The sequence below is a fragment of the Streptomyces sp. ADI95-16 genome (assembly GCF_003721495.1).
Classification (GTDB): Bacteria; Actinomycetota; Actinomycetes; order Streptomycetales; family Streptomycetaceae; genus Streptomyces; species Streptomyces goshikiensis.
Map to the genome: position 1 here is coordinate 3576388 of NZ_CP033581.1, position 55905 is coordinate 3632292.

The following is a 55905-nucleotide window of genomic DNA, read 5'->3' on the forward strand; positions in this document are numbered from 1 at the left end:
AGTCGAGGTCCAGGTACGAGCAGCAGCTGAAGTTGACGAACTCGTGGCCCTCGGCGATGTACTCGTGGCCGGCCTCGGTGCGCAGCACGCCTTCGCCGTACGCGGCCACGATCCCGGCGAGCCCGCTGCGCTCCGACATGTCCCAGAACGCGTTGCCGATGCCGATCAGCTTGTCGTTGTTGCGGTACGCGTGGGTCGGGGTGATGCTCAGGCGCTCGGTCATGAGGTCCCCTCGGCGGGCTGGTAGTTGTAGACGCCCTTGAGCTTGCGGAACACGGCGGTGTAGAGGGCCACGCCGAGGACGTAGGGCCGGCGGAAGATCTTCGGGTCGCGCAGCCAGAAGTTCACGTTGATGTTCATCTCGTCCAGCGACTCGGCCTGGTGCCACCAGCCGAGCGGCAGGTAGAGCATCTGGCCCGGTTCGAGGACGAGTTCGCGGCGCTGGGCCAGCTTGGACGCCAGCTTGGGGTAGCGCGCCCAGTCCACGTCGTCGAAGTCGAAGACCTGGGACTTGTCGCCGAAGCCGTCCTTGAGCGAGCGCGGGTAGTACTCCCAGAAGCCGGGGGGCGCCAGGACGAACCGCTTGCGGCCCTCCAGGGCTATGTTGAAGTTCTCCAGCTCGTCGAAGTGGCTCTGGGTGAACACGCCCTTGTGGCTGATCCACAGGTTGGCCGCGTTCATGGGGCGGCGGTAGTCGAACAGCCTGGCCGCGTCGAAGCCGAGGATCGCGTTGACGTCGGCGGGGCTGTTGCGGAAGTTCGAGACGATGCGGTTCCAGGTGCCCGGGTCGGTCAGGTAGCGCTCGTCCTCGAAGAACTCGCGGAGCCTGATCTCCTTGGTGGTCCACCGCTCGGAGTTCTGCTTGTTGCTGGGCTCGGTGAACAGGGTGACCATCAGGTCGCCGAGGCGCTTGGCCACGCCTTCCCGGCCGAGGCCCTGGGCGCCCCGCGGAAGGGTGATCACCACCGGGACGTCGGCCCGGATGAGGGCCTCCCGCCCGAAGGCCATGAACTCGTCGAACGAGATGCGGGGAACGGGTAGGCCCCCGAGGCTCTCTCGCCCGGACACAGGATGTGCTGTATTCACAACTCTGTCCTCATCGTTCATTGTTCTCGTACCGCCATTTTTTTGGTGGCCGGTTCGGAGACCGGCCTGTTCCTGCGCAGGGCCGACTGGCCCGCGAGGCTCAGTACCAGGGCGACGGCCCCGCCGCCGACCCCCGCCCACGCCGCCCACGCGGAACTGCCCAGGTCGGCCAGCTGGCCGCCCACGGCCGTACCCGAGGCGATGCCGAGGGCGCCGCAGCTGGTGAGCCACGAGAACGCCTCGGACAGCGCGGTCTTCGGAGCCAGTGACTCCAGCAGCGTGCTGCCCGCGATCAGCGCCGGGGAGATCGCGATCCCCGCGACGACGGCGAGGAAGCACATGAGCAGCGGGGACCGTACGAAGGCCAGCGGAACCACCCCGAGCGTCAGCAACCCGGTGGTGACCGGGAGCAGCCGCGCTTGTGAGAGGCGCCAGTCCGTCGACCCGTAGACCAGGCCGGCGATCAGGCTGCCGACCGCGATCAGCGAGATGAACACGCCCGCGAGCCCGGGCGCGGAGGCCTCCCGGGCGAACGCGATCATCGTGACGTCGACCGCGCCGAACTGGAAGCCCATCCCGGCGTAGGCGAGCATCAGGATCCAGACCCCGGGCACCCCGAGCGCCCGCTCCGCGCCGCGGCCCGGCGCCGGCGCGGACGCCGGCTCGGACCCGCGGTGCAGTGCGACGGCGATCGAGCCGACGGTGGTCAGGACCAGGCAGGCGACCAGGCCCGCGGCGGGGTGCACCGCGGATGCCAGCACCGTGACCAGGAGCGGACCGACCAGGAAGATCGTGTCGTCCAGCATGGACTCCATGGCGTACGCCGCCCGCAGCAGCCCCTGGTCGACCATCGCCGCCCACCGCGCCCGCATGAACGAGGTGAAGGAGACCGAGGTGCACCCGGCGGCCACCGCCGCGACGGTCATCAGCCACAGCGGTGACTCCAGCACGATCGACACCAGCAGCGCCGTCATGCCCACCGCGTGCGCCAGGCAGGCCGTCAGGAGCACCCGCCGCTGGCCGAGCCGGTCGGCGAGGCGCCCGAGCACCGGGCTGGCCACGCCCTGGGCGATCAGCATGGCCGCCGCGACGGTTCCCGCCTCGGCCATGGATCCGGTGGAAGCGGAGATCAGCAGGAGGCAGCCGACGGAACGCATGGCAATCGGGAATCGGCCGATCATCCCCCAGAATCCCAGCGCCGCGGCGCCCGGTTCCCGGAGCAGTCGAAAATAGGTCCCGAGCCCCGACTTCGACTCAGACGTACCCTCGGACACAATGCCCCCGTCAGTGCGAAATGGCTATCCGGAAATACCGGCGACCAGAGCCGGAAAACCCAGTCCCACCACACGCCGGGAATCCATTGATCCTCTGCCGACTGTGCCGATGCCCGCGCCCCCGCTGCCCAACAGCGGCTCGATCCTAGGGGTGTTGCCAACCCGCGTCAATAGTCTGAATGCGGGCCCGAAGGGCGGCCGAACAGGGCAATCACACTCCTCCGGGCACCCGCAACCCCCCGGGGGCGAGGTCACATACGTGAACCCCTGCGACAGTCAAGTACTTTTACGGCCAACCCGTATCGGAATGATTTGATCAGTATCCGATTTCCCCTCACGAATTCTTACATCCGCCCCCCATACGTCTATTTACGGGATCAAGGCTCGCGTTCGCGACCGTTCCTCCCGCCCGGCGCGCGCGGGCGCCTCGCCGGGCACCGGGGAACGCGGAACGCGCGCCGCCGCGATAAGGCGGGCGGCAGTTCGGGCGGCGGCGCGGCGCGCCACCCGCCCGGTTCAGGACAACGTGCGCAGCGGCACCGGCCGGCGGCGGCGGCCCGTCTCACGGGCAGAGATCAACCGGCGCCCCGGCCGCCCCTACGATGGCGGACGGCCTCACGCGGTTCAGAGGCAGTCGTGACCGATTTCGATTCAGGAGGCAGTCGTGACCCAGGCGACGTCCGAGATCCAGGACCCCGGCCAGGAACTCCAGACCCCGGAGACCACCGAGGACGAACAGACCGACGGGACCGAGGCCATAGAGCAGCGGAAGAACGGTCTGACGGGCGGCGTGAGCGACGCGCTGGCCGAGAACATGAAGCAGGGCTGGGCCGACACCGAGCGCCACGACCTGGAGCCCATCGCGCAGGCCCCGCACACCGCCCGGCGCCGCTCCGAGCTCTCGGCCCGCTTCCCGGGCGAGCGCCTGGTGATCCCCGCCGGCAACCTGAAGATCCGGGCCAACGACACGGACTACCCCTTCCGTCCGTCCTCGGACTACGCGTACCTGACGGGTGACCAGACCCAGGACGGCGTCCTGGTGCTGGAGCCCGCGGCGGACGGCGGCCACCTGGCCACCGCGTACCTGCTGCCCCGGTCCGACCGCGAGAACGGCGAGTTCTGGCTCTCCGGCCAGGGCGAGCTGTGGGACGGCCGGCGCAACAGCCTCACCGAGAACGAGCGGCTCCTCGGCCTGCCCTGCGCGGACGTCCGCGAGCTGGCCGCCGCCCTCAAGGAGGCCACCGGCCGGGTCCGCGTGCTGCGCGGCCACGACGCCGGCATCGAGGCCGCCCTGAACGACAAGGTGACCGCGGAGAGCGACGAGGAGTTCCGCGTCTTCCTCTCCGAGATGCGCCGCGTCAAGGACGAGTTCGAGATCGCCGAGCTGCGCTACGCCTGCGAGTCCACCGCCCGTGGCTTCGAGGACGTCGTCAAGGTCCTCGACAAGGCCGAGGCGACCAGCGAGCGCTACATCGAGGGCACGTTCTTCCTGCGCGCCCGCGTCGAGGGCAACGCGGTCGGCTACAGCACGATCGCCGCCGCCGGCCCGCACGCCACCACCATCCACTGGGTCCGCAACGACGGCGCGGTCCGCTCCGGGGAGCTCCTCCTGCTCGACGCCGGCGTGGAGACCCGCAACCTCTACACCGCCGACGTCACCCGCACGGTGCCGATCGACGGCCGCTTCACCCCGCTCCAGCGCAAGATCTACGACGCCGTGTACGAGGCCCAGTCGGCCGGCATCGCGGCCGTGAAGCCGGGCGCCGACTACCGGGACTTCCACATCGCCGCGCAGCGCGTGCTGGCCGAGAAGCTGGTCTCCTGGGGCCTGTTCGGCGACATGGACCTGGAGAAGGTCTGGGAGCTCGGCCTGCACCGCCGCTGGACCATGCACGGCACCGGCCACATGCTCGGCATGGACGTCCACGACTGCGCGGCGGCCCGCACCGAGCTGTACGTCAACGGCACGCTGGAGGCGGGCATGTGCCTGACCGTCGAGCCGGGTCTGTACTTCCAGGAGGACGACCTGACGGTGCCCGAGGAGTACCGCGGCATCGGCGTCCGCATCGAGGACGACATCCTCGTCACCGAGGACGGCAACGAGAACCTCTCGGCGGCCCTCCCCCGCCAGGCGGACGAGATCGAAGCCTGGATGGCCGCCCTCCGCGCCTGACCCCGCCCCGGCCCGCCCCTGACCCCAGGGCGCGGGCCGGTCCCGTTCCGAGCGGGCCGACCGCCCCGAACACCCCCGCAAACGCCGAGATCCCGCCCGGTCTTATGACCGGACGGGATCTCATGACGTTCCCGAGAGCTACTCGCGAACTGTCGTTTGTGGACCTGTGGGGATTTGAACCCCAGACCCCCTCGATGCGAACGAGGTGCGCTACCAGACTGCGCCACAGGCCCTTGCGACGTGTGAAACATTAGCATCCCCGCGCTGGTGCTCCAAAACCGGTATCGGGGAGCGTCCGCGCAGGTCACCGATCACTCGTTCGCGGCGCGCGGGCGGTCCTCGCCCTCGTACTGGTCGAACAGCGGCGTACGGCCCCGGTCGCGGCCGCGCGGGCGCGGCGGGGACTGCTTGGCGTCCACCGCGGAGTCCGGCTTCGCGGGGGCCGGGACGTGGGGCTGGGCGCGCAGCCGGGGCTCCGTGGGCTCCGCCGTGCTGGAGCGGGCGGAGCTCCACCCGTCCGGGGCGGCCGGGCCGGTGGCGCGGGGGGCGACCGGGGCCGTCACGTACGTGGGCAGCGGGACCGGGACCGGCTCCCAGCTGTCACCGCGGGCCGGGCCGCGTTCGCGTTCCCGCTGCTGGTCCACCCACTCGGCGTGGTCGGTCTGCTCGACCAGCGCGCGCCGCCCGGCCTCCTGGGGGGAGACCGGTGGCGCGGGGTCCGGGTCGGCGCCCTCGGCGGGGGCATCCTCGGGGTGGCGCCGGCGCGGGCCGCGGTTCTCCCGCAGCTGCCGGGCGGCCGCCTCGGCACGGCGCCGGTCCATCGTGAACTCGTAGCGCCGCCGCTCCTGGACCCGCAGGTGGACGATGTACGCGCTCAGCAGGACCGCCGGCACCGCCGGGGCCCACAGGAGGCCGAGCCCGCCGACGGCCGCGACGACGGCTCCGAGGGTGAAGACGAGGAAGAGGAGCGCCGTGGTGCGCCGGCGGCGCGCGAGCACCTGGAGGCGCTGTTCGCGCCGGGCCCGCTCCGCCCGTTCCACCCGGTCGGCCGCGGCCGACCGGGGTTCCGCCCTGGTCGGGGGCACGCCGAGGACCCGGGCGTCGGCGTCCACGGAATTCACCGTTTCCGTCGTCGCGTCCGGGTCCGCTTCGGGCCGGGCCTCCGCCTCCTGGTCACCGCGCTCCCGCAGTCCCCTGGCGTAACGGCGCTCCATTCCCGCCCGGCCGGAAAGCAGCCGAATGGCGGTGGAGAAGCGTTCCGTCGGACGGGCTTCGTTCAGCTCGTCCTGCCTCCGGAGCCACATGGGCACCAAGTAGGCGGCCCAGGCCCCGACAATGACTGCGTAGATGAGGCCGCTGCTGCTCACCCTCACACCGTAGAGGGGCGCGGCCGAGCGGATCGGCCAATTGAGCCGGTGTGTCGCACGATCAGGCTGATATCACGGACTTTTTTTGTGATTCTTCGGATCAAGTTATGGACGATTCCGGTTCTAATTCGAACGCATTATCGATTCAGCCCCGGATTGGCCCGCCGCCAGCGGCGCAGCAGCCCCTCCGGGACCTCCTCCGCCGTGAGGGCGAAGACGAGGTGGTCGCGCCACGCTCCGTCGATGTGGAGGTAGCGCGGGCGCATCCCCTCCTCGCGGAAGCCGAGCTTCTCCACGACCCGGCGGCTCGGCCCGTTCTCCGGGCGGATGCACACCTCGATCCGGTGCAGGCCGACCTTCGCGAAGCAGTGGTCCACGGCCATCGCGACAGCCGTCGGCATCACGCCCCGCCCCGCGATCTCGCGGTCCACCCAGTAACCGACGTGACCCGCGCACATCGAGCCCCAGGTGATCCCGGCGACCGTCAGCTGCCCGACCAGCCGGCCCTCGTACTCGATGACGAACGGCAGCATGCGGCCCGCGTTCGCCTCCGCCCGCAGATGGCGCACCATCTGACGGTACGTGGGCCGCTGGACCACCGGCCCCCACGGCGCGGGCGGCGGGATCGTGGCCTCCCACGGCCGCAGCCATTCGCGGTTGCGGCGGTTGACCTCGCGCCAGGCGCGCTGGTCCCGCAGTCTTATCGGCCGGAGCGTGACATCGCCGTCCGCCAGCACCACCGGCCAGGAGGGACCGTTCAGCTCTCGCTCCCGGTGGCTCCGGCCGGTCTGGGATGGTCTCCGCCCCGGAGCTGGTCCACGGCGTGCGGCAGGATCCGGGCCAGGACGGCGAGGCCGTCGCGGACGCCGCCCGTCGAACCCGGGAGGTTCACGATCAGGGTGCGCCCGGCCACGCCGGCGAGGCCTCGGGAGAGGGCCGCGGTCGCCACCTTCGCCAGGCCCTCGGCCCGGATGGCCTGCGGGATGCCCGGGACCTCGTAGTCCAGCACCCGCGCGGTGGCGTCCGGGGTCCGGTCGGTCGGCGAGATGCCGGTGCCGCCGGTGGTGAGGATGACGTCGTACCCGGCGGCCACGCCCTCGCGCAGCGCCTGCTCGACGGGGTCCCCGTCCGGGACGACCCGCGGGCCGTCCACCGCGAAGCCGAGCTCCTCCAGGGCCGCGGCGAGCAGCGGGCCGCCCTGGTCGGCGTACACGCCCCGCGAGGCCCGGTTGGAGGCGGTGACCACCAGCCCGCGCGGCGACGGCCCCGCCGCGGAACCGCTGCCGGCGGCGGGGTCGGGGGCGGTCACTGGGGCGGGACCGAGGCCGTGGCTGTGGCTGTGTGCCTCGCCGCCGCGCGGGGGGTTCATGCGCGGCTCCAGTCGCCGGACTTGCCGCCGGTCTTCTCCTCCACCCGGACGTCCGTGATGACGGCGCCCTTGTCGACGGCCTTGACCATGTCGATCACCGTCAGTCCGGCGACCGCGACGGCCGTCAGCGCCTCCATCTCGACGCCCGTGCGGTCGGTCGTCTTGACGGTGGCCAGGATCTCGACGGCGTCGTCGGCGACCGAGAGGTCCACCTTCACGCCGGAGACGGCCAGCGGGTGGCAGAGCGGGATCAGGTCGGGGGTCTTCTTCGCCCCCATGATCCCGGCGATCCGCGCGGTGGCGAGGGCATCGCCCTTCGGTACGCCCTCGCCCCGCAGCAGCTCGATCACCCGGGGGGAGACGAGGACGCGCCCGCTGGCTCGCGCCGTACGGGTGGTGACGTCCTTCGCCGAGACGTCGACCATCCGGGCCGCGCCGGCCTCGTCGATGTGCGTCAGCCTGCTGTGCGTGCTCATAAGTGGTGCCGCTCCCGCTCCGGGCCCCGCAAGGGCCTGTGTGGTGCAACACGCTACCCGCACCGACGGGGTCTCAGCCGAGCAGGATGACTTCCAGCTCCGCGCCCGGTTCCACCGAAGTGACGTCCTCCGGTACGACCATGAGCGAATCGGCGTGCGCCAGCGCGGCGATCAGGTGCGAGCCCGATCCGCCGACCGGGCTGACCGTGCCGCTCCCCGCGTCGTACTTCCCGCGCAGGAACTGGCGCCTGCCCGCCGGGGAGCCCAGCGCCTTGTCCGCCTTCAGCTCCGCTCGCACGCTGGGCCGGTTCACGTCGGGCAGGCCCATCAGCGCCCGGATCGCGGGACGCACGAACAGCTCGAAGGAGACGTACGAGGACACCGGGTTGCCGGGGAGCGCCAGCAGCGGCGTGTGGTCGGGGCCGATGGAGCCGAAGCCCTGCGGCTTGCCGGGCTGCATGGCGAGCTTGCGGAAGTCCACCCCGCCGCCCTGGACGTCCTCCCCGCCGGAGCCGCCCGAGCCGCCCGAGCCGCCCGAGCCACCGGAAACACCCGAGCCACCCGACCCGCCGACGGAGGTCAGGGCCTCCTTGACCACGTCGTACGCCCCGACGCTGACCCCGCCCGTGGTGACCAGCAGGTCCGCCCGGATCAGCTGGTCCTCGATGGTGGCGCGCAGCGTGTCCGCGTCGTCCGAGACCGCGCCGACCCGGTAGGCGATGGCCCCGGCGTCCCGGGCGGCCGCGGCGAGCGCGAAGCTGTTGGAGTCGTAGATCGTCCCGGCCGCCAGCGGTTCGCCCGGCTGGACCAGCTCGCTGCCGGTGGACATCACGACCACCCGCGGCCGCGGCCGCACCCGTACGGTGCCCCGCCCGATGGCGGCCAGCAGCGCGATCTGCGGCGGCCCGAGCACCGTGCCCGACGCCAGGGCGAGGTCCCCGGCCTGTACGTCGCTCCCCCGCGCGCGGACGTGCGCCCGGGCCTCGGCCGCGCGGTGCACCCGTACCTCTCCGGCGGCGCCCTCGGGCGCGGCACTGGCCGGGGTCATCCCGGAGGCGGCGCCGCCCCCGGTGCCGCCGTCGGTCCACTCCACCGGTACGACGGCTTCCGCGCCGGGCGGCAGCGGGGCGCCGGTCATGATCCGGGCACTCTGACCGGGTCCGACGGTGGGCAGCTCGCCGCTGCCGGCCGCGACGTCCCCGATGACCGTCAGCACCGCCGGGAACTCCTCGCTCGCGCCCTGGACATCGGCCACGCGGACGGCGTACCCGTCCATCGAGCTGTTGTCGAAGGGCGGAAGGGCGACGGGCACGGTGACGTCCTCGACCAGGACGCAGCCCTGGGCGTCGAGCAACTGGAGCTCGATGGGCTCCAGCGGCCGGATCGCGGCGAGGACGTCCGCGAGGTGCTCGTCCACCGACCACAGACGCTGCCGGCCGGTCTCCTGCGGTGCGGAACTGCTCAAGGTGCTACATCTCCTCCGTGACGTAACGGCGAAGCCAGGTGCGGAACTCCGGGCCCAGGTCCTCACGTTCGCACGCGAGTCGGACGATGGCCCGCAGGTAGTCCCCGCGGTCCCCGGTGTCGTAGCGGCGGCCGCGGAAGACCACTCCGTGCACCGGACCGCCCACGCTCTCGTCGGCGGCCAGCTTCTGCAGGGCGTCGGTGAGCTGGATCTCCCCACCGCGGCCCGGCTCGGTCTCCCGCAGTATGCCGAAGATCGCCGGGTTGAGGACGTACCGTCCGATCACCGCGTAGTTGCTGGGGGCGTCGGCGGCGTCGGGCTTCTCGACCAGGCCCGTCACGCGGACGACGGCCGGGTCGTCGGTGGGCTCGACGGCGGCGCAGCCGTAGAGGTGGATGCTGGAGGGGTCCACCTCCATCAGCGCGACGACGGTGCCGCCGGTGCGGGCCTGGAGGTCGACCATGTCGCGCAGCAGCGGATCGCGCGGGTCGATGAGGTCGTCGCCGAGGAGGACGGCGAAGGGCTCGCGGCCGACGTGCGGCTCGGCGCAGAGCACGGCGTGACCGAGTCCGCGCGGGTCTCCCTGACGGACGTAGTGCATGGTCGCCAGGTCGCTGGACTCCTGGACCTTCTTGAGCCGGTCGTCGTCGCCCTTGGCGATGAGCGCCGATTCCAGCTCGTAGTTCCGGTCGAAGTGGTCCTCAAGCGGCCGCTTGTTACGCCCTGTGATCATGAGTACGTCGTCCAGCCCGGCGGACACGGCTTCCTCGACCACGTACTGGATCGCCGGCTTGTCGACGACGGGCAGCATCTCCTTGGGCGTCGCCTTGGTCGCCGGGAGGAAGCGAGTGCCGAGGCCCGCGGCCGGGATGACGGCCTTTTTGATCACGGGGTGCGACTGAGTCATGGCAGCACGATAGTGGGTCGTTCCGTAAGCCCAGGTGAGATGCGGATGAATAGATCCACTTACACACCCATTCCACAGGAGATTTGAGGCCGTTGTGGTAGCTACCCCGCCAAACCCGACCGCGAAGGCGCTCCTGCGCCGGGAACTGCTCGCCGCCCGTCGCGCCTTGAGCCCCGAGGACTGCCGTACGGCGGCCCGCGCGCTCTCCCGGTCCGCCCTCGGGCTGCCGGAGCTGGCCGGGGCCGGCACGGTCGCCGCGTACGTCTCGGTCGGCACCGAACCCGGCACGCGCGAGCTGCTCGACGCCCTGCGCGCGGCCGGGAAGCGGGTGCTGCTGCCGGTGCTGCTGCCCGACAACGACCTCGACTGGGCGGCGTACGAGGGCCCGGGCAGCCTGGCCGAGGCCGCCCACCCGGGGAAGATGCGGCTGCTGGAGCCGGCCGGGCCTCGGCTCGGGCCGGACGCGGTGACGGGCGCCGACGCCGTGCTGCTGCCGGGGCTGGCGGTGGACGCGCGCGGGATGCGGCTCGGCCGGGGCGGCGGCTCGTACGACCGGGTGCTGGAGCGGCTGGAGCGGGCCGGGGCGCATCCGGCGCTGGTGGTGCTCCTCTACGACGAAGAGGTGGTCGCGCGGGTCCCGGAGGAACCGCACGACCACCCCGTCAAGGCGGTGGCCACCCCGTCGGGGGTGGTCCGTTTCTGAGCCCTAGGGCTTCAGGGTCAGGGTGTCGACCGTCGCCTTGTTCACGGCTTCCTTGCCGAAGGGCCACTCCAGCAGCTCGCCCTTGGCCCACATCGTCGTCTGGTCGGTGTAGTGGGAGTGGTAGGCGTGCCCCGAGGCGCCGGTCAGGTTGATCCAGCGGGACTTGTCCAGGTCGTTGAGGTTCACGACCATACGCATCGAGGGCACCCAGGTGACCTCGTACCCGCTGGCGGCGTTCCAGCCGGTCGCGTTCACGGTGGCCTCGCCGCCGCCCAGGTTCCACGGGCCGCGGTTGAGGAGCCACTGCATGAAGCCGGGGCCCTCGGTGCCGATGGTCTGGTTCTTCAGCGTCAGCTGGTGCAGGCGGCCCCAGGTCCAGGTGGACTGGTCCTTGCCGAGCTTGGCGGTGAGCTCCCAGCGGGCGTCCTCCATGGCCCGGGCGAACAGCTCGTCACGGGTGGCGGTCGGCTTCTGGTGGATGTTCGGGGCGGGCGACTGCCACCACGGCGAGTTCTCGTCCTTGACCAGGCGGCGGACCACCTCGAACCAGCGGTCGCCGCCGTCGGGCTGCGCCGAGTCGGAACCGCGGGTACCGCATTCGCGGACCGTCTTGGCGAGGTCGTCGACCGGGCCGGAGTCGGACTCCTTGACGTTGGTGCAGCTTTCCTCGACCCGCAGTTCCTTCGGCATCTTGTCGCCGAAGGACAGCTTGAGGATGTTGCGCCAGACCGCGTTGAAGTACGCGGCCGCCGCCGAGTCGGGCTCCTGGGTGTAGTTCCAGCCGTCCAGCAGCTTCTGCGCGGAGCGCACGTCCGGGTCCTTGACCTGGATCTTGGCCAGCATCGGGGTCAGCAGCGCGGCGATCTCGCTGCTGTTGTCCATCTGCATGGTGCGCATGTCGTCGGTCGAGATCTTGCCGCTGTCCTTGATCTTCGCCTCGATGAGGTCGTTGATCCGCTGGCTGCGGGCGCCGTAGCCCCAGTCGGTGGTCAGCGTGTACGGGTACTTGCCCGCCCCGGTGCCGCTCTCGGTGACCGCCTGGTTGGCGGTGACGATGTAGCCGCGGGCCGGGTTGAGGTCGTACGGCATCTCGTCCTGCGGGATGTAACCCGCGTTGCCGTCCTTGCCGCCCTTCCAGGCGTACTTGGAGTCCCAGCCGGGGGCGGGCATCCGGCCGTCGCCGGAGCCGCGGACCGGGATGCGGCCCGGCGCCTGGTAGCCGATGTTGCCGGTGGCGCCCTTGCTGTCGGCGTAGATCAGGTTCTGGGACGGCACCTCGAAGTCGCGCGCGGCGGCCCGGAAGGTGTTGAAGTCCTTGGCCCGGTCGATCCTGAAGACCGCGTCCATCGACTTGCCGGGGTCCAGGGCGGTCCAGCGCAGGGCGACGGCGTAGCCCTCGCCCCGGTCGGGGGCGGAGCTGGCGACGGGCGCCCGGTCGCCGACCGTACCGAGTTCCTCGCTGCGGTCGGAGACCAGCGGGCCGTTGTTGGTGCTGCGGACCGTGATCTTCTTCTCGCCGCCTCCGGCGATCTTGATGACCTCGTCGCGGACGGTGAAGGGGAGCACCTTGTTGTCGTAGACGTAGCCCTCGGGCTTGACCTGCTCCAGGTAGAGGTCGGTGACGTCGGCGCCGAGGTTGGTCATGCCCCAGGCGATGTCGGCGTTGTGGCCGATGACCACGCCGGGCATGCCGGAGAAGGTGAAGCCGGCCACGTCGTACTGGCACTTCTCGGAGACCGCCCGGCAGTGCAGGCCCATCTGGTACCAGACGGAGGGCAGCTGCGGGGAGAGGTGCGGGTCGTTCGCGAGGAGCGGCTTTCCGGTGGTCGTGTACTTGCCGGAGACGACCCAGGAGTTCGAGCCGATGCCGCTGCCGTTGGGGCCGAGGATCGCGGGGATCTTGTCCAGGGTGTTGGCGAGCGCGCTCATCTGGCTGCGCAGGCCGACGGTCGCGCCCTGGGCGGAGGCGTTGCCGGCGAGACCGGTGGCCGTACCGGAACCGGAGGCCGTACCGGAGCCGGAGCCGTTGCCGGAGCCGCTGCCGGAGTCGTTACCGGTGCCGGAGCCCTTGCCCGAGCCGTTGCCCGTACCGGATCCGCTGCCGGAACCGGAACCCGAGCCGGAGCCCGTGGTGGCGCCCTGCGGGGTGTACTTGCCGCCGTCGGTCTTGCCGCCCTCGACGATCGGCTTGTTCCGGTCGAAGGGGTACGGCGGGTAGAGCTCGTCGATCTGCGCCGGCGTGAGCTTGCCCGACATCAGCGCGCGGTCTATCTCGTCCTGCATGTTGCCGCGCAGGTCCCACGCCATCGCCTTGAGCCAGGCGACCGAGTCCACCGGGGACCACTGCTCGGGCTTGTAGTCGCCGCTGATCCCGAGGGCCGCGTGCTCGACGGAGAGGTCCTTGCCGGACTTCCCCTTCAAGTACGCGTTGACCCCGTCGGCGTAGGACTGGAGGTACTTCTTCGTCTCGGGCGAGAGCTTGGTGTCGTACTCGGCCTGCGCGACCTGGCGCCAGCCCAGCGTGCGCAGGAAGGCGTCGGTCTCCACCTGGCCGGATCCGAACATCTCGGAGAGGCGCCCGGAGGTCATGTGGCGGCGTACGTCCATCTCCCAGAAGCGGTCCTGGGCGTGGACGAAGCCCTGAGCGCGGAAGAGGTCTTCGTCGTTGTCGGCGTAGAGCTGCGGGATTCCGCTGGCGTCGCGCTTGACCTCGACGGTTCCGGTCAGGCCGGGCACCTTCAGGGACCCGGTCGTCTGGGGGTACGAGGCGCGCACGGTGTCCACGCTCCAGTACGCGCCGTAGCCGAGGCCCGCGAAGAGCGCCAGGACCAGCACGAGCACGATCAGACGGGCGCGTCGTCCCTTCTTCTTGACGGAAGGGGCGGTTTCGTTGGCGGGCATCGCTGTCCTTAGAGGGGCAGGGTGGTCCTGGGAGTGCTGGGAGCAACCATAGGCGCAGGACCGGGTCCGATGATCCGGCAGGGGTGGAGCTGCTGGAGACAGGGCGGATCAGGGGTTTCACAATGTGGTTATCGCGTAAAGAGCGCGTCAAATATTAGGTAAGGTAACGAAGTACTTGCCGAACTTGTCGCCGGGAGGACCGATCCGCCAGGCGCGTTGAGGAGGGCCGCCCGCTGACCGTCCACACGCTCAATGAGCTCCTGCTGGTCTGCTCGCTCGTACTGCTCGTCGCCGTCGCGGCGGTGCGCGTCTCCTCGCGCAGCGGCCTCCCCAGCCTGCTCATCTACCTCGGCATAGGTGTCGCGATAGGCCAGGACGGCATCGGCAACGTCGTCTTCGACAATGCCGAGCTCACCCAGGTCATCGGGTACGCGGCGCTCGTCGTGATCCTCGCCGAGGGTGGTCTGGGCACCAAGTGGAAAGAGATCAAGCCGGCCCTGCCGGCCGCGATCGTGCTGTCACTGGTCGGCGTCGCCGTCAGCGTGAGCGTGACCGCGGCAGGAGCCCACTACCTGGTCGGGCTCGACTGGCGGCAGGCCCTGCTGATCGGCGCGGTCGTCTCCTCGACCGACGCGGCGGCGGTGTTCTCGGTCCTGCGCAAGGTGCCGCTGCCCGCGCGGGTGACGGGCGTGCTGGAGGCGGAGTCCGGGTTCAACGACGCCCCCGTGGTCATCCTGGTGGTCGCCTTCGCCACGGTCGGCCCGGTGGACGAGTGGTACGTCCTGATCGGCAAGATCGCGCTGGAGCTGGCGATCGGCGTCGCGATCGGCCTCACCGTGGGCTTCCTGGGGTCGTACGGGCTGCGGCACGTCGCCCTGCCCGCCTCCGGCCTGTACCCGATCGCGGTGATGGCGATCGCGGTCACGGCGTACGCGGTGGCCGCGATGGCGCACGGCTCCGGCTTCCTCGCCGTGTACCTGGCGGCGATGGTGCTCGGGAACGCGAAGCTGCCGCACTGGCCGGCGACGCGGGGGTTCGCGGACGGACTCGGCTGGATCGCCCAGATCGGCATGTTCGTCCTGCTCGGCCTGCTGGTCACCCCGCACGAGCTGGTGAACGACTTCTGGCCCGCGGTGGTGATCGGCCTGGTGCTGACGATGGTGGCGCGGCCGCTGGAGGTCTTCATCAGCCTGCTGCCCTTCCGGCTGCCCTGGCAGGAGCAGGCCCTGATGTCGTGGGCCGGCCTGCGCGGCGCGGTGCCCATCATCCTGGCGACGATCCCGATGGTGTCCGGGATCGAGGGCAGCGAGCGGGTCTTCAACATCGTCTTCGTGCTCGTCGTGGTCTACACCCTGGTGCAGGGGCCGACCCTGCCGTGGCTGGCGCGGAAGCTGAACCTGCGCGACAACGACGAGGCCGCCGCCGACCTCGGGATCGAGTCGGCGCCGCTGGAGAAGCTGCGCGGGCACCTGCTGTCCTTCGCCATCCCGCCGGCCTCGCGGATGCACGGCGTCGAGGTGAGCGAGCTGCGGCTGCCGGCCGGGGCGTCGGTCACGCTGGTGGTCCGGGACGCGAAGAGCTTCGTACCGGCGCCCTCGACCGTGCTGCGGCGCGGGGACGAGCTGCTGGTGGTGGCCACGGATCCGGTGCGGGACGCGGCGGAGGCGCGGCTGCGGGCGGTGGCCCGGGGCGGCAAGCTGGCCGGCTGGCTGGGGACGGGCAGCGAGACCGCGCACTGACCGGTTCAGGCCTGCGACCAGGCAGGATCACGCCAATTTTTGATTAGAGTAACGTTCTAATTGGCGGTTTCGTTGGCGTGCGGGGCGGTTTGCCCTCGTTTCGCAAGCCCCGGAATGCGAAGTTCCAGTTAATCGCAGGTGAAGACACGGATTGTCGTCGGAATCACAGGGCGTGACGACCGTCTCCCCTGTACGATAAAGGCACAACAGATCGAACCAACTCTGCCTGACGCAGAGCTGGCGCGACCGCAAAGCGGCCGTGGCTCCCTCCCGCAGTGGGTGCCCAGGTATCACTCGGTTCTGCGCAAGAGGACAGCTCTCGGGGCTCCCACACGTACGGGTGCGGCCGCTCACAAAGCGGAACACCGTCCGCAGACGGGGAGTTCTACCAGGCAGCGGAAAGGCAAGGCCGTGACATCCGCGGTCACGACCGAGAACTCCGCCCGCCCCGGCTACGGACAGCTGCTGCGCACCCCCGGTGCCGCCGGCTTCCTGCTCCCCGGCTTCGCCGCCCGGCTCCCCTTCGGAATGCTGACCATCAGCATCCTGCTGCTCGTCCAGCACACCACCGGCTCCTACGGCAGCGCCGGCATCGTCGCCGCCGTCACCGGCATCTCCATGGCGCTGTGCGCCCCCGTGACGGGCATGCTCACCGACCGCTTCGGCCAGAGCGCCGTGCTGGTCCCGGGCGTCCTGCTGCACTCCGCCGCCGTGAGCGTCCTCGCCGCGCTGGCACTCGCCGGTGCCCCCGTCTGGGCCCTGGCGCTGGCCGCCGTCCCGGCCGGCGCCTCGGTCCCCCAGGTCGGGCCGATGGTCCGGGCCCGCTGGGCCGCCAAGCTGGAAGGCTCACCGCTGCTGCCGACGGCCGCCGCGTTCGAGTCCGTCACCGACGAGTTCACCTTCGTCGTCGGCCCCGTGCTGGCCACCGCCCTGTGCACCGGCATCCACCCGGCCGCCGGCCTGGTCACCGAGGCCGCGCTGACGCTGATCGGCGGCCTGGTGTTCGCCGCCCGGCGCGCCAGCCAGCCCAAGCCGCACGCCGAGAGCGCGAGCGGTGCGCCGCACGCCTCGGCACTGTCCTTTCCCGGCCTGCGGGTCCTGATCGTCGCGTTCCTCGGGATCGGCGCCGTCTTCGGCGGCATGCAGGTCTCGCTGGCCGCCTTCACGGCCGAGGCCGGAAGCCCCGGCGCGAACGGCCTGCTGTACGGCGTCTTCGCCGCCGGCAACATGATCGCGGGCATAGCCTGCGGCGCGATCGCCTGGAAGATCGGCCCGCGCCGCCGCCTGCTGCTGGGCTACGTCGGCCTCACCGCCGCCGCGTCCCTGCTGTGGACCGCCGGCTCGATGCCGATGCTGGGCGGGCTCGGCCTGATCGTCGGCCTGTGCATCGCCCCGGCCCTGATCACCGGCTACACGATGGTCGAGTCCCTGATCCCGGCGAACGCCCGTACCGAGGCCTTCACCTGGCTCACCGGTTCGGTCGCCTTCGGGCAGGCCGTCGCGGTGATCGTGGCGGGCCGCCTGACCGACGCCCACGGGGCCTCGTACGGCTTCCTGGTGCCGATGGCGGCGACCGCGCTCGCGCTCGTCACCCTGCTGGCACTGCGCGCCAAGCTGGCGCCGCAGACCCCGGGCCGGATCGTGAACGCCTCCCCGGCGCAGGCCGCGGCGACCGCTCCGGAGGCGGCCGACGAGCGTGCTCTCGGTCACCGAGTGCCGGTGACGGTGGACTGAACGCCCGGAATACGTCACCATGGAACGTCGTTAGCACTCATAGAGACAGAGTGCCAGGAGGAAATTCGTGCCGACCTACCAGTACCAGTGCACCGAGTGCGGTGAGGGCCTTGAGGCCGTGCAGAAGTTCACCGATGACGCGCTGACCGTGTGCCCGAACTGCGACGGACGCCTGAAGAAGGTGTTCTCCGCGGTCGGCATCGTCTTCAAGGGTTCCGGTTTCTACCGGAACGACAGCCGCGGCGCCTCTTCGAGCAGCACGCCCGCCTCGAAGCCGTCCTCGGCGTCCTCGACGTCGACCGCAGCCCCGGCCGCCGCTTCGTCGTCGTCCGCGTCTTCGTCTTCGACGGCTGGCTCGTCCGGCTCCGGTGGCAGCTCCAGCTCGGCCGCCTGACCCGACTGTCTCTAGCCGAAGCCCCGCCGCCCCGACCGGGCGGCGGGGCTTCGTGCGTGCCCCGTTAGGGTGGCGCCATGGCGAACGCAGAGATCGGTGTCATCGGCGGCTCGGGCTTCTACTCCTTCCTGGAGGACGTCACAGAGGTCACGGTGGACACCCCCTACGGCCCTCCGAGCGACTCCCTGTACATGGGCGAGCTGGCCGGCCGGACGGTGGCCTTCCTGCCCCGGCACGGGCGCGGCCACACCGTGCCGCCACACAAGATCAACTACCGGGCCAACCTGTGGGCGCTGCGCTCCGTCGGCGTCCGCCAGGTGCTGGGCCCGTGCGCGGTGGGCGGCCTGCGGACCGATTACGGCCCGGGCACGCTGCTGGTCCCCGACCAGCTCGTCGACCGTACGAAGTCCCGGGCGCAGACCTACTTCGACGGCGAGCCGCTGCCCGACGGCAGCGTTCCGAACGTGGTGCACGCCGGCTTCGCCGACCCGTACTGCCCCGTGGGGCGCGAGGTCGCGCTGGCCGCGGCGCGCGGGCGGGAGTGGGAGCCGGTGGACGGCGGGACCATGGTCGTCATCGAGGGGCCGCGGTTCTCCACGCGCGCCGAGTCGCGGTGGCACGCGGCGGCGGGCTGGTCGGTGGTCGGCATGACGGGCCACCCGGAGGCGGTCCTCGCCCGCGAGCTGGGGCTCTGCTACACCTCCATGGCGCTGGTGACCGACCTGGACGCGGGCGCGGAGGTGGGCGAGGGCGTTTCCCACGCCGAGGTCCTGAAGGTGTTCGGCGAGAACATCGGCCGGCTGCGCGAGGTGCTCTTCGACGCGGTGTCGGCGCTGCCGGAGACCGGGGCCCGGTCCTGCCCGTGCGGCCACGCGCTCGACGGATGGGACCTGGGCTTCGAGCTGCCGTAGGGCGGCGCACCGGTCACTCGCGCGGGTGAGCGGGTTGTCCACAGGCTGGGGATCGTCCACAGGCCGGAGCGGGATCCGGCGGGGCGGCGGATCGTGAGGGGTGTCCGGACGCGGGTCCGGACACCGGAACCCGTCCACCCACCCAGCTTGGCGGTGCCCTCATGTCCAGGACCTCCCCTCTGCCCGCTCCCCTCCCTTCCCCCGCTCCCACTCCTCTCCCCGGTTTCCCTGCTTCCCCTGCTTCTACGTGTCCTCCCGCGCGCCCCGTTCCGCTCTTCCCGCCGCTTCGCGTGGGCCGCGCGGGCCGGGGCGGAGACCGCTTGCGGAGGGCCCTGGGGCGTCGGCGGCGGGTCGTGTCGGCCGGGCTGGCCGTCGCGGCGGCGGCCGCGCTGGCCGCCGGCGGGGCGCGGGCGCAGGCCTCCCGGGGCGCGGCGCCGCCGGGCGGGAAACCGCCGCCGCCCGCCGCGGTGCGTCTGGTGTCGGCCCCGGTGCGGATCGCCGACGGGGCGACGGTGCGGCTGCTGCGGCCCGGTGACCGGGTCGATGTGGTGGCGGCCGAGCGCGCCGGACCACCCCGGGTGGTGGCGGTGGCGGCGCGGGTGGCCGAAGTGCCCGCTCCGGAGCGGGAGATGGGGGACGGCGGGGCGCTGGTGGTGCTGTCCGTGCCCCGGGAGACCGCCCGGACCCTCGTGGGGGCCGGCGCGGCGGCCCGGCTGGCGGTGACGCTGTGCTGAGCCGTCGCTCACCGGGTCGAACTGACGCCCAGTCGCGTCCCCTCGGGACGGCGCTCGATTGGACACGCCGGGCCCTGACTGCCGTAGCTTTCGGAACCATTGGCTCCGTGTTCGGCAGATACGAAAAGAGGCTCAGTTGTGAGCAAGCAGAAGGACAGCGTTCTGGCGGGCTTCAAAGCCTTCCTGATGCGCGGCAACGTGATCGACCTCGCGGTGGCCGTGGTCATCGGCGCCGCGTTCACGAACATCGTGAACTCCGTGGTCAAGGGAATCATCGGCCCGCTGGTGGGCGCGGTCGGCACCAAGAGCCTGGACGGCTACTCCTCGTGCCTGAAGGGCCCTTGCGATGTCACCGCGAAGGGGGAGCCGACCGGCGTGAACATCCTGTGGGGTTCGGTGCTGAACGCGACCCTCACGTTCGTGATCACCGCGGCGGTCGTCTACTTCCTGATGGTGCTGCCCATGGCGAAGTACCTCGCCCGGCAGGAACAGCGCCGCAAGGCCAAGGAAGGCGTCCAGGAGACCATGGAGATCACCGAGCTGGAGGTCCTCAAGGAGATCCGGGACACGCTGGTCGCCCAGCGCGTCCACGCGGGCCCGGCGAACGGCCACGGTTACGGCCAGGGCCAGGGGCAGGGCCGCGACGGGGCGTTCTGACTCAGAGGTGGTGCGGCGGCTTCTCGTCGAGGAAGCGGGCCAGGTCGGCGGCGCTCCCGCCGGCGGGGGACCGCTCGCCCCACCCGCGGTCGGTGTCGTCCGAGGACTGCTGGTCCAACGGGTCGTCGAAGACCAGCCTGGGCTTGGGCCTCGGCCGGGGCGCGGCCCCGGGCTTCGGGTCCGCGGCCTTCGGGTCCTTGGGGTCCTGGGAGTCCGTGGGGTCCTGCGGGCCGGAAGCGGGGGTGGGGGCGGTGCTCATACCCCCAGGGTACGGCCGCCCCCTCCCGCAGCTCCGCTCGGCCGGGGGCCCCGGCGTCCGCGCGGGCGGTGTCCGGCACCCGGGCCACACGGCTCCCGGGGAGCCCGCGCGCCTCGGCTGCCGACCGCCGTGCGGCTGCTGTCCTGTGCGGTATGACCTACGTACCGATGACCGCCCGCAGCCGGAGGGAAGGCCACCGGGCCGCGACTCCCCTGGAACTGTTCTTCGACCTCTGTTTCGTCGTCGCGGTGGCGCAGGCCGGCCGGCAGCTGGTCCACGCGCTCGCCGAGGACCACGTGGGCGCCGGCATCACCGGCTACCTGTTCGTCTTCTTCGGCGTCTGGTGGGCCTGGATGAACTTCACCTGGTTCGCCTCCGCCTACGACGTCGACGACGTCCCGTACCGGATCGCGACCCTTGTGCAGATCTCCGGCGTCCTCATCTACTCGGCCGGGATCCCGCGCGCCTTCAACGACAACGACTGGACCGTCGCCGTCCTCGGCTACGTGGTGATGCGCCTCGCGCTCACCGCGCAGTGGCTGCGCGCGGCGGCCGGGGAGCGGGGGGCGGCCCGCCGCTGCGCGCTCATGTACGCGATCGGGCTGGTGATCTGCCAGCTGGGCTGGGTGGCCCTGCTCGCGGCCCCCGAGTCCAGCCGCAGGTGGCTGTTCCTGGTGTTGGTGATGGCGGAGCTGCTGGTCCCGGTCGTCGCGGAGCTCGGCCACCAGACCCAGTGGCATCCGCACCACATCGCCGAGCGGTACGGCCTGTTCACCATCATCGTCCTCGGCGAGAGCATCGCCGCGAGCACCGTCGCCGTGCAGTCCGCCCTCGACGAGCACGAGGCACTGGGCGAGCTGCTGCCCATCGCGGGGGGCGGGCTGCTGATCGTCTTCGCCGCCTGGTGGATCTACTTCGCGGTCCCCGTGCACGACCGGCTGCGCGGCAACCGCGAGGCGATCCCGTGGGGGTACGGGCACTTCGTGATCCTCTCCGCGGCCGCGGCCATCGGCGCGGGCATCGAGGTGGCCATCGAACACGCCGTCGGCAAGACCCACCTCTCGCTGGTGGCCGCCAACCTGTCCGTGATGATCCCGGTCGCGCTCTTCCTCGTCTTCGTCTGGCTCCTGCACTCCCGCCACTTCAAGCGGGGCCTCGCCCAGCAGCTGGTGCTGCCCTGCTCCGCGCTGGCCACCCTCGCCTGCGCCTGGACCGGCTCGCACGCCGTGCTGTGGGCCGGGCTGGTGGCGGCCGCCACCGTAGCCGTGGGCGTGACCTTGGCAGGCCGGACGCGTTTGGGTGCGTGAGGGACGGGGGCCCTGACCCGGCGAGCGGAAGAAGGAACGATGACGGTCCCGGCACAGCGGTACGAGGACGCGGGCACGGCCCCGCACCTCGCGGACCCGGCGTTCTGGCAGCAGTCCCCCGGGGCCCGGCTCGCGGCCTTCGCCGCCCTGCGGGCCCTCGATTCCCCCGCGTACGTGCCCGAGGGGTCCGGCCGCGGGCACTGGGCGCTCGTGCGCCACGCCGACGTGCAGGAGGCGAGCCGGCTGCCCAAGGTGTTCGCGAGCGCGCCCGGGGTGACCACGCCCGAGCCGGCCCGGTGGGTACGGGCGCTGTTCGGGGACTCCATGGTCAACCTGGACGGCGCCGAGCACGCGCAGCTGCGCAAGATCGTGCAGCGGGCGTTCACGCCCCGGCTGCTGGCGGCCGCCGAGGAGGACATCCTCGCGGTGGCCTCCCGGATCGTGGACGACGTACTGGACGGGGAACCCGACGAGTTCGTGTCGGCCGTGGCCTCCCGGCTGCCCCTGGAGGTCATCTGCAACATGATGGGCATCCCGGAGCGCCACCGGGCGGAGATCGCCGACCGGGTCAACCACGCCTCCGAGAACATCGGTGTGGAGCGGGGCCTCGCCTCCCGGCTGCGGATGCCCGGGCGGGGGCTGCGGGCGCTGGCGAGGATGCAGCGGATGGTCGCGGGCATCGGGCGGGAGCGGCGCGCGAACCCGACCGACGACCTGATCTCGGCTCTGGTCACCGCGGATGTGGACGGGCAGGCGCTGAACGCCCGCCAGTTGGGGGCGTTCTTCTCGCTGCTGATGGTGGCGGGCGTGGAGACCACCCGGAACGCGATCACCCACGGGCTGTCCCTGCTGACCGACCACCCCGCGCAACGGGACTTGCTGCTCGGGGACTTCGAGACGTACGCCGACGGCGCGGTGGACGAGATGATCCGGCACTCGACGCCGATCATCCAGTTCCGCCGGACGGTCGCGGCCGAACACGCGCTGGGCGGGCACCTGTTCCACCCCGGCGACAAGGTGGTGCTGTACTACGCCTCCGCCAACCGCGACGAGGCCGTCTTCCCCGACCCGGACGCCTTCGACATCACCCGCTCGCCCAACCCGCACCTGGGGTTCGGCGGCGGCGGACCGCACTTCTGCCTGGGCGCGCACCTGGCCCGGGTGGAGATGAAGGCGCTGTTCCGGGAGCTGCTGACCCGGCCGGTCGGCCTGCGGGCGGTGGGGCTGCCGGATCTGGCGGGCTCCAGCTTCGACAACCGCGTGCGCTCGCTGCGCTTCACCTTCGAGCAGCCCGCGGCGCAGGAGCCCACCGGGTGCCCCGCCCCGCGCCCCGCGCCGTAGAGCGGGCGGGACCGGCCACCGGGCGGGCTGGGGGCCCGGCGGCCGGCTGCCGGAGCGGACGGCAGCCCGCTCGGGCGGCTACTTCTGGAGGCGCTGCACCGTGAGCACGCAGTGCGCGCTGCTGGTGAGCACCTCCTCGTCACCGGCGAACTTCTGCAGGAGCTCCGCGGTCACCGGGCGGCCCGGCACGGCCTCGGGCCAGGCGCGCGTGGCGAACAGGAAGTACGCCTGCCCGCTCTCGACCGCCGCCGCGACCCACTCGTCCGGGGCGGTGCAGGTCGCGTTCAGCCCGGGCAGGGTCAGCGCGATCTGGTTGTCCGCGAGCAGGATCTGCACCGGGAAGGTGGACGCCTTGAGGGTGCCGTCCATGACCACGTCGCCGATGGGCAGGCCGATCTCCTCCAGCAGCCCCCGGGCGGCCGCCTCGCCGGCCTCCGGGCCCTTGGGGCCGTCGCCGAGGGTGTAGGCGAGGAGGTACGGGATGTCGTGGCCGTCGGAGGGGTCGCCGATCCACGCGAGCACCGAAAGGGTGCCGAGCTGGGACCGGTCGATTTCGGCTTGAGTTGAAGTCATGCGCCGCACCCTAGTGCTCTCCCGCCCGGCCCTTTCACGGCCTTTCACCCGGGCGGGCTACACCGCCCAGTATCCCGATCCGGAATTCGCCCTGATGTTCGCGTCCTGGTACTGGAGCCCTACGATGCGGGCGTTTTCCGGGATTTCGAACACGACCCATCCCTCGGCCCGCTCACCGACCTCCAGGGAATCGAAGACGAGCGTTTTGCCGGTCGTCAGTTCACCGGCGGGCACCACCGGATGGCGCTTGCCCGCGCCGTCGAGCGCCCACATGCGACCGAGGGCCCCGTACGAGGCGCCGCCCACGTTGACGAACGACATCGAGGCGGCCACCCAGCGCTTCCCGGCGGGCGCGGCGAAGCCCTTCGCGACGCTGATCGCGGGGTCCACGTACGCGTTGAGCACCGCCTCCAGATGGCGGCCCACCTGGCGGCCGTCCACCCGTACGGAGTCACCCACACGGGCATCCTTCGCGGCGGCCCGCGCCCCCGCCGCCCCCGGGGCCCGGGCGGGGTCGCGCTCCGCGCCACCGCCCGGAACCCCGTCGTCCACCGGGACGGCGGGGATCGCCGCGGGAGCGAGGGCCGCCCCGTCGGGGGCGCTCTGGCAGGCGGTGGCCCCGAACAGCAGGGCCGGGAGGAGGGCTGCGACGGCGAGGACGGGTGCGGAGACGTACTGGCGCATGCGGGATCCCTTCGGGGACCTTCGGGATGTATTCCGGCCAGTCTCACGCGCCCGAGCGGGCAATTGCGCACAACGACACGACCGCGCGGAGCGAGTTGCCGCCCAACTGCCAGCACAATGCGTTCCGGCGGATTCCCGCCACCCGCATTCACCGCATTCACCGCTTCCACCGGAGGAACGATGGGCACGACCGGCCCCCGCATGGCTTTCGCCGCACTGTCCGCCCTGGCGGCCACGACGGTATTCACCGCCCCCGCCGACGCGACCGTTTTCGAGAACCGCATTTCCGTCCGGCAGGACGCCCACATCGGTGACGACGACACGGTCACCCTTTCCGGCACCTACGTGTGCGAGGACCCGTCACCCGTGGGGGTGCAGATCGCGACCGCCCTCGCCCAGGACGGCACCCGCCTCGGCACCACCTCCAAGCGCGAGGTGATCTGCGACGGCCAGGAGCACGAGTGGCAGAGCACCGCCTCGATGCGCTTCACCAAGGGCATCCACGCCGGCGAGGCGCGGGCCGAGGCCCGGCTGGAGGTGGTCCGCGTGGGAAGCGGCCTGATGCCGAGGGCCATCGACACCGTCGCCCAGGACGAGCGGATCGTCGAGCTGTTCGACCACCGCTAGCCGTAGGACGCGGGCCGTGGCGCGGGCCGTCCGGTAGCCGCCGCTACCGGCAGGCGGGCGCCACCCCGGTCATCGACATGAACGCGACCGTCTGGCAGCCGGGATCCGCGTGCGGGCGGCCCGTCGTCCAGTCCACGACCGTCGGCAGCCCGAACACGGACCCGCCCAGCAGGAGCAGCCCCAGGATCCCGGTCACGGCGCCCCTGTTCAGCCGGCGCACGACACGGCCCTTTCGTGCCCGTCCTCGATCTCGATCTCGCGTCTCATGGCCGCATCATCACCCCGACCCCCGCCGCCCGCAACTCGGCGTGACCGGCCGGTCACCCGATGCCGCGGACGCTCCCCGCGGCGTCGAACTCGCACCACACCGCCTTGCCGTCGCCCCGGGACTCCACGCCCCAGTGCGTGGCCAGCGCGTCCACCAGCAGCAGCCCGCGCCCCGTGGTGGCCGACTCCCCCGGGGTGCGCCGCCGCGGCCACACGCTGGAGCGGTCCTTGACCCACAGCCGGATGCGCCGCACCGGCTCCGGCAGCACCTCCATCGTCAGCACGGCCCCGCCGTCGGTGTGCAGCAGGGCGTTGACCAGCAGTTCCCCGGCCGCCAGCTCCACGTCGTCGGCGAGGTCCGGCATGCCCCAGTCGCGCAGGGCCTGGCGCAGCGCGTACCGGGCCTCCGACAGCCCCTCCGGGTCCGCCTGGTGGACGTACTGGTGGATCCGGGGCGCCCGGTGGGTGCCCGGGTCGGGGGCCCGGCGCAGCACCAGCAGGGCCACGTCGTCCCCGGAGCCCCAGCGCTCCCAGAGCCGGTCGGAGAGGTGGTCGGCGAGCGCCCCGGCCTCCTGGGGGCCGCTGCGCACCGCGTGGGCGAGGGCTTCCATGCCCTGGGTGATGGCGGTACCGGGTTCCTCCACGAGCCCGTCCGTGCACAGCACCAGCGTCTCGCCGGGGACCAGGTCGAGCCGGGTCTCGGGGAACTCCTCCTGCTCGAACACGGAGGCCAGCCCGAGCGGCAGCCCGCCGCGTACGTTGGGCCAGCCGGTGCGGCCGTCCGTATGCCGGATCAGCGGGCCCATGTGGCCCGCGCGGACCGCCCGCACCCCGCCGGTCTCCAGGTCCACCTGGGCGTACATGCAGGTCGCGAAGCGTTCGGTGTCCAGCTCGGCGAGGAAGCGGGAGGCCCGGGCCAGCACGGTGGACGGCGGATGGCCCTCCCCCGCGTACGCCCGCAGCGCGATCCGCAGCTGGCCCATGATGGCCGCGGCGTGCGTGTCGTGGCCCTGGACGTCGCCGACCACGATGCCGACGCGGTCGCGGGGCAGCGCGATCACGTCGTACCAGTCCCCGCCGACCTCCCGCCCGCTCCACGCGGAGTGGTAGCGCACCGCGATCTCCCCGCCGGTGATCTCGGGGATCCGGCGCGGCAGCATGGCCGCCTGCAGACCGGTGGCGAACTCCCGCTCCTGGTCGAAGAGCAGCGCCCGCTGGAGCGACTGGGCGACGATGCCGGCGAGGCCCAGGCACAGGTTGCGCTCCTCGGGGCTGAACTCGCTGCGCCGCCGGTAGAAGAGCACCAGCCCACCGATGGCCTTGGCCTGCGCGATCAGCGGGAGGTAGGCGGCCGCGTCGAAGCGGATCCGCTCCAGGTAGTCCGTGAGCAGCGGGAACTCGGCGACCAGTTCGGCCCGCGAGGTGACGAAGCGGGCCTTGCGGGTGATGACCGCCTGCGAGAGCGGCAGCGTGCCGTCCAACCGGGTGAACCTGCGTTCGCCGAGGATCTCCAGGGACTCCCCGCTCAGCGCGATCATCTTGATGGCGCCGTTCTCGACCAGCCCCAGGGCCAGCCCGTCCGCGCCGAGCCGCTCCAGCGCGCCCGCGCCCGTCAGGGCGGCCGTGACGTCGTCCACCGTCACCGCCCGGGAGAGGGCCTCCGTGGTGCGCTGCACGATCGTGGCCTGCTGGGCCCGCGCGTTCTCCAGCTTCCGCAGCAGGGTGGCGTGCTCCAGCTCCGCCGTCGCGTCCCGGACGATGCCCACGATCCGCCGGGCGGTCCCGTCGGGGTCCCGCAGCACCCGGCCCTGGGTGTGCGTCCACTGGTCGCGGCCGTCGCGCCGGTGGACCGTGAAGTACGAGCCGTACGAGTCCTCGTCGCCGTCGAGGACCTCCAGCACGTGCCTGGAGAGCCGTTCGCCGTCAGCGGGCGGAATCCGCAGGCCCAGGCCGTCCGGGGTGTTGTCGAACTCCTCCGGCTCCAGGTCGAACACCGCCAGGCCGGCCGTGTCGAGCAGCAGGGTCCCGGTGCCCAGGTCCCACTCGAAGCTGCCCATGCCGTTCAGCGCGAGCCGCTCCCCGGGCCCGGTCAGGGGACCCGGCCCGGCCAGGGGACCCGGCCCGGCCAGCGGGCCGTGCCCGGTTACCGGCCCCTGCCGGCCCGTGTCCGGTCTGTCGTGCTCCGCCGCTGCCACGAGACACACACCACCTAACGGCCGGGCCAGCACGGCTGGGAGATCAGCCGCTCCCACTCCTCGTCAGGATGCCCCGGAAGGGTGCGACCGGCCTCCCGCCAGCGCTTGACGAGGGAGAGATAGATCGTGGGCTGGTCGCCGGGGTGGAAGGCCCCGGCGACGGGCGGCGGGTGCGCCGCGGACCTGGCCCGGGCGGGCTGTTCCGTACGGCTGGCGGGAATGCGTACCCAGCCGTGGCCCTGTGCTCTCTCCGCACCCATCACGGACCCCTCTCACCGCCGGAACCCCTACCGCTGGCGCGGCTACGTCATCGGCTGCCTCGGGTGCCCGGCGGGCGCCCGGTCGGACCGGGCACCACCGCTGGAGCCCGGCAGCGGGCCCCGGGCGCCGAGGCGGCCCAGGACTCCCTTCACCAGTCTCCCCGCCGTGAAGCCCGCGCCGTGTACGAATCGCATGGAAGGGCCGAATGAGGGAGCCGTCAGCAGCCCCGCGAAGAACAGCCCGGGCCACGAGGACTCGAATCCCGCGTCCAGCTCGGGCGTCCCGGCGCCCCCCACCGTCCGCAGCGCGGACCGCAGCCCCGCGTCGAGGAAGGCCAGGCGCCCGAGGTCCGGGCTGAAACCCGTCGCGGCGATCACATGGTCCGTGTCCAGTACGACGGACTCCCCGGCCGGCGACTCCAGCTCCAGCCGCGTCCGCTCGCCCAGCGCCACCGCCCGGTGCAGCCGGTGCCCCAGCAGCACCGGCACCCGCCGCTCGAACCGGTCCCGCAGCCACCACGCCCCGGCGGGGCCCAGGGCGGAGGCCGCGATCCGCTCGCGGGTGGCCGCGGGCAGCCTCCGTACCGCCCAGGGCAGCTCCGACCAGACCCAGCTGCGCCAGCCGGTGCCGAGCCCGCTGTGCGGCTCGCGCAGGGCGCGCAGCACCGGCCGCTCCAGGGGCTGCGGGACGGTGTTCCAGTTCAGCCGGGCCCGGCGGGCGACCAGGGCGGGCCGCGCCCCGTTCTCCGCGAGCAGGGCGGCGGTCTCCAGCGCGGCCTGCCCGGCCCCGAGCACGGCGACGTCCCGGCCGGCGAACCGGGACAGGTCCCGGTGGCCGCTGCTGTGCGAGTAGTGGCCGGGCGGGAGCGCGCGGAGCGCCTCGGGGTGGTGGACGAACGGCATCACCCCGACGGCGAGGGCCACCGTACGGGCGAGCAGCGGCGGCCCCTCGGCGGTACGGATCCGGAATCCGTCCCCCTGCGGGGTGACCTCGGTGACGGTGACCTCCTCGACCTCGGGCGCGGCCTGCCGGGCGAACCAGAGCCCGTACGCGCTGAACGTGCCGATCGGCAGCGGAGTGCCGTGTTCCGCGGCGATTCCGAGGGTGGCGCAGTAGGACGCGAGGGTGTGGCGCCCGTCGGGCGCGGACAGGTTGGACGACCAGGGCTCGGACTTGAGGTACATCCCCTCGGGCATGTGGTCCCGCCAGGCGGCCATGGGCCTCCCGAGCAGCCGTACGTGAAGCCCTGCGGCCGCCGCGTGGGCGGCGATCGACAGCCCGTACGGGCCCGCGCCGACCACCACGAGATCGTCCATCCGCGTCACCGCTGTCCCTCCAGTCGTATGGATCCTGTGCCGTGCCCGACCCCGGCGGTACGGGACCACAGGGGCCCCTCTCACTCCGCCGGGATCCCTTCCCGCTTCCCGCTTCCCCGCCCGGAGCCCGTCGCCCGTCGCCCCCGGTCAGACGCCTCGACCACCCCCGCGCGCGGGCCGGCGCGGCGGGGACCGGCTCCGTCAGGTCGCGGCCGGTCACCGGGTGAGCAGCTCGTCCGGTTCGGCCGCCGCGGCCGGGGGCGCCGCCGGGGCCGGCGGGGTGAGGCCGCTGGCGCGCTGGCGCGGGGCGCGCACCACGGCGCGCGCCGTACGCCGGCCGTGCGCCGGAACCCGGCGCAGCACCCGCGCGCCCTTGTCCGCACCACGCCCCAGGAACGCGGCCAGCATCGCCAGGAACGGCTTCGGGTCGTCGGTGGCGAACCACGCGGCCTCGACCCGCCCCCGCTCCCTCTGCGGCACCACCCGGACCGGCCCGGCCGGCCCCACGGCCCCGACCGGAACCGGAGCCGGAGCCGCGGCCGCGGCCGCCGGCGTCTCGTCCGGGCCCGGACGCCGGCCCGCCGGAACTCCCGGCGCGGCCCCCGGCCCCGGCCCCGCGTCGGCGCGGGCCGCCGGGGCGCGGCGCGACGGGGCGAGGCGCGCCGACGGCTCCCGCCGGAACGGCAGTTGACGCCCCCGCACCGCCGCCAGCAGCGCGTAGTTCTCCGCGACGAACACCCGCCCCGGCCGGGGCACCGGCTCCGGGACCCGCTGCCCCGTCAGATCCAGGTACATCGCCTGGACGACATCCAGCCCCGCCGCGTCCGTGAACAGCCGGAACTGCGCCCCCGGGCGCGGATTGAAGTCCACCAGCCGGAAGCACCCCCGCTCGTCCCGGCGGAAGTCCAGGTCCAGGATCCCCTGGTAGCCGAGCCGTTCGGCGATCCGCAGCCCCGCCTCCTCCACCGCCGGGTCCGGCAGCCAGCGGCCCACCGCCGTCAGGCCCGTCCGTACCGGCCAGGACAGCTCCTTGCGCCCCGACCCGGCCAGCAGCGGGTGCCCGCCGCGCGTGAACGCACCGTGGAAGAACCAGTCCGTGTCCGGCCCCGCGGGCAGGAAACGCTGGAGCAGCAGCCTGCACCCCGCCTCGTCCGAGCGCTCGTACAACCGCCGCGCCTCGGCCGCGCTGTGGACGAGGGTGGTGCTGCGCAGGCCCGATCCCGCCGGCAGCAGCCAGGGCCGGCTCCACTTGGCGACCGTCGGCAGCCCCAGCCCCCACGCGGCCTCCGCCGCCTCCGCGCCGCTCGCCGGGATCACCGTCTCCGGGTGCGGGATGTCCCACCGCGCGCACAGCCGCGACAGCTCCGCCTTGTCGGCCACCCGCGCGGGCAGGCCGTCCGGCTGATGGGGGATCCGGAACCGCTCGCCCAGCCTCGGCGCGATCCTGGCGACGGCGATCGCGCTCAGGTCGTCCATCGCGACGAGGACCGCCGGCCGGCCGATCCGCTCCGAGACGCCGGCCAGGCATTCGAGCAACGCCTCCGGCGCATCGGGATCCAGCCCGTCCGACCCCCCGTCAGGACCCTGGTGCACGGCGCGCAGATACCGGGACCGCCCCATGGGTCCTCCCCCGGCCTCGACGACGGCATGGACCTCCACGCCCTTGCGGCCAAGGGATCTGACGGCGCCTAGGGTTCCGTGGTGGAACGGATTGCGGTCGAGTCTGAGCAGAACAGCGGGCACGAGGTTGCCGAAGGCGTGCATGGGAGCGGTGTCTTTCACCTAGTCGGACCAAGCGGGAAGGGTGCGCAACTGCGAATGGCCTATGTGGCGGTCACCGAACAGGCCGTTCGTCAGATGTGATGCCTAACGTCTTCGAGAAGCACACCGATTCGGGAAATCTCGGGAGACGCCATGCCCAGACCAGGTCGCCGACTCGCGAGCACCTGCATCGGTACGGTCACGGCCGGACTGCTCGCCACCGGCGCCACCCTCGCGGCGCCGGAAGCGCACAAGGGGAGCCAGGGCTCCGACATCGCCATGGGCGCCTACCTCGACTACGGGCCGTCCGGGATCGCCCGGATCCCGTCCCTGTCGCGCTGGCTGGGCGGCAAGGAGATCCGCGTCGGGCACACCTATCTGCCCGGAGACCGCTGGTCCGGCATCGAGGGCAACGTCGGCTTCCTGGAGGACTGGGCCGAATGGCGCCAGGCCAAGGACGACCGGATGTTCGTCCTGAACGTGCCCATGCAGGAACGCAACGAGGGCAGGGTGCCCAACCGCCAGGTGGCCTGGCTGATCAGGGCGGGCGCGGAGGGCGCGTACGACCACCACTTCAGGAAGCTCGCCGAGCGGCTCGTCGACCTCGGCGTCCCGGACACGGTGATCGTGCTGGGCTGGGAGATGAACGGCACCACCTACACCCACCGCTGCGCGCCGGACCCGGAGAACTGGAAGGTGTACTGGAAGCGCGTCGTGAAGGCGATGCGCTCCGTGCCGGGGCAGGAGTTCAGGTTCGACTTCGCCCCCAACCGGGGGAAGGACGCGATCGGCTGGACCGAGTGCTACCCGGGTGACGACGTCGTGGACATCGTCGGCATGGACTCGTACGACCAGGATCCGGGCCGGAGCTTCGACGATCAGGTGTCCCAACCGTACGGGCTCCAGCAGCACGTCGATTTCGCGAAGGCGCACGGCAAAGGCATCTCGTACCCGGAGTGGGGGCTGTTCAGGCGAGGGGACAACCCGGAGTACGTGCGGCGCATGCTGAAGTGGATCGAGCAGCACAGGCCGATCTACCACACCATCACCGACTACTGCCCGCACGGCGTGTGGCAGTGCAAGACGAACCCGCAGTCCTCGAAGGCGTTCCGCGACGCCCTGACCCCGGGCCGGCACGGCCCGGTGACCCCGACGCCGGTGATCCCCACGCCGGTGATCCCGACACCGGTCGTCCCGACGCCGGTCGTACCCACGCCGGTCGTCCCGACGCCCGTGGTGCCGACGCCGCAGATCCCCACGCCGCAGATCCCGAAGCCCGAGGTCCCGGCCCCGTCGCCGGTGGTCCCGAGCCCGACGGTCCCGGCACCGGTCAGCCCGAGTCCGGTCAGCCCGAGTCCGGCCGTCCCCAGCCCGGCCGTCCCGAGCCCCGAGGTCCCGGCGCCGGTCAGCCCCGCCCCCGTCGAGCCCAGCCCGGCCATCCCCAGCCCCGAGGTCCCGGCGCCGGTCAGCCCCGCCCCCGTCGAGACCCCCGCCCCCGTCCCCGTGCCCTCGCCCGTGCCCTCGCCCGCCGTCCCCGTGCCCTCGCCCGAGAGCCCGGCTCCGAGTGCCAGCCCGAGTGCCAGCCCGAGTCCGAAGCCGAGTCCGGTCGTACCGAAGCCGGATCCCGCGCCGGCCACACCCCCGCCCCTGCCGGTCAACAGCAAGCAGTGGTGCATGCCGCTCAACTTCGGCGAGTGGCTCTCGAAGCTGATCGGCAGGCAGTCGCTCTGCGTGAAGTTCGACTGGGGCAAGGACTCCGGCTTCTGGCCCTTCTAATACGAGCCGGGTCATCGCACGCGCAGTTCGTTCAGCCTGGCCCGCCAGTCCCGGGCCGCCGGCAGCGTTTCGCGCAGCGCGTCCACCGCCCGCTCGCGCCCCGTCACCTGCGACTCGTGCAGCCGCAGCAGGGGCGCGAGCGCGCTCGTGGCCAGCAGGAACCGCTGGTTGACGACCGTCTCGGGCCGCCAGTGGTTCTTGTACGGCTCGTCGCCGCGCAGGAAGCTCACCACCGGGCGGTGCTCCGCGAGGGCCTTGCCGGCCTCGTAGCGCAGCAGCAGCGTGGCCACGTCCACCTTCCGGTTCCGCAGGTCCGGATCGGCCCCGTACAGGTAGCCGCCGCTCAGCGCGGCCGACAGCAGGGTGACGTTGGCCGCCACCACCTTCCCGTCGAGCAGGAACTCGGTCAGCCGGGCCTCGCCCGCCCGCACCATCCGCCGGGTGGCCCGGGTCAGGTGCTCGGCGAAGCGCGGCCTGAGGTGCTCGGGGGTCACCCCGCGGCCGCGCCACTGCTGCTCGTGGAGCCGCAGCAGGGTCCGTACCGCGCGCGGCACCTCCTGCTCGGTGGCCTCGCGCTCCTCGATCCCGGCGGCGTCGTTCTTGCGCAGCTTGGCCCGGACCCGCTGGGCGCCGGAGCCGGGCATCCGTTTGACCAGCTCGTCGAACGGCAGCGTGGGCAGCTCCATGCAGGTGGAGTCGGCCAGCTTGGTCCGCACCCCGGGCCAGGCCTCGAACAGGGCCTCGGCGGCCGCGCCGGGCCGTACCTCGCGCAGGTCGACGACGGCGCTCCGGGCGGCCCGGTGGAGGCCCCGGGCGAGCGCCGGGACGACCTGGTCCGCGTACTCGGCGGCCACCAGGACGTCGAAGTAGTCGGTGATGGGGCCGCCGAGCGGCACCAGCCGCGGCAGCGGCCGGTGTACGAGCATCAGCGCGGCGGCGCCGACCAGTTCCCCGCCGCGCCGCACGAGCACGATCCGGAGCCGGCCGTCACGGCCGTAGGACAGCCACCAGGAGTGCAGCCAGGCGTGGCTCTGGAAGGGGGTTGCGGTGGGGCAGCCGCGGACGAGCCGGTTCCACGGCTCTTCCAGCGCGGCGAACTGCCGGGGGTCGCGGCACAGCGTCACCGACAGGGCCCCGGCGGAGCCCGTCGTCATCGCACGGACTCCTTCTCCTTGGTCTCGGAGTGCTCACCCTGCGCGGGCAGCGAGGCGTACTCCTCTGCGGGGGCGGCGGCCGGTGCGGCGGCCTCCGGGCGGCGGCGGGGCCGTGCCAGCAGCCACAGCCCGCCGAGCAGCCCGCCGGCGCACAGCCCCACGGCGCCGCTGACGCGGGCGGACGGCGAGGCCGGCTCGGTGGGGGCGACGGCCTGGCTGAAGAGCAGCAGCTGTACCCCGGTGCTCCTGGCGGCCTGGTTGCTGCTGAGCGAGAGCGCGTCGGCGACCGCGTTGGCGATGTCGGCGGCCTGGCCCGGGCGCCTGGAGGTCCCCGTGATGGCGATCATCGGGGACTCGGGGGAGGTCTCGGCGCGGACGTGGGTCCGGAGCCTGCGGGCGCTGACGCCCGCGCGGGGCTGGGCGTACGCGAGGGTGGAGCTGCTGGTCGCGATGCGGGCGTAGGCCTGGGCGAAGCCGAGGGCGGTGGCGGGCTCGGTGGTGTCGTCCGGGACGGCGACGACGTAGCTGGTGGCGGCGTACTCGGGCGCCTTCTGCACCCCGTACGCCCCGCCCGCGCCGAGCCCGAGCAGGGCGAAGGTGGGCAGCGGCCACCAGGCCAGGGACCGCAGGAACCTGGCCCGGCGGCGGTGGTCGGTCTTCTTCTGGTCGGCGGTGTCGGCCATGAGCGTGCTCGCTTCCTGAGGAGGGTGGAGGGGGAGGTCCTTCGGGCCCCTTCGGGCCCTGCGGGTGCGGTGCCCTGAGGGACGGATCAGCCGGTCGCCCGAGGCGCGGCCGGCAGGTGTTCGCCGCCGGGCCGCCCCGGCGAAACCGCGGCGGCGTCCGGCGCGGCCCCGGCCCCCGGGCGCCCCGAGGACACGGCGCCGGCGTCCGGCCCGTCGGCCGCGGCGGAACCGGACCCGGAGCGACCCGCCGGACCGGGCACGGCAACAGCGCCCCCGCCGGCCGCGGGCGCGCCGGCCGCGGGCACGCCGAGCGCGGGCGCGTCAGGCGCGGGCACGCCAGGTGCGGCCTCGGCGGGCGCGGGCACACCAGGTGCGGCCTCGGCGGGCGCGGGCACACCAGGTGCGGCCTCGGCGGGCGCGGGCACACCAGGTGCGGCCTCGGCGGGCGCGGGCACACCAGGTGCGGCCTCGGCGGGCGCGGGCACGCCAGGTGCGGCGCCGCTAGGTGTGGCCTGGGCAGGCGCGGGCGCGTCAGTTAGGGCACCAGCAGGCGCAGGCACGCCAGGCGCGGCCCCGGCAGGTGTGGCACCAGGTGCAGATCCAGCAGGTGCGGCAGCTGCGGCCTCGGCGGGCGCGGGCACGCCAGGCGCGGCGCCGCCAACTGCGGCCTTGGCAGGCGCGGCGCCGCTAGGTGCGGCCTGGGCAGGCGCGGGCGCGTCAGTTGGGGCACCGGCAGGCGCAGGCACGTCAGGCGCGGCCCCGGCAGGTGTGGCACCGCCAGGTGCAGGGCCAGCAGGTGCGGCCTCGGCGGGCGCGGGCACGCCAGGCGCGGCACCGCCAACTGCGGCCTCGGCAGGCGCGGGCGCGTCAGGCGCGGCAGGGGCCGGTGCGGGTGCGCCGGGTGGGGCCAAGGCCAGGGCGTAGACGGACAGGAGGCGTTCCGCGCTGCGGGCGATGTCGTAGTGGCGGACGACCGGGGGCGGGGGGAGCCGGCGGGCGCCCGCTTCCATGTGGCCGCGCAGGGCGGCGGTCAGTTCCTCGGTGCCCGTGCCGATCCGGCGGGCGCCCGGCGCCTGGTCCGCGGGCAGGTCGTCGATCGCGGGGCAGGTGACGTGCAGGACTGGCAGTCCGGCGGCCAGGGCTTCCACCACGGCCAGGCCGAACGCCTCCTCCCGCGACGGGGAGACGAACACGTCCATCGCGGCGAGCAGCGCCGGGATCCCGGGCGTGCGGCCGTCCGCGCTGTCGCCCAGCGGATCCCGCTCCCCCAGCAGGTGGATCCGGCCCTGCGCCCCGAGCTCGGCGGCCAGGCGCCGCAGCGCGGCCCGCTCGGGCCCGTCCCCCGCGATCAGCAGGTGCGCGCCCGGCAGCGCCGCGACCGCCCGTACGAGGACGTCGAACCGCTTGCCCGGTACCAGCCGGCCCACCCCGCCGACCACGAAGGCCCGTTCCGGCAGCCCGGTGCGGGCCCGGGTGGCCCGCCGCACCCCCTCGTCGAAGCGGAACCGGACGGCCTCGATCCCGTTCGGCACGACGTGCACCCGCGCCGCCGGAACGCCCCAGCCCTCCAGGCGGGACGCCACCGTGTCCGACACCGCGACCGTCGCCGCGCCCAGCCGCTCGCTCGCCAGGTACAGGGCCCGGACCCCGGCGGACAGGCGCCGCCCTTCGATCTCGGCCTCGCCGAGGGAGTGTTCGGTGGCCACCGTCGCCCGCACGCCCGCGAGCCGCGCCGCGAGGCGCCCGTACAGGCAGGCCCGGTACAGGTGCGTGTGGACGAGGTCGTACCGGCCGCGCCGGATGAACTTCACCAGCCTCGGCAGCGCCCCCAGGTCGCGGTTCCCGCGCATCCCCAGGTGCACCACGCGCACCCCGTCGGCCCGCAGCCCCTCGGCCACCGGCCCGGGGTTCGTCAGCGTCAGGACGTCGCACCGCATCGGCAGGTGCCGCAGCAGCAGCCGCAGTTGCTGCTCGGCGCCGCCGACGCCCAGCCCGGTGATGACGTGCAGCGCCCGCACCGTCTCCAGGGAGCTCACGCGGCGCCCACCCCGCGCCGCAGCTCCCGCACCTGGTGCCGCACCTGCTTGATCCGCAGCCGCGCACCCCCGTCGGCCTGGCTGACGTGCGTCCGCGGCAGGGCGTGCGGGCCCGCGAGCCGCCCGGGGTCGATCGCGCAGGCGTACCCGTACCCGGCGGCGCGCGTCGCGGCGACGACCCGGGCGTCGAGGTGGCCGTACGGGTAGCAGAACCCCTGCGGGAGGGTCCCGGTCAGCTCGCGCAGCAGCTCCCGGCTGCCGCGCAGCTCCTGCTGGAGGACGTCGTCGGGGGTGGCGGTGAGGTCCTGGTGGAGCAGCCCGTGCGAGCCGATCTCCTGCCCGGCGGCGGCGACTTCGCGGATGCCCTCGGCGGTGAGCAGGGACTTGCGCGGCCCCAGCGGGTCCCACACGTTGTCCACGCCGAGCCGCCCGGGCAGGACGAACAGGGTGGAGGTGCAGCCGTGGCGGCGCAGCAGCGGCAGCGCCCGGGTCAGGTAGTCGGTGTAGCCGTCGTCGAAGGTGAGCCCGACGAGCCCGGCCCCGCGCCCGGCCGCGCGGGCCCGCAGCAGCTCGGCGACGGAGACCCCGCGCAGGCCCCGGGAGCGCAGCCACAGCAGCTGGGCCTCCAGCACGCCCGGGGTGACGGTGATGCCGTACGGGTCCTCGGCGGGATCGGTGAACTCGGCGACCGAGTGGTACATCAGGACCCACGGGGACGCGGCCCTGCGGGTGGGTACCCCCACGGCGGCGGGCGCCGTGCCGGTGTCAGCGGACATTGCGGAACCTCTGGGTGAGCTGGGAGGTGAGCTGGGCGATCTGGCGGGGCAGGGCGATGACCTCGATGGCCCGTATGGCCGTCCCGGTGGCGCCGAACATGGCCGGGACCAGCAGGCAGCCGAGCCCGGCGCTGAGCAGCGGATCGGGGATCATCGGCCCGGCGATCCAGCCGGTGACGCAGGCGGCGAGGGCGGAGGCCGCGAGCCGGCCGATGCTGAGGGCGACCCGGCGGACCTCGATGGAGACGATCCGGGAGCCGAGTCCGGTGAGCAGCAGGACGGCGGTGGCTGAGATGCCGGCGGCGTTGGCGGCGGCGATGCCGTAGATGCCCCACCAGCGGACGGCGAAGGCTCCGGCGAGGACGTTGACGAGGAGTCCGGCGCCCATCGCGAGCGCCGGGAACCAGGTGGGCCGGGCGGTCGAGAAGAAGGGCCGGGACAGCGCCCCCACGAGGCAGTGGCCGAGGAGGCCGAGGCTGTAGACCCGCATGACGGAGGCGGTGGCGAGGGTGTCCTGGTGGGTGAACGCGCCCCGCTCGAAGAGCACCTGGATGATCTGGGGGGCGTAGCCGACGACGAGCGCGGTGCCCATGAGCACGGCGAGGGAGGCGAGGGCGAGGTCCTGCTCGACGCGCCGCCGGGCCTTCTCGCGTTCCCCGCCGGCCATGGCCTGCGCCACCACCGGGAAGGTGACGGTGCAGATCATCAGGGACAGCACCATCGGCATCTGCGCGACCTTCTGCGCGTAGTTGAGGTGCGAGATCGCCCCGGACGGCAGCGAGGCGGCGAGGAACCGTTCGACGAGGACCTGTGACTGGCGGAAGACGGCGAAGAAGATGACGGGCGCGATCAGCCCGAAGGCGATCAGGGTGGGCCGGTCGCGGTCGCGCCGGCCGCGCGGCGCGTCCACGGGGTCGGTGTCCCGGTTCCTGGACCGCCGCAGTCCGAAGCCCACGTTGCGGATGAACGCGGGCAGTTGGACGAGGACCATCAGCAGCCCGCCGACGGCGACCCCGGCGGCGGCGGCCCGGACCCCCCACACGGCGTGCAGGGCGACCATGACGGCGATGATGCCGACGTTGTAGGAGACGTAGATCGCGGCGGGCGGCAGGAAGGACCGGTGGGCCCGCAGCGCGGCGCTGAAGTATCCGGCGATGCCGAAGGACAGCACGGTCAGCGCGGTCATCCGGGTGCACTCGACCGCCAGCCGCGGATCCGGCAGCCCGGGCGCGAGCACCCCGACGACGAGCGGCGCGGCCACGACGAGTACGCAGGCCACCGCCGCCAGGAGCACGACGAGCCGGGGCAGCGTCGCACCGACGAGCAGGCGTACGGGGTCCTGCGTGCGGGCCTCTTTGCGGGTGAGCCCGGCGCGGCCGGCGGCCCGCCGGGCCAGGGCGTGGCTGAAGGCGGGCACCATCAGCAGCGCCATGGCGTCCTCGATCAGCAGCGTCGAGGCCATCTCGGGCACGGTCCAGGCGATCAGGAACGAGTCGCTGTCGTGCCCGGCGCCGAAGAGGTGGGCGATGGTCTGGTCCCGGACCAGTCCGAACAGCGCCCCGGCGGCGGTGAGTCCGGCGGTGACGGCGGCGGCCTTGGCGAGGAACCGCCCGAGCGGCGCGGGCGCGTTCCCGCCCGGCGTTCCGCCTCCTCCTCCGGCCCCGCCCCCGCTCCCGGGGCCGGCGCCGCCGCCGCGCCGGACCGGCGGCGCGGCCGGCCGCGCCGTGGCGGTGGCGGTCGCGGTGCCCGGCGGGACCGGGGCGGTGGCGGTGCCCGGAAGGACCGGGGGCCGGGCGGGGCCGGGCTCCGGCGGGCGCGTCGAACGGCCCGCGGCCGCGGCGACTTCGGTCGCCGCGCCCACGGGCCGCCGCCAAGGCGTCGTATCCGTCACAGGCCGTCCGCACCCGCGGCGGCGCGCCGGGCGGCCGGGCCCGCGACCGGGCCGGCGGGGCCCGTGTCGTCCGGCGAGGGCAGCGCCCACCACGCGGCGAGTCCGATGATCACTCCGGTGAGGACGGTGGAGGGGCCGCCGATGTCCGCGTAGAGGAAGTCGGTCAGCTGCCACGCGAGCAGGCCGATCGCGATCAGCCCGCAGTCCCGGATCCGGCGCGCGGAGCCGCCGGACGCGTACCGCCGCACCCCCGCCACCAGCAGCGCCGCCCAGCCGCCCGCGAGCGCGACCAGCCCGATCAGCCCCTGCTCGCTGAGGACCAGCAGGTACATGTTGTGCGGGGAGAGCAGCGGCTGGCGCAGGTACGCCTGGCCCGCGCCGGCGGTGTCGCTGCCGGAGGACAGCGCCAGCGAGGAGTGCCCGTCGCGGTGCGCGGGGAAGCCCTTGAGGCCCACGCCGGCGGCCGGCCGCTCGCGCCACATCGACTCGGCGGCGGCCCACATCGTGTAGCGGTCGGTCACCGACTGGTCGGGGGCGCTGGATACCTGCGTGATCGAGGTCAGCCGCTCCGTCACCATCTCGGAGCCGATCCCGAACCCGCCCACCAGCACCACGCCCGCCGCGGTCAGCGCCACCAGCACCTTCAGGGCCCGCCGGATCCCGGCCAGCACCATCACCAGCACCGCCGCACCGAGCGTGGCGATCCACGCGCCGCGGCTAAACGACAGCACCAGCGGCACCACCAGCACCAGCGCACAGCCCCCGGCGATCCGCCGGACCCGGGCCGGCAGGCCCGGCGCCAGCGCCGCCGCGGTCGCGATGACCAGCCCGTACGCCACGACCGTGGCCATGCCCATCACGTCACCGGGCCCGAAGGTCCCCACGGCCCGGATGTCCTCGCCCTGGTACGAGGCGCCGGTGTGCGTCGCGTACTGCAGCACCCCCACCGCGCCCTGGAACAGCGCCAGGACCACGAGGCACCCGGCGGTGATCCGGAACTCCCGCGCGTCCCGGACCAGCAGTAGCACCGCCGCCGGGACCAGCACGAACACCTGGAGGTAGCGCACGAACCCGGGCAGCGCCGCGTACGGATCCCCCGCGGTCACCGTCGCCACCGCCAGCCCCACGGCGGGCAGCCCCAGCACCAGCGCGCCCAGCGGACTCAGCGCCCGCACCCGGCCTCGCAGCGCCTGGACGGCGCAGACGCACACCAGCAGCAGCGAGGCGGCGTCGGCCGGGCCGACCTTCCCCGAGGCGGTGGCGTCACCGGCGGGCAGCGGGGCGAGGAGGAGCAGCACGGCGGCGGCCAGCGGCAGCAGCGGCCAGTGCCGGCGCAGCGCCCCGGCGAGCGCGGGCCGCCCCGGGTTCCCGGACAGTGCGAGGCTCATGGTCAGCTCCCCCCGAGCCGGAAGCGGAAGAACGAGGCCGCGGTGCGGGCCAGGATCCACAGGTCCTGCCAGAGCGACCAGGTGTCGATGTAGTGGTTGTCGAAGCGGGCCCGGTCCTCGATCGAGGTGTCCCCGCGCAGCCCGTTGATCTGGGCGAGCCCGGTGATGCCGACGGGCATCCGGTGCCGGGCCTCGTAGCCGGGGTGGACGGCGGCGAACTTGGCGACGAAGAAGGGCCGTTCGGGGCGCGGCCCGACCAGGCTCATGTCCCCGCACACGACGTTCCACAGCTGCGGCAGCTCGTCCAGCGAGGACTTGCGCAGGAAGGAGCCGACCGGGCTCATCCGGTTGTCCCCGGCGACCGTCCAGCGGGTGGCGGACTCGTGCGCGTCGGCGCGCAGGGTGCGGAACTTCAGCAGGGTGAAGGGCCGCCCGTACAGGCCGACCCGCTCCTGCCGGAAGATCACCCCGGGGCCGTCGGAGAGCCGTACGGCCAGCGCGCACAGGCCCATCACGGGCGCGGCGGCGATCAGCGCGAGGGCAGCGAGCGCCCCGTCGATGGCCCGCTTGGCCCAGCGTTCGACGGGCCGGGAGGAGCGCGGCAGCAGCGGCTGTACGGCGTACCCCCACAGCTGGTCGGCGGGCTGGGCCACGCGCATGCCGGTCACCTTGGCGGTGCCGGCCGGGTCGGCGAGCCAGAGCCGGCAGCCGTGGTCGTGGAAGAGCCGGACCAGCGAGGCGGTGCGCTCGTCGGCCTCGGGCGGGCGGGTGAACACCGCCTCCCGGACCGCGTTCTGGATGATCGCGCGGCGGATGTCCTCGTGGGCGACGAGGACCGGCAGCTGGCTGCTCCCGTCGTCGGCCGCGGGGCCGGTGTCGGCGATCCCGACGGGCCGCAGCCCGTACTCGGGGCGCCCGTGCAGGGCGGCGGCGACGGCGCTCGCGCCCTCCCCGGGGCCGACGACGAGCACGGAGGAGGGCCCCCGCAGGGCGGCGCGGCGGCGGGCGGCGTTGACGAACCCGCGTCCCGCGCAGGCCAGGACGAGCTGGAGGCAGACCGCGGTGAGCAGGACGCTCCAGCCGAGCGGCCGGCCGGGCCGGACGGCGGCCACGACGGCGGCGGCCCCGCACCACAGCACGGCGGACCGGCCGGCCAGCGCGGGCAGTTCCAGGAGCGCGGAGGGCGCGAGCCGCGGCCGGTACAGCCCGGCCCGCGCGTGCAGGGCGGTGAGCAGTACGGCGACCGGCGCGGCCGCCTCGATCGACAGGCCGAGCCCGGGCAGGGCCGCCGCGGTGAGGACGACGGCCAGCGCGTCGGCGGCCAGCAGCGGGGCGGGGCCGCCGCGGCGGCGGACCCGCTGCGGCCGCAGGGCGGGCCGGGCCTGGTCGGCCCGGGGCCGGCGCGGGGGGTGGATGGCGGTCACGGAGCGGCGGACGGCGGTGCTGTTGCCGGCGGCGCCGCCGGCCGGCCCCGTACCGCCCTGCCCCGTGTGCCGGGCGGGTGCGCTGTCCATGGTCATCGGCTGATGCGCTCCTGGTTCAAGGGCCGGGGCCTGCCCAGCAGTTCGTGGTACAGGCCGGTGACCGCGTCCGTGGTCCGCCGCACGTCGAAGTCGGTCCGGGCGTGCTGCCTGGCCTGCTCGCCGAGTTCGGCGAGCAGGCCGGGCTCGGTGAGCAGCCGGGTCAGGCCCTTGGCCAGCGCCGTCGGGTCCTGTGGCGGCACCAGACACAGCCGTGCCTGGCCGGGCGGCAGGCTCTCCCGGGCGCCGCTGACGTCGGAGACCAGGACCGGGCGACCGCAGGCCATGGCTTCGAGCGGGGCGAGCGCCATGCCCTCCCACCGCGACGGCAGTACAACGAGATCGGCGGCCCGAAGCCACGGTCGGATGTCGGCGGCGGCTCCCGCGAAGAGCACGCCGGGCGGTGCGGTGCGGCGCAGCCGCTCGGTGTCGGGGCCGTCCCCGACGAGGGCGAGGCGGGCGCCCGGGACCGCGGCCAGCAGCTCCGGCCAGGCCTGGAGCAGGACGTCCTGGCCCTTCTGGTGGCAGAGCCGGCCGACGCAGACGGCGAGCGGCCCGTCGCCCCGGAAGGCGGCGGGCAGCGGGAGTTCGGCGCGGGCCAGCGCCCGGTCGTGGTCGCGGTCGGGGGCGCCGGGGCGGAAGTGGCCGAGGTCCACGCCGTTGCGGATCACCGCCCAGCGGGCGTGGATCCCCTCGCTCGCGCCGGCGCGGCGTTCGGCCTCGCTGACGCAGAGCACCCGGTCGGCCCAGCGGACCGCGTACCGCTCCCAGCGCAGCGCGAGGGCCGCGGTGGCGCCGCCGACGGCGTCGAAGGACCAGGCGTGCGGCTGGAAGACGGTGGGTACGCGGCCGCGGACGGCGAGCCGGCCGGCGAGGCCCGCCTTGGCGCTGTGGGCGTGCAGGACGTCGGGCCGCACGCGCCGGACCAGCCGGCGGGCGCCGGGCACCTCGGTGGCCAGCCCGGGCCCGGGGGCGCGTCCGGCCCGCCAGGTGAGCACCTCGGCCCCGGCCTCCCGGGCGGCGTCGGCGAGCCGTCCGCCGGGCGGGCAGCCGACGACGGCCCGCAGTCCGGCGGTGGCCTGGGCGCGGACGAGGTCGACGACGACACGGGCGACGCCACCCTCCACCGGCTGGACGAGGTGGAGGACGGTGAGTGGAGCGTTCGAACGGTTAGTCGGCACGTGGAGTGGTCTCCTACGTTCAGCGGCGCGCGTCTGTCTGAACGAAGAGCACACCGAGAAAATGACCCTGGTTTTCGCCCGTGAACCTGAAACTCAGGCTGCGGGCACCATCGGACAGAACAGGACTCAGATCGAATACGTCCGCGTCATATCCGAGATTATTCATATGATCAGGCTGTCGCACGAAGGCGTTATGTCCGAATTCTTTGATCGTGGAATTCATGACGTCATTGAAGGGATTCTCTCCGTCGCCCAGGCTCACCCGGCGGCCACCGTCGGCGGTCACCGAGAGTGAGTCCCCGAGGGTGCCCCGGTCCCCGTCGTACCCGACCACCCCGGCCTTGCCCCTCGCTCCGGGGCGCGCCCGGAGGCCGGCGATCTCGACCGTCTCGGCCTCCCGACCGGCCCCGGCGGCCAGCCCCTCGAAGCCGTCCCACAGCGAGACCCGGCGCAGCGGCTCCCGCGGGTGCTCGTACGCGACGACCAGCGTCCAGCCGCCCCAGGCACCCACCTCGGAGTGGCCCATGGCGATGTTCAGCTGGGCCACCGTCCACATCCCGGCGCCGCCCGTGCGGACCAGCGGCGTCACGTCGGCCGAGGCCTGGTAGGCATCGCTGCCCGTGTCGCTCTGGTGCCCGACGACCGTGTCGGCCAGCACTTCCTTGTACGCGCCGCCCGGCTCGGCGACCAGCACCCGGCCGTTGTCCTGCGGCGGCTTCTGCTCGCCCACCCGCAGGTTCCCGCCCCAGTACAGCCGGGCGTACGAGACCTTCGCGCCCTGCGGGACCTTGAGCTCGGCCCGCGTGGAGTTGTAGGTGTCGGGGTTGTCGTCGACCTCGCTGTAGAACATCTCGAAGTCGCTGTTGACCCCCGCCGCCCCCTTCTTTACGTCGGCGCACGGCTCGGCCTGCGGGGCCACCTCCCGGCGGCAGCTGATGGACGAGTTGGAGGCCCGCACCAGCCCGCCGTGCTGCACGGCCTGGTAACGCTGGGTGAAGGGAATGCGGACGGCCTCCCCGGGCGCCGGCACGGGCGCCGCCGCGGCCGCCGCGGCCGGGATGTTCACGGAAAGGGCGAGGCAGGACAGCAGACCGAGCGCGGCGAGGATTCTGCCGGAGGAAGCCATGGCCCTGTCTCCATTTCCGATCAAGGGAACAAAACAGGAGTGAACTTTGGCAGAACCAGGGCCGGAAATCACGTCGGACTCGCCCGTACGGCCTTTTGGGCGATGACACGCACCCTCACAGCGGGCGGGTCGTTATGCGGGGGGCCATTGTCCGGACCGAAAGGAAATCGGCGATGGCCTGGTGGACCCGGGCTCCGGCACCCACCACCTCAGGGCGCGACCGTCAGCCCGTTCGTCAACCGAGCCGCCCGAAACGTCGGCATCCGAGTGAAAACACGCAACCCGGACCGGGGCCGCGGCGTTGATCCGGATGCTCCACCACCACCGGGCAATCCTGCAAAAAAGGGACGACAATGATCAAGAAGATGATGGCCTCGGCCGCGGTTGCCGCCTCGGTCGTGGGCATGGGTGCCGCCATGGCTCCGCAGGCGATGGCCATCGGCAACGACAACGGCATCAACACCGTGAACGGCAACGGCGCTTCGCAGATCTACGGCAACCAGGCCACCTACGGCAACATGAGCCCGCAGATGGCGCTCATCCAGGGCTCCTTCAACAAGCCCTGCATCGCCCTGCCCGCCAAGGCCAACGTCCAGTCGCTGCTGGCCCTGGTCAACGTCGGCGTCCAGGACATCCCCGTCCTGTCCAGCCCGCAGAACCAGCAGTGCACCGAGAACTCCACCCAGGCCAAGGGCGACGAGGCCCTGTCGCACATCCTGGACAACATCCCGATCCTGTCCGGCAACGTCTCCTCCGGCAGCTGATCGCAGGCGCCCGCCCGAGGCCGCCGCACCTTTCGGTCGCGGCGGCCTCGCCGCGTGCGGGGGCCGGGCCCCCGACCCGGCCCCCGCACGCGACCCCTTGAATGAGCGACGTACATTCGCCCCCGAATTCCGGACGCCCGGGGCATCGGGGTGAATTACGGAGCAGCCGCCGGAAATATGCGGTTTCTTTTTCCCGAACCACTCGTTGTCAATTCTGCAGTGGATACGCCTCTGCGGGAAGGATCGAAAACAAATGACGTACAAGAAGGCAGTGGTGCTGGCCGCCGGCGTTCTGATGGCCGCCGGTGCCGCCTCCCCCGCCCTGGCCGACGCCGGCGCCGAGGGCGCGGCCGTGGGCTCCCCCGGTGTCCTGTCCGGCAACCTGGTCCAGGTCCCGGTTCACGTCCCGGTCAACGTCTGCGGCAACACCGTGAACGTCATCGCGGCTCTGAACCCGGCGTTCGGCAACGCCTGCGTCAACGCCTGACGCAGCGCCTGAGCCCGCAAGGGCGAACCTCCTCGGGGTGGCCTCGGAGTGCACGGCGGTGCACTCCGGGGCCACCTTCGATTCACCACCGGCGGGAGTGCCGGTAGACAGGGAAGGACCCATGCGACAGGTACTGAGCCGACAGGTACTGGGCAAGGGGATGCTCACGGCTGCGGCCGCCTCCAGCCTGCTGTCGATCGCGACCGGCGCGGCGTACGCGCACCCCGGGGCGATGGCCGAGGCCGCGCATTCGCCGGGCGTGCTGTCCGGCAACAGCGTCTCGGTACCCATCACCTTCGCACCGAACGTCTGCGGCAACAGCGTGGACGGCGGCGCCGCCCTGAACCCCGCGATGGGGAACACCTGCGCCACCACCACCGGCTCGCACGTCAGCCGTGACGCCTACGAGCACTACCTCAGCCCCGAGCGGGCCGAGCGGGCCGAGGCCTTCGAGCGCTACCTCGACGAGGAGCGCCGGGGACGGCACGCGCTGCCGGACCGCCGCGCGGAGGAGGGCGGCGGCCACGGCGAGGAGCGCGGGTACGGGGAACAGCACCACCCGGCGCCCCGGCACGCGGCCCCGCGCCACGAAGCGCCCCGGCACGCGGCCCCGCGCCACGAAGAGCGGCACGCCGGGAGCGGCTACGGCGACTCGGCGCAGGAGTGCGACGACCACCCGCGCCACGAGGCCGAGCACCCGCACCCGGCGCCCCCCGCGCCGCCGCGGGCCGCGCCCCGGCCCGCCCCGGAGCGCCCCGCCCCGCGGCCGCACCCGACGCCCGCCCCGGCTCCCGAGACGCCCGCGCCCGCGCCGGTCGCGCAGGCCCCGATGCCGCTGCCGGCGCCGGAGCCCTTCCCCACCCCGGCCGAGGAGGCACCCGCCCCGCTGCCCGCCCCGGCCCCCGTCGGGGAGGCGCCGCCCGTGACGCTTCCCGCGCCGGCGCCGCCCGTGGAGCAGGAGCTGCCCGCCCCGCGTCCGCCGCACGGCAGCCAGCCCGTCGGGCACCCCGCGCCCGCCCCGGCGCCGGAGGCCGTCCGGCCGCCCGCGGACCAGCCGCCGGCCGCCCCCGCCGGTGACACCCCGGTCCACCTGCCCCCGACGGCCCCGGCCCCCGCGCCGGTCGCCCCGCCGCAGGCTCCGGCCTTCCCCGCGCCCGTCCTCGCGCCCGTCCCCGCCCCCGCTCCGGCCCCCGCGGTCGCGCAGGAGCTCGCCGCGACCGGCGCGGGCCGGCCCGGGGCGGCGGCGGCCCTCGCCTCGGCCCTGATCCTGGGCGGCGCCATTTTGTACCGACGGTCCCGTAGCGCCTGACGGCAGTACCGGTAATCAGAAAAAATATCGGCCGGAGAATCCTTTGTCGGATTCTCCGGCCTTCGTCGTGTTCGCTCGCGCGTTTCCGCAGCGGCGGGGAATCGTTACCCAGGTCGAAAGCGGCGCGACGGTCGCCGCTGACGCCTCTGTCCACGAAAGAAGAGGATTTCGATAATGAAGCTCACGAAGGTCGCCGCTGTCGTCGCCGGCTCCGTCGCCGCCCTCGGCGCCGCCGCCCCCGCCTTCGCGGCCGCCACCCCGGCCCAGATGCCCCCCATGAGCATGACGAGCGGGGCGACGGAGGTGCTGAACGCCGTCAACCCGGTCTCCGAGGCGCTCCCGCAGACCGTGGGCAACGCCGTCGCCGAACAGGGCGACAGCGTCGGCAAGGTCGTGGGCACCGTGCAGCAGGTCAACAAGGTCCGCAACAACGTGCCGGGCGAGGTGCTCGGCCTCGCCAACGGCGCCACCCAGGCGTCCCCGCTGCTCGGCGGAGTGAAGCTCAACGGCGGCGCGCACTGAACGATCCGCCGCACCCTCCCGTACACATGACTGTGGGCGCCACCGGCGAGGCCGGGGCGCCCACAGTCGCGTACGACCGACGTCAGTTGTTGACGCAGACGTTGCCGAACGTGGGGTTCAGCAGCGCGATGACGTTCACGGTGTTGCCACAGACGTTGACCGGGACGTGAACCGGGACCTGGACCAGGTTGCCCGACAGGACACCGGGGGAACCCACGGCCGCGCCCTCGGCGCCGGCGTCGGCGATGGCAGAGCCGGCGGCAGCGCCCGCGGCGAGACCAGCGGTGGCCAGGACCAGAGCGGCCTTCTTGGCAGAGTTCATGGGAAGTGCACCTTCTGTTCGATGTTCTGCCCCGATCCGGGGCTCACACCGACAGAAACGGTCCACCTTGCCAGACCGACACGGCCTCAGGCGCGATCAGACCTGATCAGCTCAATAGTCGTAACCATGTACCCCGTTACGGCCGGTCGGGAACGGCCGGTACGTCAGGGATATCCGGAATTGAGGGGGTGCCGGGCGCCGCACCGACCGGCGGGAGCGCCGGATCGGCCACCGGGAGATCGACCGGAAGGTCGACGGGGAGATCGACGGGGAGCTTGGGCGTCTGGACGTCGGGGACGGAGACGTCCGGGAGGGGGATGTCCGGGATCGGGACGTCCGGGACGTCCGGGACGTCCGGGACGTCCGGGACGTCCGGGACATCGGGGAGATCCGGAAGGTCCGGCAGGCCCGTGCCCGTGGGGAGGTCGACGGGCGGGACGTCCGGGATCGTCGGCAGGTTCGGCAGGGTCGGGAGCTTGATCTCCGGGAGCGTCATGCCGGGCAGCAGGCTCTGCAGGGACTTGAGGAGGTCCGCCAGGGTCCTGGAGACCCCCGCGAGGAGGTCGTCGATCGGACCGGCGGCCGCCGCCCGCTCGTTGACCTGCTGCTGGGCCGAGGCCACGTGGTCGAGGGCCGCGGCGGCGCCCTCACCGTCCACCGCGCTCGCGGGAGCGGCCGCACCGGACAGTATGGCGACGGCGAGGGCCGACGGAACGAGGACGCGGGTGCGGAACGACTTCGTGCGCTGCATGGAACTTCCTTCTGGTGGTCGCGGGAACGCGCGAGAAGCGGATGAGTAAATTCCGCTTCCTTGCTCACCGTGCGAACACGTTCCACGGAGCGCAACCGGAGCGCGCGGGGCCGCCCGCCCACTGAGGGCTGCGTGCGGGCTTCGCGCAGGCGTCCGGGACGGCCTCACCCGCCCCGGGGAAAAGCGCGCCACGAACGGGCCGTTTGAGTGAAGCAGCGGAACCAACCCCGTGAAGGGCCAGTTGATCAGGGCGCTCCACTAGCGGGCACTCGTGCGACAAAAGGACCAATGATGTTCAAGAAGATCATGACCGCCGCCGCGGTTACCGCCGTTGCGGTCGGCGCGGGCGCTGCTGTCGCGGCCCCGGCCATGGCCATCGGCAACGACCACGGGGTCAACACCGTCAACGGCAATGGTGCCCAGCAGATCTACGGCAACCAGCGGACCAACGGCGACATGAGCCCGCAGCTCGGCCTGGTCCAGGGCACCCTGAACAAGCCCTGCATCGGCCTGCCGGCGAAGCTCAACGTCCAGTCGGTCCTGGCGGCCCTCAACATCGGCGTCCAGGACATCAACGTCCTGTCGAACCCGCAGAACCAGCAGTGTGCCGAGAACTCCACCCAGGCCAAGGGCGACGAGCCGCTCTCGCACATCCTGGACAACATCCCGGTCCTGTCGGGCAACGCCTCCGTGGGCAGCTGACCCCCGCTCCCCCCTGCGGCACGGGCCCCCTGTCGCCCGTGGAGCGATGTGACGAGGGCCCCGGCAGCCTCCAGCTGCCGGGGCCCTCGCCTGCGCCCGGGTCAGGAGGTCCAGAACTCCCACCACCGGGTGAGGATCAGCATCCCGATCACCCCGAGGTGCAGGGCGGGCGGCGCCCAGCCGAACTCGGTGAAGAAGCCCCGTACCGGTCCGGGCGCGGGAAGGTGGCCCGTACGGACGTTGTGCGCGGTCACCGCCCAGAACATCAGCAGCGTCGCCGCCCAGGTCAGACAGCACCACAGGCAGAGCGCGTTGATCTCGTAGAGCGACTGGACCATCAGCCAGGTGCAGAAGCCGACGCCGAAGGCCGTGCCCGCGTTCAGACCGAGCCAGAACCAGCCGCGGTAGCGGGCACCGGCCAGCAGACCGGCGCCGACGCACACCACCGCGCCGAACGCGACCAGCCCGAGCATCGGGTTGGGGAACCCGAAGGCCGCCGCCTGGTCGCTCTTCATGACGCTGCCGCAGGAGACCACGGGGTTGAGGCTGCACGCCGGCTTGAAGTTCGGGTCCTCCAGCAGGAGGAACTTGTCGAGGGTGATCACCCAGGAGGCCAGCGCCCCCGCCGCCCCGGTGAGCAGCAGCAGCCAGGCCAGCACCCGCGGGGCCGCCTCGGGTTCGCCCCCGGTTCGCCCGGCGGGCCGTCTCTGTTGGCGGGGAACGCCCACCGTATTCGTTGCCATGCGGCCCATACTCCCGCGCTTGCGGGCAGAACGGCACCAACCCTGCCTGTTCGTACGCAAGTTGACCTGAAGGTGTGGCGGGAACCCCTGATGAGTCCCGGACGTTTTACCGAACCCCGGACGTGATGTCCGCACCAGGGGCTACGTTGTGCTTCCGCTAAGTCACGAGCTGCGACGGCCTGGAGACCCACCTTGAGCGATCCGTACGAGACAACCGGGGCGCACCTCGATCGACTCCTGGGCCGCGCCCTCAACTCCTATGACCTGCCGGACCGGTTGGTCGAGCGCCTCGGGACGGCGCTCGCCCACAGTTCCTCGCTGTACACGACGCACCACAGCCCGGCGGCGGGGCTGTGGCGGGAGACCCACCGGCACACGTACCTGCTGGCGGACGGCGGGGCCGTGTCCCTGTGGGAGCTGGTGTACCGGCTGGAAGGCGACCGGGCCGTGCGGCACGAGGTCTTCACCGGGAAGGCGGAGGCCCACCTGGCGGTGGCGCGGCTGTTCGGCGAGCCGGTGTCCGCGTCGGCGTCCGAGGTGCCGGACGACTTGGCGTCGATGGCGGCCGAGGAAGCTTCCGCGGCGCAGGACGCGGCCGCGCTGAGCGCCCTGTTCACGGCCCCGGGACCGGCCGAGCGGCAACGGGACTACGTGGTGGACGATTCCGCCGACCACGCCCGGCGGGTGCTGCGGCGCGCGGAGAACGCGGACCGGCCGGGCGAGGAGCTGGCGCGGCGGCTGCGGACGGCGTACGCGCACCAGATCACCCAGGCGTTCGGCGGCCGGCCCGGTCTGGCGGGCGGGCGCGACACCGGATTCAGCCTGTACGAGCACGCCTTCCTGCTGCTGGACGGCAGCGAGCTCAGCCTGTGGGAGGTCGAGCACACCGCGACCCCCGACGGCCGGCACATGTGCGAGGTGTACGGCAGCGAGGCCGCCGCGCGCGGCGCGATGGAGCTGCGCGCCCGCGTGCGGTAGCCGTGGCCGGGCGCGGCCGGGGCCTGTCTTTCGGATCAGCCCGGCCTGATCCGAAGGACAGGCCCTCAAGCCGAACGGGCACGCCCGCCTGTCGAGGCGGACGTGCCCGTTCGTACGGTCCGGGAGCTACGCGGTGGCCTGGGGGCCGCCCGAGCGCTGGTCCATCGGGACCGCCTTGCGCGGCAGCGCGAACATCACCGCGAAGATCACCAGCATGACGGCCACGACCCACCACAGCGCGCCGCGGAAGGCGTCGACGTACTGCGGGCCGAACGGCACGCCGTCGTCGATCCAGCCGAAGTAGACCACCGAGGTCAGACCGAGGCCGAGCGCGTTGCCCATCTGACCGGTGGTGTTGATCAGGCCGGAGGCCGAACCGGCGTGCCGGGGCGGCACTTCGGACAGCACCGTGTCGGTGAGCGGGGCCACGATCAGGCCCATGCCGACGCCCATGACGATCAGCGGGAGCGCCATCTGCCAGGAGGCGATCTCCATGCCGTAGTGGTCGGACTCCCAGATGTAGAGGAGCACGCCCGCGGCCATGGTCAGCGCGCCGGCCTGGAGGACCTTGCGGCCGAAGCGGGGCACGAGCTTCTGGACGGACATGCCCGCGGCCGCCGAGACGGCGACGGAGAACGGGATGCCGGTGGTGCCGGCGCGCAGGGCGCTCCAGCCGAGGCCCATCTGCATGTACAGCGTCCAGACCAGGAAGAAGATGCCGGTCGCGATGCCGAAGGTCAGCTGGACGGCGATGCCGCCCGCGAAGCTCTTGACCTTGAAGAGCGAGAGCTCGACCAGCGGGGAGCCGTCCTTGCGGATCTTGTACTTCTCGTACGCGATGAAGCCGGCGAAGACGAACGGCGAGGCGATCATCAGGGCGAAGCCCCAGGCCGGCCAGTCGTTCTCACGGCCCTGCGTGAGGGGGAAGATCAGCATGACCAGGGCGAGGGTCGCGAGGACCACGCCCACCAGGTCGAGGCGCAGGGCGTCGGGGGCCTTGGACTCGGTGATGAACTTGCGGCCCAGCAGGACGCCGGCGATGCCGACGGGCAGGTTGATCAGGAAGATCGGGCGCCATTCGAGGCCGAGGATGTTCCACTCGGTGAGCAGGGCGCCGAGCATCGGGCCGGAGACGGCGCCGAGACCGACGATCGCGCCGAACATGCCGAACACCTTGCCGCGCTCGTGGGGCGGGAAGGTGACGTGGACGATCGCCAGCACCTGCGGGACCATCAGGGCCGCCATGCCGCCCTGGAGGATGCGGGAGGTGACGAGGATGGCCGGGTTCGCGGCGACGCCGCAGAGCAGCGAGGCGGCGGTGAAGCCGGCGATGCCGATGAGGAAGAGGCGCTTGCGGCCGTAGATGTCACCGAGACGGCCGCCGGTGATCAGGCCGGCGGCGAACGCGAGGGCGTAACCGGCGGTGATCCACTGGATCGCGCTGGTGGAGGCGCCGAGGTCCTGGCGCATGCTGGGTATCGCGATGTTGACGATCGTGACGTCGACCAGGTCCATGAAGGCCGCGGTCATCACGATGGCGAGGGCCAGCCAGCGGCGGCGGTCGGCGGGCGAACTCGCCGCCGGGTTCGGTGTCGCTCCGTCGGTGAAGGGTGGCGCCTCGGTCCGCTCTTCCGGTACGGGCCCGGTCTCTCTTACGGGCGATGTCTTGGACGTCTCGGTGGTCATGAGGAGAAACCTAGACGGCATATAGGTCAGATGATGTCCTAATTGGCTGCCAATCTGGATCCATGACCGACACTCCGGCCCGGCTGCTGACCCTGCTGTCCTTGCTCCAGACCCCGCGCGAATGGCCGGGGAGCGAGCTGGCGGCGCGCCTGCGGGTGAGCGCGCGGACGATCCGGCGGGACATCGACCGGCTGCGGGAGCTCGGGTACCCGGTGGAGGCCACGCTGGGCGCGGACGGCGGCTACCGGCTGGTCGCGGGGGCGGCGATGCCGCCGCTGGTGCTGGACGACGAGGAGGCCGTGGCGATCGCGGTGGGCCTGCGGGCGGGCGCCGGGCACGCGATCGAGGGCGTGGAGGAGGCGTCCGTACGGGCGCTCGCGAAGCTGGAGCAGGTGCTTCCGGGGCGGCTGCGGCACCGGGTGGGCGCGCTGCAGTCGGCGACGGTCGCGCTGACCCGGGGCGACGGGCCGAGCGTGGACCCGCGGACGCTGACGACGATGGCGTCGGCGGTGGCGGGGCCGGAGCGGCTGCGGTTCGCGTACCGGGCGCGGGACGGGGCGCCCTCGCGGCGGCTGGTGGAGCCGTACCGGCTGGTGAGCGCGCGCAGCCGCTGGTACCTGGTGGCGTACGACCTGGAGCGGGAGGACTGGCGGACCTTCCGGGTCGACCGGGTCGCCGAGGCGTTCGCGACGGGGGCGAGGTTCACGCCGCGGGAGCCGCCGATGGACGCGGCGGCGATGGTGGCGCGGGCCCTGCGGGGCGGGCAGGCGTACGAGGTGGACCTGACGTTCGCCGGGGTGACGGCGCAGGAGCTGCCGACGTGGCTGCGGGGGGCGGCGGTGGCCGAGGAGGGCGGCTGCCGGGTGCGGTTCCCCAGCGGGGACTCGCCGGAGTGGCTGGTCGCGCGGGTGGCGCTGACGGGCCTGCCGTTCACCGTGCGCGGGCCGGACTTCCTCGTCGCCGCGGCCGCCGCGCTGGCCGCCCGCCTCACGGCGGCGGCGGACTCGGGCGCGGGGCCGGGGCCCGGGTAGGGAGAGAGCCCCCGGCGCCTGGGGGGATAGGCACCGGGGGCTCGTACGGGGGCCGCGTCAGGCCACGGCGTCGAAGCCGGTGTCGCGGGCCATCTTCTTCAGCTCCAGCAGGGCGTGCTTCTCGATCTGGCGGATCCGCTCGCGGGTCAGGCCGTGCTGCTTGCCGACCTCCGTGAGGGTCCGCTCGCGGCCGTCGTCGATGCCGTACCGCATCTTGATGATCGAGGCCGTGCGCTGGTCGAGCTTGCCCAGCAGGTCCTCCAGCTCCTCGCTGCGCAGCAGCGAGAGGACGGACTGCTCCGGCGAGATCGCGGAGGTGTCCTCCAGGAGGTCACCGAACTGCGTGTCGCCGTCGTCGTCGACCGACATGTTCAGGCTGACCGGGTCGCGCGCCCAGTCCAGTACGTCGCCCACGCGCTTCGCCGTGGTGTCCAGCTCGGCGGCGATCTCCGCGTGCTCCGGGTCGCGGCCGTGCTCGCGGTTGAACTCGCGCTGCACCCGGCGGATCCGGCCGAGCTCCTCGACCAGGTGGACGGGGAGGCGGATCGTCCGGGACTGGTCGGCGATGGAGCGGGTGATGGCCTGGCGGATCCACCACGTCGCGTACGTGGAGAACTTGAAGCCCTTGGCGTAGTCGAACTTCTCGACGGCCCGCACCAGGCCCGCGTTGCCCTCCTGGATCAGGTCGAGCAGGGGCAGACCACTGCGCGGGTAGCGGCGGGCGACCGCGACGACCAGGCGCAGGTTGGAGCGGATGAAGACTTCCTTGGCCCGCTCCCCCTCGGCGGCCAGCGCTTCGAGCTCCTCGCGCGCGGGCGCCTCGCCCTCGCGCTCCGCCTCGCCGTCGAGGATCTGCTGGGCGTACACGCCCGCCTCGATGATCTGGGAGAGCTCTACTTCCTTGGCGGCGTCGAGCAGCGGGGTGCGCGCGATCTCGTCCAGGTACATGCCGACCAGGTCGCGGTCGGCGATCTCCCCGCCCACAGCGCGGGCGCTGCTGGTGGACTGACGACGGGCGACGGCGCGGGTTGCCATGCGTGCTCCCTTGCGAAGTGTTCGGTCGCGGTGCGTGCGGCTGGTGTCTGCTGCTGGTGTCTTCGGACACTCTCCCGAGTGCCCGCTTCCGAAGGAAACAACGACTGGAATCGGGACAGAATTCCCGCGCCGGTCCCTCGTTTTCGAGATCTTGCAGTATCCTGCCCCGCCGATCCCCGCCCATGGCGGGGATCGTAGCCCGGAAACCTCGAAGAGGTGCAGGTCAGGCCAGGTTTCCCGGGGGACGCGGCGAACCTCGTGGACTTTTACAACTTCCACAACGTTGAGACCGCCGTCACACGCGCGGCCCACCACCCCTGCCTGCACTCCGACCCGGAAGACGACCCCGGCCGACTTCCGGTTGCCTGGACTGACGATCGAGTACCCGGAAAACCAGCATCCATCCCTTTTCACCCGAACCCGCGTCACCCGTCCGGGTGAGCGGGCGGCATATCCCACGGGCATGGGCAGACGGGCTCCTAGCGTCGGAGGGCCGCTTGTGCCGCACGGCCGGCGGCGCCCACACTTGAGGAGGTGCTACACCCATGACCGCTCTCGCACACGAGATGTTGGAGGCCCCCATGCCCAAGGCCGCGACTCCTCCGTCAGAACTGGACGAGGCCCTGTGGCAGGCATGGAAGGCCATGGAACTCCCCGAGGGCTTCCACGCCGAGATCGTCGAGGGGTTCATCGAGGTGTCACCGACCGGGCGCTTGTCCCACAGCAAGATCACCAATGGGTTGCGGCGAACCCTGGACAGATTCCTGGAGCGGGGCGAGTTCGCCGCCTTTCAGGACACCAATGTCATCCACGGGCAGAAGGTCTGGATCCCCGACGTCCTGATCGCGCCCGAGGATGTGGACCTCCACGGCACCGAGGACGGGATCGGCATCAGAGCCGAGGCCGTGCGGCTCGTCGTCGAGGTCGTCTCGCCCGGGAGCGACAGCATCACGCGCGACCGGACCCGCAAGCGCCGTGCGTACGCCCGCGCCGGGATTCCGGTCTACGTGCTCATCGACGACTACGACGACGGCGGAACCGTCACCGTCCTCAGCAGGCCGGACCGGGAGAAGGCGATCTACGGCGACGAGGTCCGGGCCGCGTACGGGGCCGCCGTCACCGTTCCCGAGGGGCCCGCCAAGGGCTTCGTCATCGGCGAGGACATCACCGGGCCCGGTCAGCCGCGGAGGGGTTAACCGCGGGTCAGCCGAAGCGGAGGGCCGAAGCGGAAAAGACCGACCCCGCTTCGTTCGAATTCGAACGAAGCGGGGTCGTCAGTCATTCCCGGACGCGCGGCGGCGCCGTCAGTGGGCGATCACCGGGATCTTGACCGCGGCCTCGGCCTCGGCGCCGTCGCCGGAGGCCACCGGGCCGCCCGTGCCCGGACGCCCCGTGGTGATCAGGGTGAGGGCGATGGCCGAGCTGGCGGCCAGGATGCCGACGGCCCACCAGATGGCGGAGGAGTAGCCCTCCACCATGGCCTGCGCCTGGATCAGCTTCGCGGCCGGGCCGCCCGCCGCGGCCTCGGCCGCGTGGTCGGTCAGGTACGCGGTCGTCGCCGAG

52 protein-coding genes, 1 tRNA gene and 1 pseudogene (2 of these 54 cut by a window edge) are annotated in these 55905 nt (G+C 73.0%); 20 read left to right on the forward strand and 34 right to left on the reverse strand.

Annotation, left to right across the window (positions count from 1 at the left end; all coding sequences use genetic code 11):
* The 3 genes in view from EES41_RS15640 to EES41_RS15650 are tightly spaced (each overlapping or abutting the next) and all read right to left on the reverse strand, a layout consistent with a single transcriptional unit that may run on beyond the window.
* Positions 1-223, reverse strand: the 5' end (the start) of a protein-coding gene (locus tag EES41_RS15640; RefSeq protein WP_123078934.1) for an aminotransferase class I/II-fold pyridoxal phosphate-dependent enzyme. It extends 1052 nt beyond the left edge of the window; the window shows 223 of its 1275 coding nt (coding positions 1-223); the start codon lies at positions 221-223; the stop codon falls past the left edge of the window.
* Positions 220-1107, reverse strand: coding sequence for a cupin-like domain-containing protein (locus tag EES41_RS15645; RefSeq protein ID WP_216827257.1), 888 nt, complete (start codon positions 1105-1107; stop codon positions 220-222). Before EES41_RS15645 ends, EES41_RS15640 begins: the two co-directional genes overlap by 4 nt.
* Positions 1104-2243: an MFS transporter gene (locus tag EES41_RS15650; protein WP_254211454.1), complete on the reverse strand. Its 1140-nt coding sequence runs from the start codon at positions 2241-2243 to the stop codon at positions 1104-1106. The genes EES41_RS15645 and EES41_RS15650 overlap by 4 nt, the downstream gene beginning before the upstream one ends.
* Positions 2244-3045: 802 nt before the next feature.
* Between EES41_RS15650 and EES41_RS15655 the strand changes: the two genes are divergently transcribed.
* The gene (locus EES41_RS15655) at positions 3046-4533 is read left to right on the forward strand and encodes an aminopeptidase P family protein (protein WP_174261814.1); all 1488 of its coding nucleotides are present in this window, start codon (positions 3046-3048) and stop codon (positions 4531-4533) included.
* 159 nt (positions 4534-4692) lie between these two features.
* On the opposite strand, the gene EES41_RS15660 is transcribed toward EES41_RS15655, so the two are convergent.
* The 7 genes from EES41_RS15660 to galU form a co-directional block, all read right to left on the reverse strand.
* Positions 4693-4766, reverse strand: a tRNA-Ala gene (locus EES41_RS15660).
* Between the two features lie 78 nt (positions 4767-4844).
* Positions 4845-5900 (reverse strand): hypothetical protein, encoded by a 1056-nt coding sequence (locus EES41_RS15665; protein WP_123078938.1) that lies wholly within the window; start codon positions 5898-5900, stop codon positions 4845-4847.
* A gap of 137 nt (positions 5901-6037) precedes the next feature.
* Positions 6038-6640 (reverse strand): GNAT family N-acetyltransferase, encoded by a 603-nt coding sequence (locus tag EES41_RS15670; RefSeq protein ID WP_123078940.1) that lies wholly within the window; start codon positions 6638-6640, stop codon positions 6038-6040.
* A gap of 17 nt (positions 6641-6657) precedes the next feature.
* Positions 6658-7269: a molybdenum cofactor biosynthesis protein B gene (locus tag EES41_RS15675; RefSeq protein WP_123078942.1), complete on the reverse strand. Its 612-nt coding sequence runs from the start codon at positions 7267-7269 to the stop codon at positions 6658-6660.
* Positions 7266-7745 carry a cyclic pyranopterin monophosphate synthase MoaC gene (moaC, locus tag EES41_RS15680; protein ID WP_008741807.1) on the reverse strand — a complete coding sequence of 160 codons (480 nt, stop codon included), beginning with the start codon at positions 7743-7745 and terminating at the stop codon, positions 7266-7268. The genes EES41_RS15675 and moaC overlap by 4 nt, the downstream gene beginning before the upstream one ends.
* Before the next feature lie 73 nt (positions 7746-7818).
* On the reverse strand, positions 7819-9210 hold the full coding sequence (gene glp, locus EES41_RS15685) for a gephyrin-like molybdotransferase Glp (RefSeq protein ID WP_174261690.1): 1392 nt from the start codon (positions 9208-9210) through the stop codon (positions 7819-7821).
* A 4-nt stretch (positions 9211-9214) separates the two neighbouring features.
* Positions 9215-10117: a UTP--glucose-1-phosphate uridylyltransferase GalU gene (gene galU, locus EES41_RS15690; protein ID WP_008741805.1), complete on the reverse strand. Its 903-nt coding sequence runs from the start codon at positions 10115-10117 to the stop codon at positions 9215-9217.
* A 94-nt stretch (positions 10118-10211) separates the two neighbouring features.
* Between galU and EES41_RS15695 the strand changes: the two genes are divergently transcribed.
* The gene (locus tag EES41_RS15695; protein ID WP_123078944.1) at positions 10212-10820 is read left to right on the forward strand and encodes a 5-formyltetrahydrofolate cyclo-ligase; all 609 of its coding nucleotides are present in this window, start codon (positions 10212-10214) and stop codon (positions 10818-10820) included.
* A gap of 3 nt (positions 10821-10823) precedes the next feature.
* Here EES41_RS15695 and EES41_RS15700 read toward each other — a convergent pair whose 3' ends face one another.
* The gene (locus EES41_RS15700) at positions 10824-13721 is read right to left on the reverse strand and encodes a penicillin acylase family protein (protein ID WP_123078946.1); all 2898 of its coding nucleotides are present in this window, start codon (positions 13719-13721) and stop codon (positions 10824-10826) included.
* 260 nt (positions 13722-13981) lie between these two features.
* On the opposite strand from EES41_RS15700, the gene EES41_RS15705 reads away from it, so the two are divergent.
* The 6 genes from EES41_RS15705 (at position 13982) to mscL (ending at position 19890) form a co-directional block, all read left to right on the forward strand.
* Positions 13982-15460 (forward strand): potassium/proton antiporter, encoded by a 1479-nt coding sequence (locus EES41_RS15705; RefSeq protein ID WP_254211764.1) that lies wholly within the window; start codon positions 13982-13984, stop codon positions 15458-15460.
* 411 nt (positions 15461-15871) lie between these two features.
* Positions 15872-17194, forward strand: coding sequence for an MFS transporter (locus tag EES41_RS15710; protein ID WP_123078950.1), 1323 nt, complete (start codon positions 15872-15874; stop codon positions 17192-17194).
* Positions 17195-17261: 67 nt separating this feature from the next.
* On the forward strand, positions 17262-17588 hold the full coding sequence (locus EES41_RS15715; RefSeq protein ID WP_123078952.1) for an FmdB family zinc ribbon protein: 327 nt from the start codon (positions 17262-17264) through the stop codon (positions 17586-17588).
* A 77-nt stretch (positions 17589-17665) separates the two neighbouring features.
* Complete coding sequence (locus EES41_RS15720; RefSeq protein WP_123078954.1) at positions 17666-18499, forward strand: S-methyl-5'-thioadenosine phosphorylase; 834 nt, start codon at positions 17666-17668, stop codon at positions 18497-18499.
* A gap of 320 nt (positions 18500-18819) precedes the next feature.
* Positions 18820-19233: a hypothetical protein gene (locus EES41_RS15725; RefSeq protein ID WP_367995776.1), complete on the forward strand. Its 414-nt coding sequence runs from the start codon at positions 18820-18822 to the stop codon at positions 19231-19233.
* A gap of 138 nt (positions 19234-19371) precedes the next feature.
* The gene (mscL, locus tag EES41_RS15730; RefSeq protein ID WP_123078958.1) at positions 19372-19890 is read left to right on the forward strand and encodes a large conductance mechanosensitive channel protein MscL; all 519 of its coding nucleotides are present in this window, start codon (positions 19372-19374) and stop codon (positions 19888-19890) included.
* 1 nt (position 19891) lies between these two features.
* Here mscL and EES41_RS15735 read toward each other — a convergent pair whose 3' ends face one another.
* Positions 19892-20149 carry a hypothetical protein gene (locus tag EES41_RS15735; RefSeq protein WP_123078960.1) on the reverse strand — a complete coding sequence of 86 codons (258 nt, stop codon included), beginning with the start codon at positions 20147-20149 and terminating at the stop codon, positions 19892-19894.
* Positions 20150-20301: 152 nt separating this feature from the next.
* Here EES41_RS15735 and EES41_RS15740 point away from each other — a divergent pair, with 152 nt between their 5' ends.
* Entirely contained in the window at positions 20302-21456 is a 1155-nt protein-coding gene (locus EES41_RS15740; protein ID WP_254211455.1) for a low temperature requirement protein A, read from the forward strand.
* Between the two features lie 39 nt (positions 21457-21495).
* On the forward strand, positions 21496-22797 hold the full coding sequence (locus EES41_RS15745; RefSeq protein WP_123078964.1) for a cytochrome P450: 1302 nt from the start codon (positions 21496-21498) through the stop codon (positions 22795-22797).
* Positions 22798-22875: 78 nt separating this feature from the next.
* Here EES41_RS15745 and EES41_RS15750 read toward each other — a convergent pair whose 3' ends face one another.
* Positions 22876-23370 carry a DUF5949 family protein gene (locus tag EES41_RS15750; RefSeq protein ID WP_123078966.1) on the reverse strand — a complete coding sequence of 165 codons (495 nt, stop codon included), beginning with the start codon at positions 23368-23370 and terminating at the stop codon, positions 22876-22878.
* Positions 23371-23427: 57 nt separating this feature from the next.
* The gene (locus tag EES41_RS15755; RefSeq protein WP_123078968.1) at positions 23428-24054 is read right to left on the reverse strand and encodes a DUF4352 domain-containing protein; all 627 of its coding nucleotides are present in this window, start codon (positions 24052-24054) and stop codon (positions 23428-23430) included.
* A 201-nt stretch (positions 24055-24255) separates the two neighbouring features.
* Here EES41_RS15755 and EES41_RS15760 point away from each other — a divergent pair, with 201 nt between their 5' ends.
* On the forward strand, positions 24256-24681 hold the full coding sequence (locus EES41_RS15760) for a DUF6299 family protein (RefSeq protein WP_164495845.1): 426 nt from the start codon (positions 24256-24258) through the stop codon (positions 24679-24681).
* A 43-nt stretch (positions 24682-24724) separates the two neighbouring features.
* On the opposite strand, the gene EES41_RS41430 is transcribed toward EES41_RS15760, so the two are convergent.
* The 5 genes from EES41_RS41430 to EES41_RS15780 all read right to left on the reverse strand — a co-directional run bounded on the left by EES41_RS41430 (position 24725) and on the right by EES41_RS15780 (position 30340).
* A complete protein-coding gene (locus tag EES41_RS41430; RefSeq protein ID WP_214347213.1) occupies positions 24725-24901 on the reverse strand; it encodes a hypothetical protein in 177 nt (58 codons plus the stop codon).
* A 100-nt stretch (positions 24902-25001) separates the two neighbouring features.
* Entirely contained in the window at positions 25002-27077 is a 2076-nt protein-coding gene (locus EES41_RS15765) for a SpoIIE family protein phosphatase (RefSeq protein ID WP_123082488.1), read from the reverse strand.
* A gap of 80 nt (positions 27078-27157) precedes the next feature.
* Positions 27158-27403, reverse strand: a complete 246-nt coding sequence (locus tag EES41_RS15770; RefSeq protein WP_123082489.1) for a hypothetical protein — start codon at positions 27401-27403, stop codon at positions 27158-27160.
* A 42-nt stretch (positions 27404-27445) separates the two neighbouring features.
* Entirely contained in the window at positions 27446-28720 is a 1275-nt protein-coding gene (locus tag EES41_RS15775) for an NAD(P)-binding domain-containing protein (protein ID WP_123078973.1), read from the reverse strand.
* A 216-nt stretch (positions 28721-28936) separates the two neighbouring features.
* Positions 28937-30340, reverse strand: a complete 1404-nt coding sequence (locus tag EES41_RS15780; RefSeq protein ID WP_367995777.1) for an ATP-grasp domain-containing protein — start codon at positions 30338-30340, stop codon at positions 28937-28939.
* A gap of 294 nt (positions 30341-30634) precedes the next feature.
* Here EES41_RS15780 and EES41_RS44185 point away from each other — a divergent pair, with 294 nt between their 5' ends.
* Positions 30635-32257, forward strand: coding sequence for a glycoside hydrolase family 26 protein (locus EES41_RS44185; RefSeq protein ID WP_123078977.1), 1623 nt, complete (start codon positions 30635-30637; stop codon positions 32255-32257).
* A gap of 11 nt (positions 32258-32268) precedes the next feature.
* Here the strand turns inward: EES41_RS44185 and EES41_RS15790 are convergent, their stop codons facing one another.
* The 9 genes and pseudogenes from EES41_RS15790 to EES41_RS15830 form a co-directional block, all read right to left on the reverse strand.
* Positions 32269-33411 carry a GNAT family N-acetyltransferase gene (locus EES41_RS15790; RefSeq protein ID WP_123078979.1) on the reverse strand — a complete coding sequence of 381 codons (1143 nt, stop codon included), beginning with the start codon at positions 33409-33411 and terminating at the stop codon, positions 32269-32271.
* On the reverse strand, positions 33408-34094 hold the full coding sequence (locus EES41_RS15795) for a lipopolysaccharide biosynthesis protein (RefSeq protein WP_123078981.1): 687 nt from the start codon (positions 34092-34094) through the stop codon (positions 33408-33410). The genes EES41_RS15790 and EES41_RS15795 overlap by 4 nt, the downstream gene beginning before the upstream one ends.
* A gap of 899 nt (positions 34095-34993) precedes the next feature.
* Positions 34994-36112, reverse strand: a pseudogene (locus EES41_RS15800) (glycosyltransferase); the annotation flags it as partial.
* A gap of 14 nt (positions 36113-36126) precedes the next feature.
* On the reverse strand, positions 36127-36906 hold the full coding sequence (locus EES41_RS15805; protein ID WP_123078983.1) for a polysaccharide deacetylase family protein: 780 nt from the start codon (positions 36904-36906) through the stop codon (positions 36127-36129).
* Entirely contained in the window at positions 36896-38797 is a 1902-nt protein-coding gene (gene murJ, locus EES41_RS15810; RefSeq protein ID WP_123082491.1) for a murein biosynthesis integral membrane protein MurJ, read from the reverse strand. Before murJ ends, EES41_RS15805 begins: the two co-directional genes overlap by 11 nt.
* A complete protein-coding gene (locus tag EES41_RS15815) occupies positions 38794-40185 on the reverse strand; it encodes an O-antigen ligase (RefSeq protein WP_123078985.1) in 1392 nt (463 codons plus the stop codon). Before EES41_RS15815 ends, murJ begins: the two co-directional genes overlap by 4 nt.
* A gap of 2 nt (positions 40186-40187) precedes the next feature.
* A complete protein-coding gene (locus tag EES41_RS15820; protein ID WP_174261816.1) occupies positions 40188-41699 on the reverse strand; it encodes a sugar transferase in 1512 nt (503 codons plus the stop codon).
* A 2-nt stretch (positions 41700-41701) separates the two neighbouring features.
* Positions 41702-42886 carry a glycosyltransferase gene (locus EES41_RS15825; protein WP_123078987.1) on the reverse strand — a complete coding sequence of 395 codons (1185 nt, stop codon included), beginning with the start codon at positions 42884-42886 and terminating at the stop codon, positions 41702-41704.
* A gap of 19 nt (positions 42887-42905) precedes the next feature.
* Positions 42906-44012, reverse strand: a complete 1107-nt coding sequence (locus EES41_RS15830) for a DUF3344 domain-containing protein (protein ID WP_250570161.1) — start codon at positions 44010-44012, stop codon at positions 42906-42908.
* A gap of 353 nt (positions 44013-44365) precedes the next feature.
* Between EES41_RS15830 and EES41_RS15835 the strand changes: the two genes are divergently transcribed.
* From EES41_RS15835 to EES41_RS15850, 4 genes are all read left to right on the forward strand, one after another.
* Positions 44366-44776 (forward strand): rodlin, encoded by a 411-nt coding sequence (locus EES41_RS15835; RefSeq protein WP_123078991.1) that lies wholly within the window; start codon positions 44366-44368, stop codon positions 44774-44776.
* A gap of 295 nt (positions 44777-45071) precedes the next feature.
* On the forward strand, positions 45072-45263 hold the full coding sequence (locus EES41_RS15840; protein ID WP_302186188.1) for a chaplin: 192 nt from the start codon (positions 45072-45074) through the stop codon (positions 45261-45263).
* Between the two features lie 121 nt (positions 45264-45384).
* A complete protein-coding gene (locus EES41_RS15845; protein ID WP_123078995.1) occupies positions 45385-46572 on the forward strand; it encodes a chaplin in 1188 nt (395 codons plus the stop codon).
* 174 nt (positions 46573-46746) lie between these two features.
* On the forward strand, positions 46747-47094 hold the full coding sequence (locus EES41_RS15850; protein ID WP_123078997.1) for a hypothetical protein: 348 nt from the start codon (positions 46747-46749) through the stop codon (positions 47092-47094).
* An 82-nt stretch (positions 47095-47176) separates the two neighbouring features.
* Here the strand turns inward: EES41_RS15850 and EES41_RS15855 are convergent, their stop codons facing one another.
* Together EES41_RS15855 and EES41_RS15860 are read right to left on the reverse strand one after the other, a co-directional pair.
* Positions 47177-47416 (reverse strand): chaplin, encoded by a 240-nt coding sequence (locus EES41_RS15855; RefSeq protein ID WP_008743016.1) that lies wholly within the window; start codon positions 47414-47416, stop codon positions 47177-47179.
* 136 nt (positions 47417-47552) lie between these two features.
* Positions 47553-48167: a hypothetical protein gene (locus tag EES41_RS15860; RefSeq protein WP_123078999.1), complete on the reverse strand. Its 615-nt coding sequence runs from the start codon at positions 48165-48167 to the stop codon at positions 47553-47555.
* Between the two features lie 291 nt (positions 48168-48458).
* Between EES41_RS15860 and EES41_RS15865 the strand changes: the two genes are divergently transcribed.
* Entirely contained in the window at positions 48459-48869 is a 411-nt protein-coding gene (locus EES41_RS15865) for a rodlin (protein ID WP_123082492.1), read from the forward strand.
* Positions 48870-48970: 101 nt separating this feature from the next.
* Here the strand turns inward: EES41_RS15865 and EES41_RS15870 are convergent, their stop codons facing one another.
* A complete protein-coding gene (locus tag EES41_RS15870) occupies positions 48971-49612 on the reverse strand; it encodes a vitamin K epoxide reductase family protein (protein ID WP_123079001.1) in 642 nt (213 codons plus the stop codon).
* 192 nt (positions 49613-49804) lie between these two features.
* Here EES41_RS15870 and EES41_RS15875 point away from each other — a divergent pair, with 192 nt between their 5' ends.
* Positions 49805-50590 (forward strand): DUF6227 family protein, encoded by a 786-nt coding sequence (locus tag EES41_RS15875; RefSeq protein ID WP_123079003.1) that lies wholly within the window; start codon positions 49805-49807, stop codon positions 50588-50590.
* A gap of 126 nt (positions 50591-50716) precedes the next feature.
* Here the strand turns inward: EES41_RS15875 and EES41_RS15880 are convergent, their stop codons facing one another.
* The gene (locus EES41_RS15880) at positions 50717-52120 is read right to left on the reverse strand and encodes an MFS transporter (RefSeq protein WP_284681870.1); all 1404 of its coding nucleotides are present in this window, start codon (positions 52118-52120) and stop codon (positions 50717-50719) included.
* Positions 52121-52338: 218 nt separating this feature from the next.
* On the opposite strand from EES41_RS15880, the gene EES41_RS15885 reads away from it, so the two are divergent.
* Complete coding sequence (locus EES41_RS15885) at positions 52339-53307, forward strand: YafY family protein (protein WP_123079007.1); 969 nt, start codon at positions 52339-52341, stop codon at positions 53305-53307.
* Between the two features lie 57 nt (positions 53308-53364).
* Here EES41_RS15885 and EES41_RS15890 read toward each other — a convergent pair whose 3' ends face one another.
* On the reverse strand, positions 53365-54342 hold the full coding sequence (locus EES41_RS15890; RefSeq protein WP_123079009.1) for an RNA polymerase sigma factor RpoD/SigA: 978 nt from the start codon (positions 54340-54342) through the stop codon (positions 53365-53367).
* Between the two features lie 545 nt (positions 54343-54887).
* Here EES41_RS15890 and EES41_RS15895 point away from each other — a divergent pair.
* Complete coding sequence (locus EES41_RS15895) at positions 54888-55538, forward strand: Uma2 family endonuclease (protein WP_123079011.1); 651 nt, start codon at positions 54888-54890, stop codon at positions 55536-55538.
* A 108-nt stretch (positions 55539-55646) separates the two neighbouring features.
* Here the strand turns inward: EES41_RS15895 and EES41_RS15900 are convergent, their stop codons facing one another.
* Positions 55647-55905, reverse strand: partial view of an MFS transporter gene (locus EES41_RS15900; RefSeq protein ID WP_123079013.1) — the 3' end only. Its footprint extends 1280 nt past the window's final position; only the last 259 of its 1539 coding nucleotides appear in the window; its start codon lies beyond the right edge, outside the window; the stop codon is at positions 55647-55649.

What these genes read in the sequence shown, in the direction of transcription:
- EES41_RS15645 (WP_216827257.1), bottom strand. Translation starts at nt 1,107, where the DNA reads ATGAACGATGAGGACAGAGTTGTGAATACAGCACATCCTGTGTCCGGG.
- EES41_RS15830 (WP_250570161.1), bottom strand. Translation starts at nt 44,012, where the DNA reads ATGGCTTCCTCCGGCAGAATCCTCGCCGCGCTCGGTCTGCTGTCCTGC.
- EES41_RS15805 (WP_123078983.1), bottom strand. Translation starts at nt 36,906, where the DNA reads ATGTCCGCTGACACCGGCACGGCGCCCGCCGCCGTGGGGGTACCCACC.
- EES41_RS15790 (WP_123078979.1), bottom strand. Translation starts at nt 33,411, where the DNA reads ATGACGACGGGCTCCGCCGGGGCCCTGTCGGTGACGCTGTGCCGCGAC.
- EES41_RS15740 (WP_254211455.1), top strand. Translation starts at nt 20,302, where the DNA reads ATGACCTACGTACCGATGACCGCCCGCAGCCGGAGGGAAGGCCACCGG.
- EES41_RS15865 (WP_123082492.1), top strand. Translation starts at nt 48,459, where the DNA reads ATGTTCAAGAAGATCATGACCGCCGCCGCGGTTACCGCCGTTGCGGTC.
- EES41_RS15895 (WP_123079011.1), top strand. Translation starts at nt 54,888, where the DNA reads ATGACCGCTCTCGCACACGAGATGTTGGAGGCCCCCATGCCCAAGGCC.
- EES41_RS15750 (WP_123078966.1), bottom strand. Translation starts at nt 23,370, where the DNA reads ATGACTTCAACTCAAGCCGAAATCGACCGGTCCCAGCTCGGCACCCTT.
- EES41_RS15770 (WP_123082489.1), bottom strand. Translation starts at nt 27,403, where the DNA reads ATGGGTGCGGAGAGAGCACAGGGCCACGGCTGGGTACGCATTCCCGCC.
- EES41_RS15835 (WP_123078991.1), top strand. Translation starts at nt 44,366, where the DNA reads ATGATCAAGAAGATGATGGCCTCGGCCGCGGTTGCCGCCTCGGTCGTG.
- EES41_RS15650 (WP_254211454.1), bottom strand. Translation starts at nt 2,243, where the DNA reads ATGCGTTCCGTCGGCTGCCTCCTGCTGATCTCCGCTTCCACCGGATCC.
- EES41_RS15675 (WP_123078942.1), bottom strand. Translation starts at nt 7,269, where the DNA reads ATGAACCCCCCGCGCGGCGGCGAGGCACACAGCCACAGCCACGGCCTC.
- EES41_RS15780 (WP_367995777.1), bottom strand. Translation starts at nt 30,340, where the DNA reads ATGGGGCGGTCCCGGTATCTGCGCGCCGTGCACCAGGGTCCTGACGGG.
- EES41_RS15720 (WP_123078954.1), top strand. Translation starts at nt 17,666, where the DNA reads ATGGCGAACGCAGAGATCGGTGTCATCGGCGGCTCGGGCTTCTACTCC.
- galU (WP_008741805.1), bottom strand. Translation starts at nt 10,117, where the DNA reads ATGACTCAGTCGCACCCCGTGATCAAAAAGGCCGTCATCCCGGCCGCG.
- EES41_RS44185 (WP_123078977.1), top strand. Translation starts at nt 30,635, where the DNA reads ATGCCCAGACCAGGTCGCCGACTCGCGAGCACCTGCATCGGTACGGTC.
- EES41_RS15760 (WP_164495845.1), top strand. Translation starts at nt 24,256, where the DNA reads ATGGCTTTCGCCGCACTGTCCGCCCTGGCGGCCACGACGGTATTCACC.
- EES41_RS15890 (WP_123079009.1), bottom strand. Translation starts at nt 54,342, where the DNA reads ATGGCAACCCGCGCCGTCGCCCGTCGTCAGTCCACCAGCAGCGCCCGC.
- EES41_RS15735 (WP_123078960.1), bottom strand. Translation starts at nt 20,149, where the DNA reads ATGAGCACCGCCCCCACCCCCGCTTCCGGCCCGCAGGACCCCACGGAC.
- EES41_RS15885 (WP_123079007.1), top strand. Translation starts at nt 52,339, where the DNA reads ATGACCGACACTCCGGCCCGGCTGCTGACCCTGCTGTCCTTGCTCCAG.
- EES41_RS15815 (WP_123078985.1), bottom strand. Translation starts at nt 40,185, where the DNA reads ATGAGCCTCGCACTGTCCGGGAACCCGGGGCGGCCCGCGCTCGCCGGG.
- EES41_RS15820 (WP_174261816.1), bottom strand. Translation starts at nt 41,699, where the DNA reads ATGGACAGCGCACCCGCCCGGCACACGGGGCAGGGCGGTACGGGGCCG.
- EES41_RS15880 (WP_284681870.1), bottom strand. Translation starts at nt 52,120, where the DNA reads ATGACCGCGGCCTTCATGGACCTGGTCGACGTCACGATCGTCAACATC.
- EES41_RS15795 (WP_123078981.1), bottom strand. Translation starts at nt 34,094, where the DNA reads ATGGCCGACACCGCCGACCAGAAGAAGACCGACCACCGCCGCCGGGCC.
- EES41_RS15845 (WP_123078995.1), top strand. Translation starts at nt 45,385, where the DNA reads ATGCGACAGGTACTGAGCCGACAGGTACTGGGCAAGGGGATGCTCACG.
- EES41_RS15860 (WP_123078999.1), bottom strand. Translation starts at nt 48,167, where the DNA reads ATGCAGCGCACGAAGTCGTTCCGCACCCGCGTCCTCGTTCCGTCGGCC.
- EES41_RS15775 (WP_123078973.1), bottom strand. Translation starts at nt 28,720, where the DNA reads ATGGACGATCTCGTGGTGGTCGGCGCGGGCCCGTACGGGCTGTCGATC.
- EES41_RS15840 (WP_302186188.1), top strand. Translation starts at nt 45,072, where the DNA reads ATGGCCGCCGGTGCCGCCTCCCCCGCCCTGGCCGACGCCGGCGCCGAG.
- EES41_RS15870 (WP_123079001.1), bottom strand. Translation starts at nt 49,612, where the DNA reads ATGGCAACGAATACGGTGGGCGTTCCCCGCCAACAGAGACGGCCCGCC.
- EES41_RS15850 (WP_123078997.1), top strand. Translation starts at nt 46,747, where the DNA reads ATGAAGCTCACGAAGGTCGCCGCTGTCGTCGCCGGCTCCGTCGCCGCC.
- EES41_RS15855 (WP_008743016.1), bottom strand. Translation starts at nt 47,416, where the DNA reads ATGAACTCTGCCAAGAAGGCCGCTCTGGTCCTGGCCACCGCTGGTCTC.
- moaC (WP_008741807.1), bottom strand. Translation starts at nt 7,745, where the DNA reads ATGAGCACGCACAGCAGGCTGACGCACATCGACGAGGCCGGCGCGGCC.
- EES41_RS15755 (WP_123078968.1), bottom strand. Translation starts at nt 24,054, where the DNA reads ATGCGCCAGTACGTCTCCGCACCCGTCCTCGCCGTCGCAGCCCTCCTC.
- EES41_RS15745 (WP_123078964.1), top strand. Translation starts at nt 21,496, where the DNA reads ATGACGGTCCCGGCACAGCGGTACGAGGACGCGGGCACGGCCCCGCAC.
- EES41_RS15700 (WP_123078946.1), bottom strand. Translation starts at nt 13,721, where the DNA reads ATGCCCGCCAACGAAACCGCCCCTTCCGTCAAGAAGAAGGGACGACGC.